This is a genomic window from Methylorubrum aminovorans (genome assembly GCF_022179725.1).
Lineage (GTDB): Bacteria > Pseudomonadota > Alphaproteobacteria > Rhizobiales > Beijerinckiaceae > Methylobacterium > Methylobacterium aminovorans.
Genome location: NZ_BPRC01000009.1, coordinates 1 through 57,291 on the forward strand (window position 1 = coordinate 1; position 57,291 = coordinate 57,291).

Genomic DNA, 57,291 nt, shown 5'->3' on the forward strand with positions numbered 1-57,291 from the left:
CCGATCCAGTCACCCGGATCAGCTCCGCTCCACCAACAATCCCGAAGACCGCCAGAACCCCCGCCCCACCAACCGGTGGACCGCGGCGCCCCGTCGGTGAAAATGGGTATAGGGAGCCCGGCGACCGACGTCAATCGGAAAATCGCGAAAAGCGCGGGGGACGCCGTCAGGAGGCGTTCTCTCGCTTCGGAGCGGCATCCTGTACGCAAGGTATTCTTACACCTCGGGCGCTCGCTCGCGAGAGCGCGGTCGATTGCCATCCCTCCAGCGATCGCTCCTATTCTTGGCGCGGCTCGATTCCGGAGTCTCGGTTTCGCTGCCTCGCGGACAGGTAGCCGGTGCCATCTTCGACGTAGGGCGCCACGCTCTCGACCTGCAGGCGCCTCCACCGGTCCGGCGGACCGCAACCGAGTGCGCCGTGTCTTCCTCCGTGCCTTCGGTCATCGGCCGCAGAATCTGCTCACGATCGAGGGGCCGGAAACCACGGTTGCCTGAGCGGAAACGCGGTCTCGACGAATCTTTTTTCGGCCGCATGTCGCGAAAAGCGGACTGTCGCTCCCATGCCCCTTGCGAGGGCGGAAAGAAGCCGCCCGATCAAGGAGATGCGACATGAACAAAGTGATGATCCTCGCGCTCGTCGGCGCCGGCCTCTCGGGGGCCGGACTCTTGGGCGCCGCGCCCTCCGCCTTCGCCCAGGAAGGCACCGCGCCGACCGGCAGTCAGGAGTTCATCGGCGTCGATCTCGACAATGGCGGCGTCTATTACAACGGGCGCAATTCCGGCCGGTACTGTCTCTACCGCACGGTCGAGGTGTTCAACCGCTACACCGGCTATGTCGAGCCGCGCCGCGTGCGCCGCTGCGGCCGCGGCCTCTACCTGCCGTAGGGAGGCGCCGCGATGCTGACTGCTGTCTCACCGCTCCATCTCGCCGCCCTCGGCCTCATCCTCACGCTGTTTGCCGGGGGCTGAGCCTCGCCCGGCTCGCGCCGGGCGGGCACGGATGCACACAACGCGACATTGTTTCCCAGCCACCGAGCGGCTACCCCTGCGCAGCGTCCGAGCGCGGACGCGCCCCGCTCCAAGGATGACAGCCTCGGTCCGCGAACCGAGAGGAGGACGATCCGCATGCCGAGACAGGCCACGGTCATCGCCGCGCGCGGAGCCATCCGCAGATCCGTCCGCAGATCCGTCCACCTGGCCGCGCTCCTCCTGGCCGCCGGCCTCGGCATCGCCGCGACGGTCCGGATCGCGCCGGCTCAAGGCGCGCCCGAGGCGGCGCCCTTCGCCGACAACGCCGATTCGGTCGCGGTGGTGATCGGCAACCGCAGCTACAAGCAGACGGTCCCGGTCGATTTCGCCCACAACGACGCCGAGGCGATCCGCGCCTACCTGATCGAGCGCCTCGGCTATCGCGACACCAACGTCTTCATCCTGAAGGACGCGACCCTCAACGAGTTCAACCAAGTCTTCGGCACCGAGCGCAACCCGCAATCGGGCCGGCTCTGGCGCAGCGTGCGCGAGGGCCGCTCCAACGTGTTCGTCTACTATTCCGGCCACGGCGTGCCGGATCTCGCGACCAAGCAGCCCTTCCTGCTGCCGGAGGACGGCAACCCGAACCAGGGCGAGAGCGGCTATTCCCTCGAGACCCTCTACCGAAACCTCGACCTCGTGAAGCGCAAGATCGGCTCCGAGCGCCAGCTCGTGGTCATGGTCGATGCCTGCTTCACCGGAGAGACCGGTCGCAAGGGCGAGAGTCTGCTCGCCGTCTCGGCACCCGGTTTTGCCCCGGCCCGGCCGAAGGCGGAAAGCGGAATCACGCGCCTCATTGCCACCTCGGGCGCGACGCCGGCAAACTGGGACGAGTCGAACCGGCTCGGGCTTCTCACCAGCCGCTTCCTGATGGGCGTCTCGGGCCTCGCCGATGCCAAGGACGGGCAAGGCAACGGCGACGGGCTGATCCAGTGGCCGGAGCTGAAGGGCTACCTGCGCCGCGAGGTCGAGGAGGCGGCGCGCCGCGCCTCGGGCCGGGAGCAGGTGCCGGAGATCGACGATGCGTCGATCGTGGTGAAGGCCTCGCTTCCCGTCGCGGCGGTGGCCGGCGGCGTCGCGGCGATCCGCGACGAGGCGGCGTGGCGGCGCGCCGAGACGCTCGGCACCCGCGAGGCGTTCGAAGCCTATGTCGGCACCTGCGGCGAGGCCTGCGCCTACCGCGCCCAGGCGATGGACCGGCTGCTCGCCGGCCGCAAGCGTGACGCGGCGGCGATCGACCAGGAGAACTGGGCGAAGTTCGGGGCGCAGCGGCAATACCAGGCCTATCTCGATTCCTGCGGCGAGACCTGCGCCTATCGCAGCCTCGCGGAGGGCTATCTCGGCGGCACGAACCCGAGCAGCGATCCGCGGGTGAAGCGCTGCGACGAGTTGGCCGCCGGCACCGATGATCCCGACCGGCCGAAAGGCGTGCCGGGGGTGAAGCTCGGACGGATCGAGGCGTCGGCCGCCATCGAGGCCTGCCGCGGGGCGTCCGCCGCCTACCCGCAATTGCGCCGCCTCGCCTATCAGCTGGGCCGCGCCTACGACCGGGCCGACCGCTCCAAGGAGGCGTTCGCGGCCTACGACCGGGCGGCCAAGGCCGGCAGCGTCTCGGCGATGAACAATCTCGCCACGCTCTACGAGAACGGCCAGGGCGTGAAGCGCGCTCAGGCTGAGGCCTACCGCCTCTACCGGCAGGCGGGCGAGGCCGGGAACGTGGTGGCGCTCGCCAACGCCGCGCGGATGCTCGAATACGGCAACGGCATCCCTAAGAACGAGGCGGAGGCGGTTGCGCTTTACAAGCGCGCGGTGGCGGGCGGCGACGTGCCCTCGATCTCGAAGCTGGTGCCACACTACGCCACCGGTACCTACGGATTCCCGAAGGACCTGCGCCAGGGCTTCGACCTGTTCCGACAGGCAGCGGACAAGGGCGATCCCGTCGCCATGGCGACGATGGCGACGCTGATCGACAACGGCTTCGGCCGCTACTTTCCCGGCACGCGCTCCGCCGACATTGTGCTGCGGGCGCTCAAGCGCGGCGAACTCGGCGCGGCCTCGGTCTCGGCGACCGACACGGCGGCGCAGAAGCTGAAGCCGGAGACGATCCGCACCGTGCAGCGGGCGGTGAAGGACGCCGACTACTATTCGGGCGCCCTCGACGGTCGCTTCAACCCGGTCTTCGTCCGCGCCCTCGACCAATACGCCCGAGCGAACGAGGCGGAATGAGGCCCCTCCTCCTTGCCGTCCTCTTCGCCCTGCCCGCGGCTGCCCACGCCGATCCGACCACCGCCACGCTCAGCCCCTTCCTCGACGCGGTGGCGGCCTGCGCCGGTCGGCCCGACCTGACGCTCGCCGTGATCGGCGTCGAACCGGGCCAGACGGCGCTCTCGCGCGAGCAGGCCGAGGAGGTGCGCCTCGCGGTCGAGAGCCGGCTTCAGGCCACCGGCCGCGTGCGGCTCGCCCCCGCTGCCGACGTGGTGCGGATCAAGGGCTTGCGCGAAGGCACGACCGGATTGTTGGGTGCGGAGGCCGAGGCGCAGATCCGTGCGGCCTTCTCAGGTGATGCCAGCGTGTTCCTGGTGGAACCGCGCCGGGCCGGCGAGACCGCGGCGCTGCGACTCCAGGCGATCACCCGCAACGCCGCCTGCAAGGCGACGAGCGAGCCCCTCATCCTGCCGATCCGCGTCGGGGCCGGTGTCGCCGACATCGACGCGGTGATGGAGAGTGCGGTGAAGGCCTTCGCGGGGATGGCGCCGAACGCCGGCACGGTCGAGGTCTGCCCCTTCGTCGCGGAAGGAGGCCACTCGACCTGCGCCGGGGTCCTCACCGATCGCCTCGTCATCGCGCTGGACGCCGAGGCGCGCGCGCCCAACCGCATCCTGAAGGGCGCCCGCCTCGACGTGCGCCGGACTCCGCCCGGCACCGCCTGCGCCGGGGCGCTCACCGCGCGCGGCCGCTTCCTTACCGATCAGAACCGGCAATCCTTTATGGAGCTGGAATTCCAGCGCGACGGTGCGGTGCTGGCCCCGACCGGGCGCCGGCGGATCGGGATCGAGGGTCTCGGCTGTGACCCGACCCCGCGGCCCTTCCTCGACCATCTGGCAGCGACCGCCCGCACCGATGCCGGGCGCCTGACGGTCGCGGCCACCGCCACGCCGTTCTCGGCCGGGCAGCGCCTGGAGATGCGCATCGAGGCGCGCGCCCGGCAGAACCTCTATTGCTGGGTTGTCGCTCCCGACGAGACCGCCTTCGTCGCACTGCCGGTGCGCGACAACGCCGCCTCGGCGGCCCCGCTCAAACCTGGCGAGGCGAAGCGCTACCCGCGCGGCTACGGCCTCGACGAGATCGTGGCGGGCGAGCCGTTCGAGAACCTGTTCGCCTGCTTTGGCGTCGAGGGCGGCCTGCCGCCGGAACTCGCCGCGCGTTGGCTCGCCGCGGCGCCGGGCGCGGACGGCGAGGCGAAGCTGCTTCAGCCCCCCGACGTGCTCGATCTCCTGGACAAGATCCGCGCAACGCCCGGCGTGACCGAGGCCACCGCGCGGATCGTGGTGCGGTGATGCGGCGTCACAGAAATGGGGCCGGCATGGCGGATCGGGCGAAGGGTCTGGGTCACACGGGAGCAGGAAGGCCGCCTCGCCGTTCCGGACGCTCCGGGGTCTCCTTTTCGCGGCGGCGCGCCGGGCTCGTAGGTCTGGTGATGGTCGGCCTCCTGAGCGTCGCGGCCGGTCCGCCGGCCTTGAGCTGCGACCTCGACGCCCTCCGGCACTACCCGATGACCAAGGCACTCGAGAACCGGGCGGTGCCGCTTCGGATGCCCGACCTGTTCTTCACGTCCGACAGGCGCCCGGATTTCGATCGCTTCTCCCTGGACGCGGCCGGGGCGGCCGAAATGCGGGCCGCCCTCGCGCGGGGGCTGGCGACCTTCGCGCCCGCAGAGCGGCCCGTGCTGATGCTGGCCGCGCTCGATCACTGGACGAGCGGTGCAACCGGCCTGAAGGGCTTCTTCGTCCTCTCCGACAGCGTCTTCCTCGAAGACGCTCTCCAGGCCCTCGACGCGGAGGGACTTCCCGCGCACGCCGCGCTGCTGCGCGAGGGCGCGGCCCTGTTCGGCCCGGATTATGGCGGCAGCCAGGCCCGGCGCTACGCCCGCTGGAGCGACGGCCACGGCGAGATCCGCGACGCAGCGCTCGATGCCGCTCTCGACCGCCTGTCCGAGCGCTTCCGCGCCCTGCCGCCCCTCCTCGACGAAGCGGTGGCGCGGATCGCCCGCGCACCGGACCTCACGGCGCTTTACGAGCCGCTGCGATCGGGCGCGGACGACGACGACCGCCTCGCCTACCTCACCGGTGGGCTCTGGACGTGCCTGAACCACTACGACGCGCCCGCTGCGGTCGCGGCCCGCCTGGCCGCCCTGCCGGTGGCGCATGCGCGGATCATCGCGGTGCGCATCTTCGAGGCGGAGATGCTGAACGGCTCGGTGCACCAGGCCTTCTTCAACTCGTCGGGCGTGCTTGCCCCCGACGTGGTCGAGGCGCTGAAGGCGATGAACCTGCCCAAGCACGCCGCCGCGATCGAGCGCGGCATCGCGATGTTCCCGAAGCCCTATCCGCGCGACACCGAGGCACGCCGGGCCTTCATGGGGCGGCAGAACGAGGCCTTCGATACGGCGCTCGGCGACCTGACCGGCGACGTGGATGACGGAGCGATGCACGCGGCGATGATCGCCACCGCCCGCGCGGCCGACATCCTGCCGAGGTGACAGCCGTAGGCGGCCGCCAACACCCCGTTCGAGAGACGCCGCACTCCGCGTCGTCGTGGCGATGCGATCCGTGATTCTGCCCCCGCGAGCCCGGATCGCGCTCTGGCCGGCCCATGCCGCGGGTGGGCCGCGCGCGGCACCGGAGGGTGACGGATGGCCGGGCTCGGGATAACCATACGACGAATCGAGGGATCGCAAGGGGTTGCGCGGCGCCCCGGCATCGGGAGGCGCATGACCGGCGGATATGACGAGCGCTGCGCGGCCGATCTGGCCGCCGTCTGCGACGGCCGCGACCTCTCCCGCGAGGATCGCGCCTGGCTCGCCCGCGTCGTCACCGGGGCCGTGCGCCCGAACCGCGACAAGCCGCTCTGGGACCTCGCCCACGCGCTCGCCGCCCTGGCCCGTGCGACGGGCGCGGTCAGCGGGCGCGACCTCGTCACCCTGGCGCTCGATCCCGGCCTCGCCACCGCCTCGGCCGTGACCGCGCGCTTCTCCGGAAGCGTCGCCGCCGACACCCGCGGCCCCGTGCTCGGCGAGACGTGGGGCACGAGTTGGGCTGGGCTCGCGCGACTGCTGGCGCTCGCCGAGTTCGTGCTGACGGCCGAGGATCTCGCGCAGTTTTCCGCCGTTACGGGCTGGCTCGACGAACTGGCGGCCGCGCCCGATGCAGAGGGTGCGGTCTTCCTGGCCAAGCGCCTCGCTCGACATCTGACCGCCTACCGCAACGCCCACCTGCCGCTGGCACCGCTGGAGCGCCGCTTCCGCGCGATCCTCGGCTTCCTGGCCGGGCGCAAAACCTTCAGCGACGACGATATCCTCGGCTTCTGGCGCAGCGAGATGGAGGCGGGTGAGCGGCCGGGCTTCCGCACGGTCGCCGAATATTTCGTGACCTTCGAGGCAGGGGCCCATCTCGTCGGCGGCTTGGAGGGGCTCTCCGCTCCCATCTCCCTCGACGCCCATGCGGGCTGGGAGGAGCGGCTCGACGCCGCGTTCGGCGACCTCGCCGCCTCCGAGCCGGCCGAAACGCTCGTGGCCCTGCTCGCCGACTGGCCGGAGGGCCCGAAAATCCTCACAGGCGCCGAGCGAGAGGATCTGACCGACCTCCTGCGCCTCGAACCCTTCCACCGCACCCGCCCGCTGACGACGCTCAGGGCCGCGAGCTTCGGGCGGGTTCAATCGGGCATCGCCAACCGCCTGCGCCGGGGCGGCGGCGGCGCCGAGGTCGCCGAGCGGGCGACCTGCACGGATGCCGAGAGCTACGCGGCGCTGCAGGAGCGGGCCGGCACGCTCGCGGCCCATCTCGGCCGGATGCTGCGCATCGCGGCGACCCTGCGCATCGCCGAGCGCGACGGTCTCGGCCCTGAGACACGCGCCGCTTTGGAGGCGGCAGAGGCGGATCTGCGCCGGGTGCGCCGGGCCGGCTTCGAGGACCGCGCCGCGCTCGCCGCGGGTTTCGCCGCCGCCGAGACCGCGCTCCTACGCCTTTCCGAGGAGGCCGACCGACTGGAACGGGCGCTCGCGGGCCTCGCCCGGCAGCGCCCGCTCGACGCGGCCTTCGTTGCGGATCAGTCGGTCTTCGCGGCCGCCTTCGCGACGGCCTATGCCGGGGAGGCCGCCGCGTGAGCGACGAGGCCCGCTTGCTCGCCGAACTCCATGCCGCCCGCGCGCTGATGCGGGTGCCGGCGCCCGTTTCCCAACCCGGTCAGATCGACCGGCCGCGCCACGCCGCCCTCTGGGCGCATGCCAACCGGGAGCCCGGAAGCCCGGTCGATCTCACGGTCGTCCGGGCGATCCGCTCCGATCCCGAAACCGCGCGGCGCTACCGCACGCTGCTCGGCGCGCAATCGCTCGCCCATGCGCCGCTGGCTGCGGCGGCTTCGGATGGGGCGTTGTCGCGGCGCCGCATCGGTCCATTCGAGCTTGAGATTCTGGAGGGCACGCCCCCGCTCCTGATCCTGCGCGGACCGGACGCGGCGATGCCACGGCGGATCGAGGCTTGGCTCGGCGACGAGGCGGTGCGGCTCGATCTCGGCGCGCCGGTTGACGGCGCGATCCTGCTCGCGCTCGATCCGGCCGTTGCCGAGGCCGACCGGCTCGGGCAGATGCTGCGCGACCCCGCCTGCGCGGTGTTCCTGCTGTGAGACACCGAACCGTTCCCCGGCGGATCACGCGCGCATGACGGCTCCGTCGGTCCTCGTCGTCATCCCGACCACAGGCGGGCCGCTCCGTCTGCGGTCGCTGACCCCGCGCCCCGGCCTGCCGGCACCGGCCGCCTTCGCCGATGGCGACTACCGCCCCCTGCCCTGGTCCGGCGATTATGGCCGCCTCTGCGCACCCGGCGGGCCCGTCGCCCGGCTCGGCGGCAAGGCCGGTGCGCCGCACGAATTGCGGTTGTCCGGCTCGTTCGATGCCGGCCGCTCCTGGGAGGTGCCGGTCTGCCTTGCCCACGGCCTCTCCGCACGCGGCGCCCGCTTCGTCGGCGAGCCGGCGCAGGCCGACCTGATCCTCTGGGCGACCGGCGCGGTCGATCGCGATCTCACCCTGGTCCCCGGCGACTACGCGCTCCTCGACAAGATCGAGCGCTCTCGCGCTCTGCTCGCCGAGGCGCCGGACGTCTCGCTCGCAATCCTACTGCCGGAGGGGCCGGAGCGGACGGAGGCCGAGGCCGCCTTCCGCGCCCTCGGCCGATCCGGAGCCTTGCGGATCCTGCCGGCCGGAGATGTGCCGGCCGCCGTGGAAGCGTTGACCCGGCCCAACGGCGCGGACCTGCCGAAGCCGCAGAGACGCGGGCGGCGTCTCGTCCTGACGGCGGGCGCTGCCGCCGCGGCTTGCCTCGCCGGTTTCATCGGATTCATCGCACTGGGTGCTCGGCAGGCCCCCGTCATCGGCGCCGCGAGCGATCCCGCCACCGGCGTCGCCTCGGCCGATCCAGCGCGCAGAGCGGAGACCGCCCCCCCTACCCCGACTGTTGTGGAAGAGCCAACTGCGAAGAAATCGTCCGCGATCCGCATCGAGGAATTGCGGGCGCCGCCCGGCTCGTCCTGCCGCCGCGTGGCCTTCGGCGCCGACCCGCCCGAGCGCCGTCCCGTCGCGTCGGAGAACGGAGGCCGCCTGACCCCGACCCGGCTCTTACCCGACCTGTGCGGGCTCGCCATCGCGGCAGCGCCGGGACTGCGGCTCGAGATCGGGCCCGAGCTGCGCGCCGCCGCCCTGCCCCCGGTGCAGCTCGCCGACGGGGCGCAGGGCTTCTTCCTGCGCGAGGGCGGCCGGCAGAACCTCGTCTACGCAGTCCAAGCCTTGCCGGAGACCGGCACCACGCGGCCGGGCGAGCGACTCGTCCACGCCCTGACCCGCTGATGGGCGTGTCTTCCGCAAGTTGTGATTTTTGACCTAATCATCCGGGCCGGGCATACGACCCGGACGGGAAGGAGGGAGACGATGGTCCCGATTCGCCGCAGATGCCGGCCCGCAACGGCTGCTGCCTGCCTGCTGCTCGCTCCTTTCGCGGCCGATTCCGTGCTTGCGCAGACCGTCGGCTTCGACCCCGCCGATTACGGCCGGGCGCAGTTGCCTCTGCGCCAGACGACCGGCGACGCGGCGGCCTATGTCGATCAGAACAAGGGCGCCTTCGAGCCGATCAGCGAACTCGACCCGAAGGACGGCCTCGCCGCCCTGGCCCGGCCGATCGGCCGCGTCGACATCGTGCTGCGCAACGCCCGCACCGGCCAGCAGGTCGGCGCCTCCTGCACCGGCGCGCTGCTGCCCGGCGACTACGTGCTGACCAACCACCACTGTCTGCCGCAATCGGGCGACCTGACCCCGGTCAAGGCGTCGATCCTGATGGATTACTTGACGCTCGACGGCAAAGGCGCGCGCCGCTTCGAGATCGACCCGAAGCCGGTCGAGTTCGACGCCCGCCTCGACTACGCGCTCGCCCGCGTCGCCGGGAACCCGAGTGCCGCCTACGGCGCCGTCCGGCTCTCGGGCGAGGCCGTGCCCGGCAACCGCTCGATGCTGGTGATCCACCACCCCCTCGGGCGGCCGAAGGTGATGAGCCGCTTCCGCTGCTTCGCGATGAAGGATCAGGCCGAGGGGCCGGATCTGCGCCACCGCTGCGACACGCTGGGCGGCTCCTCCGGCTCGCTGATGTTCGACGCGTCCGTGGCCGGCATCGCCCTGCACAAGGAGGGCGGGCTCGATCCCAAGGACCCGTCGAGCTTCAACAAGGCCACGCGGCTCTCGGCGATCCTCGGGCGCAGCCGCATCCTGTCCGAGATCGCCGCCGCCCAGGGCCGCCCGGTCGCCGCTTCGTCTGCCGGTGACGCGCCGTCCAAAGCGGGTGCGGCACCCACCGCCAAATCCGCTGCCAGCCCGCCCGCGGACGGACCGCTCGACCCTGCGAGCATGAACGCGATCCTGCGCGGGCGCTGAGATTTTGTTCGAGAGCAGGCGGCGAAAGCCCGTCTGCCGGGACCAGAGATGCGTGAGACGGGGCCGCGGCAAGGCCCATGAGATGGAGACGGACGCCATGGGGGCAATCGAACGGAACGCACGCGGCGGTACGGCACGCACCGGCGTGACGACGGCACGGCCGTCGCGCCTGGGCCTCCTGCTGGCGGCGGGCCTCGTCCTCGCCCTCACGCCCGCCCGCGCCAACCCGCTCACCGAAGTGCCGGGCGCCCGCCCGCCTGACGCGAAGGCGGAGGCGCCCCCGGCCCGCGACGAGGCGACGGAGCGGGCCGAGGCCGGGGCCGTGAACCCCTCGGCGAACGCGATCATCCGCTCGCTCGCCCCCTTCGCCGACGGCAATCCGGGCCGTCCCGCCGCGCCGGTCGCGGTGTCCCCCGGCGATGGCGGTCCGAGCCTGCGGGTCGACCCCGCCCGCTCGGTCGATCTCACCGTGTTCTTCGCCTACGACAGCGCCCGCCTGACGCCCGAGGCGCAGGTTCAGCTCGAACCGCTGGGCCAGGCGCTGCAGGCCCGCGAACTCGCCGGCCACGGCTTCCTCATCGCCGGGCACACCGATGCCGCGGGCGGACTCGGCTACAACCGGCGCCTGTCGCTCGCCCGCGCCCGCAGCGTGAAGGCCCATCTCGTCGAGACCTACGGCATCGATCCGCGCCGTCTGCGCATCCACGGCTGGGGGCCTGTCCGCCCCAAGGATCCGTCCCAGCCCTTCGCGCGGATCAACCGGCGGGTCGAGGTGAGCCTGATCGCGCCTGCGCCGAGCGGCGCCCTGCGCTTCATCCTGCCGGCCTCCGAGCGGACCTGCACGGCCGAGCCTCTCGGCGATCCCCGCCGGCAGGTGCCGCTGGACCTCGACGATTTCGGCGCGGCGCCGACGCCGCTGCCCTGCACCGACTGAACCTCCCGACGCCCAATCCGACACACGAACCGACAGACAGGATGTTTATGATGCTGCGCGCCCGCGCCCGAACATGGGTCTCGACTTTCGCCGCCCTCACCCTGATCGGTGGTGCGCTCCTCGGCCTCGCCGCGCCGGCGCAGGCCCAGACCCGGCCCAACATCGTCGTGATGGGCGAGGATGCCGACGAGGATTCCGTGCCCCGCGGCAACCGCATCTTCCAGCGCGTCATCGCCGAACTCTCGGAGACGATGAACCTGCGCGGCTACAACGTCTACGACGAGACGGCGGTGGCGATGGGGATCACCCAGGCCAACCGGGTCCGCCGCCGCGACGCGGAGCTGATCGAGGTCGCCCGCGCGGTTCAGAACCCGCCGCTTGACGTGGTGGCGGTGTTCCAAGTCTACGCCTCGGCCTCGAAATCCGCCTATTCCGACATCGTGCGGCCGGAGGTGCGCATCCCCGGCCGGCTCCTCAACGTGCGTACCGGGCAGTCGCTCGGCGCCTTCGAGGTGGCGGGGCTGCAGCTTCCGCCCCTGCCCCAGGGCTGCGACCGGGAATGCCTGCTCGAACGGGTCGGCGCTGAGGCCAAGAGCATCGCCGCCGACGTGGCGGGCGCGCTCACATCCAAGCTCGACGGCGTGATCGCGCCCCGCCGCGCCGCCGATGCCGGCGCGCCACCGGCCACGCTGCCGAATGCCCTGCCCGGCGCCGAGCCTCCGCCCGCCACCGCGGCCGGTGGCGAATCGTGCGGCGGCCTGCCGACGGCCTATGTCGTGCGCCTCACCGGCTTCTCGCCGCAGGAGGTGCAGGCGGCCGAGGAGTACATGGCCGCCTTCCGCTGCTACGAGCACCACCGCCCGGTGCGCTCGGGCGGGGCCACCGCCGAGTACTGGTACGAGACCCGCTCCGACTCGGCCCGGCTCGGCCGCAACCTGCGGCTGATGCTGGAGCACATGAGCGCGCCGGGGCAGGTCCAGTTCTCCGGCAACACCTTCGTCGTCAGCCGCGTCGCCACCCGCTGATCCCCTGTGTCGGACCCAGCCGAAGCAGCCGCGCAGATGGGCTGGGAGCGGGCCGGAGCCACGGTCGAGCGCGTCGCCGCCGAGGCGGCGATCCCGGCGCGGACCGTCGCCCACGCTCGCAGCCTCGTCGCCCACGCCACCGGGCGCTGGCCGGCGCCCGACGCCGTCCAGCCCGGCTACTGGCCGACACTCTGCCTGACCTGGCCGGCCCTCGAGATCGAGATCCACGACGACCGGTTCGAACTCTACCGGTTCGGGCCGAACGCCACGCAGATCCGCGAGTGGCACTGCGGCCCGGATGCCCCCGCAGCCGATACCCTCGACGCTCTTCTGGACGCCGCCTTCGGAGAAACCGCATGACGGATCGCAACCCGCTGCACCGTTTCTTCGCCCGCCTCCGTCCCGACCGATGGGCGCGGCGGGGCCTGCTCGCCGGGCTGATATCGGCCCTGACGGCCAGTTCCGCGCCGGTCCTCGCGGCCGAGCCGGTCTTCCCGCCCGCCGGCTCGCTCGGCCTCGCGCCGCCGCCCGGCATGACGCCGGCGGCGAGCTTTTCCGGCTTCGAGCACCGCTCCGGCGCGTCGATCGTCCTCGTCGAGATGCCGCCGGAAGCCTGGGACCAGATCAACGGGAAGTTCACCCCCGAGGCCCTGGCGCCGTCCGGCTTCCGGGTGAAGGGCGGACCCGAGCCGCTGAGCACGGCAGGCGGCGAGGGCTTCGTCTTGCGGGGGAAGCAGGGCGCCAACGGGCTCACCTACACCAAATGGGTCGCCGTGGTGCGCGGCGCCGCCGGCACCGGCCTCGTCACCGTCCAAGTGCCCGAGACGGCAGCCAAGCAGGTCCCCGCTGCCACGGTCGAGGCGGCCCTGCGCACCATCGCATTCCGGCCCAAGGCGAGCCTTGCCGATCAGGTCGCAGCCCTGCCCTTCACCGTCGGTGACACCGCCGGGTTCCGACCGATGGGGGTGTTCGCCGGCAACGGCCTGCTCTTGACCGAGGGTCCGAAGGATGTCGATCCCGAACGCGAGCAGCCGGTGGTGATCGTCACGCCCTCGCTTGGGCAGGCACCGGTGCCGGAGGGCGCGGAAGCCGCTTATGCCCGCCGGCTCTTCACGGCGCAGAAGGATCTGACGAACGTCGTGGTCACCGACGAGGCGCGCAGCAACCGGGGCGATGCCGTCGTGGTCCGCCTGCGTGGGACCGGCACCGACACCAAGACCGGACGCAGGCTCGGCATCACCCAGACGACGGTGTTCGACGGCGGACGCACCCTGCGGGTGATCGGCTTCGCCGATGCCGGACGCGCCGACGCCCTCGACCGCGCCGAGCGCGTCGCCGCCTCGGTCGCGATGCGCTGAGCCTGCGAGCGGAGCCCGTCGCCGTCAGTGCCGGCAGGCGCCGTCGCGCCATGCCCCGCCCGCATCGAGGCAGGCATCCTGCGCCCATGCATCCCGCAGGTGCCAGACAGCCGCTGCGGCAACGGTCAGGGCCAAAGCCGAAACGATCCACCGCCTGATCGCCGTTCGCATCATCGCACCGAGAGCGCTCCCGTGACCCATCCTCACTCTATGCCCCGACCGGGCCGCTGGTCACCCGGCCTGATCCTGATGGCGCTTCTGGTCGCCACCGGATCCGCGGCGGCGCAGGATCGCGGATCGCCCGCCAAGAACGAGTGCCGGCACACGCCCTCGCTTTCGGAGGGACCGGCTCTCGGCTTCGGGCGGGTCGTTGCGGCGGGCCGCACCGCCTTCGTCAAGGATGGGCTGGCGCAGGACGGCTGCCCCGACGGAACCGCGGAATGCCGCGAGCGGGCCTATCTGGTGGCCGGAGATCCCGTGATTCTGGGAGAGCGGCGCGGCGGCTATGTCTGCGCCAGCTATCGCGGCACGAAGGGCGATCTGGCCCGAACCGGCTGGCTACCGGCCGAGGCGGTGGCGAACGAAGCGACGGCCCCTGTCGCCCTCGACGACTGGCTCGGCACCTGGACCCAGGCGGAGGGGCGCATCGCGGTGAAGCGGGGGGACAAGCCCGGCACGCTCTCCGTCACCGGCGACGCGACCTGGGGCATGGGCGATCCCGAGCGGGTGAAGCGCGGCGGCGTCCATCTCGGCGAAATTACCGGTACGGTCACGCCCGCGGGCGACGGCGCCAGCTTCGCCATGGGCGAGAGCGGCACCCTGCCGGTCGCCAAGGGTGGCGCGGACGACTGCAAGGTCTGGCTGCGGCGCCTCGGCCCCTGGCTCGTCGTGGAGGACAACCTCGCCTGCGGCGGCATGAACGTGACTTTTCGCGGCGTCTACCGGCGCGAGCCGTGACGGGGACGCCGAGTGTGACGGAGCGGGGCCTGCGCGTGCTCGGCCTCGGCGTCTGGCGGGACCGGAGCCCGTCATGATCGGACGCACGCTCCTCGCCCCGCTTGCCGTTCTGTCGGCCCTCGCCGCCTGCACACCGGCGCCGACGACGATGACGCCAGAGGCGGTCGAGGCCTTTCTCGAAACGCCGCTGCCGCCCGGCCGCCGCGACCTGCGGACCTACACCGAGGCGGGGATCGACCGCTTGGTGCTACTGCGCCTCGATGCGCCGGAGGCGGAGGCCGATGCCTTCGCCGCGCGCCTCCTGCCGGGCGGCCTCGAAGCGGGCGCCGATCCGGGACTCGGCTTGCTGAGCACGACATTCGAGGGCTGGATCGCGGTGCCGCCGGAGGGAAGCCTCGGCGGCGAGAGGCCGTATGACGGGCGGCGGTCGGTGAAGGTCGTCGTCGCCCCGGCTGGACCCGGCTGGCGGCGGGTCTGGGTCGCGAGCTTCACCCTGTGAACTGCTACCGCCGGCCCCACGTCACGCGCGACGGAAGGCCAGCGTCCGAGGACGGCCGGACGGGCAACGCGATCGATGGCGAGAGCACATCATGGATGGACAAATGCCAGACCGACCGCGACGGGGCCGGCGCATGATGCTCGCCGCGACCATCCTCGTCTGGACCCCGGCCCTGCTGTTCGCACTCGGCTTCGCGCTGGCCCACCTCACCGGCTGCCGAGTGGACGAGGGAAGCGCCCATCCCTGTCTCGTCGCCGGTATCGATATCGGCCGCCTGCTCTACACCCTGATGATGATGGGCTGGCTCGTCATCCTGATGCTGCCCGTCATGCTGCTGACACTGGTGATCTGGCTCGGCATCGGCCTGCGGGCGCTTTTCGGCGTATGGTTCTCATAATGCCGATGCCGCTCCCTCGCTGCGAGAGGCGATCGATCGTAACGCGTCGGAGGCTGTCAATGCCGAACCCTGGCCGCCTGCTCCTCGCGCTTCTCGCCTTCCTTCCCCTCTGCCTTGGCTGCACTCGGGCGCAGGAGATCGGCTTTGCCGCCGAGCGCGCCTTCCCCGTGGCGGGCGCCTGCTACGGACGGCGCTACGACGCGGACCATCTTGCCCGTCATCCAGGGCAGGTGGTGAGCGCGATCCATCTTTCGGGCTCGTCCCGCGGCCTGATCGGGTTGCGTCCGGAGGCCGGCTGGATCGATCCGGAACTCGGTCTGACGCTGCGCATCGCCTTTACCGACGGGGGATGGGCCGAGGGCGAGATCGGCTGCGCCGAGGCTGGCGGGCGCATCCGCCGCTGCGGACGCGGCGCGAGCTGCGCCGGCAGCTTCGCCGTCGATCTTCTGCCCGACGGGCGGCTGCGGATCGTCAACGACGACGCGGATTCGCGCATCGCCGAGCCGGTGGTGGGCGAGCCCGGCTTCAGCCCGGATGCGGTATGCCGGGGAAAGGGCCGCTTCGTGCCGCCGGATGCGCAGAACCGCGTCTTCCTCCTCACCCGCCTGCCCCTCTCCGCCTGCGGTCCGAAGCGGACCGGAGATTGACGATGCGCCTCACCCCTCCAACCCTTTTTCCCACGACCCCCGTGTTGCCGCGGCTGCTGGCGTCCCGGTCCGGAGAAGCAGAACCATATATTCGGGAGCTGTGCCGCGGCGCCCGTGGCGCAATGGCGACGGCACGTGCCGCTGGTTTCCCGGCGCGATGGTGGCACCCATTTTCGGGCGCCTGGAAGAGCCTGCGCGCCACCAGGGCAACGATCGTCCGTTCCGGCGCAAGAACCGCGCCAAGCAGCGCCGCCTGGGCCGCCATCTCTGTGAGGTCCGGGACGAGGAAGTGTCTCATCGCCAGCCTTGTCCTGCTGGGTACGCCTGCCCTCGCTCAGGAGATCGGCACGAGGGTCGGCGGGGAACTCGGCCAGCAACTCAGGCAACCGCAGGTGCGGACACGCAGCGCCGAGATCGACGCCCGCTCGTTGCGCGAGACGGCACCGGCACCGGGGGAACCCGATACCGGAGAGGCGGACCGGCGCCTGCCGTTCACCGCCTCGCCCAATCTGCGTCGGGCGACCGTGGAGCGGCATCTGCGCACCTTGCGCGCGACTAATCCGATCGCGGCGGCCGAGGCCGGCCGGGAACTGGCGAAGTACGATTACGACGCGATCTTCCGCAGCTTCCTTGACGGCACCGGCCTCGACCCGGCGGATGCCGGCGACGTGCTCACCGCCTTCGTCGTCCTGCAATGGATGGTCGCCAACGACGCGACCGTGGAGCCGAGCCCGGCGGCGCTTCAGGCGATCCGCCGCCGCTTCGTGATGCCGATGGCGGCCAAGCCGCCGCTGTCGCAGCCGGCGAGCCGGGCCGCTTTCGCAGAGCAGGTCAAGCTACGCTCGGTGCTGCACCATGCGGGCTGGAAGGCGGCGCGGCAGCTCGGCGTCATGCCCCGCTTCCTCGCCACCCTCTCGAACGAGTTCATCCCAGCCACGAAGCTGCAGGCGCTGGCGCTGACCGAGGACGGGCTGGTGCCCAAGCCGCGGCCGGCGGGGCCGGCGGGCGCCCGGCTTTCGCGCGAGCCGTCGGACCCACCTCCGCCGATGGCGTCGACGGACGTCGCCCCACCCGCTGATCCCCGGACGGCAACGCCGCCCTCTGCCGGAGCAATGGCCGACGCCGCGGCCCCGCCCCGCCACACCGCCAACTGGGACGCGGTCGAGGGCGTGTACTTCCTCTCCACCACGGGCGTCGGCGTCGGCGGCATGGTGACGATCGATTTCGAGCCGCTGATCTTCCTGCAGGACGGCACCTTTTTCGAGATCGGCGACACCGCACTCGAAGACATCGATCTCGCCGCCGAGCGGAACGCCAAGCCGCGGCGCTTCGGCCGCTGGACCCGCAAGGATCAGGGATTCTTGCTGACGGATTGGCGGGGTAACGCGAACGACTACAAGCTCGGCGACGGCAGCTTCTTCCGCGCCTTCCCGGCTGTGGCCGATGAGCGCGTGGCGCGCTCCTACCGGCGCCTGTCGGGCGGCGGCAACAGCGCGATGGGCGGCGACGTCACGGTCGCGGTCGAGAGCCGCTACGACTTCAAGGCCGACGGCCGCTACGGGCGAGGCGGTTCGGTCGGAGCGATCAATTCCGGGGCAAGCACCGGCGTCGGATCGTCGATCGGCCGGCGCCGCGCGCCCGAGGGCGGACAGTACCGCCTCGACCGCCACACGCTGACCCTGACGGGCGCCGATGGGCGCAGCCGGCGCCTGTTCTTCGCCTACAGCGCGCAGAAGGACCCGGCCGAGATCGACCGCGACATGATCTTCGTCGGCGACAGCGTGTTCTCCTCGGACGACTGAGCAACTCTCCAAAGCGCGGGCACCGCTTGCGCCACCTCGCCCGATCGGAGAAGGACGGCCGCTCCGACCTTCCCGCCACCGCGACCGAGGCCCGATCCCGTGAAGAGCGTGAACCTGCTGATCGCCGAGGAACTCGGCGCGCGCGAGGGACAGGTGGCCGCGGCCGTGGACCTGCTCGACGGCGGCTACACCGTCCCGTTCATCGCCCGCTACCGCAAGGAGGCGACCGGCTCGCTCGACGACGCGCAGCTTCGCACCCTTGAGGAGCGGCTGGGCTACCTGCGCGAATTGCGCGACCGGCGCGCCAGCATCACCGAGAGCATCCGCGCCCAGGGCAAGCTGACGGCAGACCTCGCCGCCGCCCTTGCGAGCGCCGACACCAAGGCGCGGCTGGAGGACATCTACCTGCCGTTCCGCCCCAAACGCCGCAGCAAGGCGCAGACCGCGCGCGAAGCGGGCCTCACGCCATTGGCCGAGACGCTGCTCGCCCGGCCGGAGACGGTGCCGGAACGGGCAGCGGCCGGCTTCGTGGATGCGGGCAGGGGCATCGAGACGGCCGAGGCGGCCCTGGAGGGCGCCCGGGCTATCCTGATCGAGCGGTTCGCCGAGGATGCCGACCTGATCGGCCGCCTGCGCGAGGACTTTTGGCGCGGCGGCGAAGCGGTGTCGAAGGTGCGCAAGGGCAAGGAGGCCTCGGGGCAAAAATTCTCCGATTATTTCGACTGGCGCGAGCGTCTGGAGCGCATGCCCTCGCACCGGGTGCTGGCACTGTTCCGAGGCGAGAAGGAGGAGGTGCTCGACCTCGCGCTGGCCGTCGAGGGCGAGGAATCCGCCCCCGGCCAACCGGGGCCGTTCGAACTCGCGGTTTGCCGCCGGTTCGGCGTCGCCGCGCGCGGCCGGCCGGCGGATGCGTGGCTGCTCGACACCGTGCGCATCGCGTGGCGCACCAAGATCCGCACCGGCATCAAGGCGGACCTGCGGGCGCGCCTGTTCGAGCGGGCGGAGGAGGCCGCGGTGAAGGTGTTCGCCGGCAACCTCAAGGATCTGCTGCTCGCCGCGCCCGCCGGCGGGCGCGCGACGCTCGGGCTCGATCCCGGCTACCGCAACGGCGTGAAGGCGGCGGTGGTGGATCGCACCGGCAAGGTGGTGGCGGTCGAGACCACCTATCCGCACGAGCCGCAACGGCGCTGGAAGGAGGCAGTGGCCTCGCTCTCCCGGCTCTGCCGCGGGCACGGCGTCGAGTTGATCGCCATCGGCAACGGCACCGCCTCGCGCGAGACCGACCGGCTCGCCGCCGAGATCCTCGCCGCCAGCCCCGATCTGAAGATGGCCAAAGTCACGGTGTCGGAGGCCGGCGCCTCGGTCTACTCCGCCTCGGCCATCGCCACCCGCGAATTGCCGGATCTCGACGTGTCGCATCGCGGCGCCGTCTCCATCGCCCGGCGCCTGCAGGACCCGCTGGCGGAACTGGTGAAGATCGACCCGAAATCCATCGGCGTCGGCCAGTACCAGCACGACATCACCGAGCAGAAGCTGTCGCACTCCCTCGAAGCGGTGGTCGAGGATGCGGTGAACGCCGTCGGCGTCGATGTGAACACGGCCTCGGGTCCGCTGCTCGCACAGGTCTCGGGTCTCGGCGCATCGGTGGCCGACAAGATCGTCGCCCACCGCGACGCCAACGGTCCGTTCCGCACCCGAGCCGGCCTGAAGAAGGTGCCGGGTCTGGGCGCGAAGACCTTCGAGCTAGCGGCGGGCTTCCTGCGCATCCCCGACGGCGAGGATCCGCTCGACCGCTCCGGCGTGCACCCGGAGGCCTATCCGGTGGTGCGCCGCATTCTGGAGGCGACGAAGAGCGACATCCGGGTCCTGATCGGCAATACGGCGGCCCTGCGCCAGCTCTCGCCCGCCGCCTTCGCCGACGCGCGCTTCGGCGTGCCGACCGTGCAGGACATCATCGCCGAGCTGGAGAAGCCGGGCCGCGATCCCCGCCCGGCCTTCAGGACGGCGAGCTTCCAGGAGGGCGTCGAGACCATCGGCGACCTCAGGCCCGGCATGCAATTGGAGGGCGTCGTCACCAACGTCGCGGCCTTCGGCGCCTTCATCGACATCGGCGTGCATCAGGACGGACTCGTCCACATCTCGGCGATGGCCCCCAAGCGGATCGCCTCGCCTTCCGAGGTGGTGAAGACCGGTGACGTGGTGCGCGTGCTGGTGCTCGCCGTCGATGTCCCGCGCAAGCGCATCTCGCTCTCGATGCGGCTGGACGATCCCATCGAGCCGGCGTCGGCTCCGCGCGGCGCCCCCCGATCCAAGGCGCAGCCACAGCGCCCCGCCCCCGCTGCTCCGCCGCAGGACGGCGCCCTCGCCGAGGCCCTGCGGCGGGCCGGCATGTCGCCGCCCAAGCGCTCCTGATCGACGAGCGGAGGACAGGCCTGCCTGCGAGAAAAGACGTCGCATCGCGGGAGCGCTCCGGGACCATCGTCGGCTCACGAGGGAAGCGCCGCGATGCATGGTCCGACTTCGCACCGATCCGGAGGGGCCGCCGTCCCCAGATTCGCCGCTTTTCCAGGCTTCCTGCCGGGCCATGGCGTGGAAGCCGCCTTCCCGCAACGGCGTACCGCATCTTGCCGGTCGTGCGGACGGCGATCGGCGCGTATATCCCCAGCAGCGGGCCGGCCCGCATCGTCGGCCGGCGGAGCTTATCGAACCGTGATCCGCTTCGAGAACGTCACCAAGGTCTATTCCACCTACGGGCGACGGCGCACCATCCTCGACCGGGTAAACTTCACCCTGAAGCCCGGCATCAGCTACGGCATCATGGGGATCAACGGGGCCGGCAAATCGACCACGATGAAGCTCATCTCCGGCGTCGAGGAGCCGACCCGAGGCCGCATTTCCCGGGGCCTGCGCGTCTCGTGGCCGCTCGGCTTCGCCGGCGGCTTCAACCCGAGGATGACCGGCCGGGACAACGTCATCTTCGTCGCCCGCATCTACGGGGAAGATCCGCGCCGCGTGCTCGAATTCGTCGAGGATTTCTCCGAACTCGGCAGCTATCTGAACATGCCGGTCAACACCTATTCCTCCGGCATGGGCTCCCGCCTCGCCTTCGGGATGAGCATGGCGATTCCCTTCGACACCTACCTCATCGACGAGATACTGTCGGTGGGCGATGCGCGTTTCCAGAAGCGCTGCGCCGACGTGTTCAACAAGCGGCGCGAGACCGCCGACGTGATCCTGATCTCCCACAGCATGGAGCAGATCCGCGAGTATTGCAGCCAAGCCCTGATCCTGATCAACGGGCAGGCCGTGGTCTACGACGACGTCGACGAGGCGATCACGGCCTATCGCCGCCTGAACAGTTGAGGAACCGCTTGGGCGGGCGCCAGCCGACCTCGACGGCTCGGACACGCTTTCGCCGCGAGGGCAGGCCAGAGACCGATGCGTGCGAACTGCCGCGGCGCCCTGCCGCCGCGCGACGGATCGCTTGGGGCGTGCGAGCACCGACACCATGAGCACCGAGATCACCAATCCGGGCGGCGCCCCGCTCACCACCGCCGATCGCTCGACCGCCGTTGCGGAATCGCTCAAGCGATTCGCCCGCATCGCGCGGCAATCGGACCACAAGAAGGGCATCCGCGCCTACCAGACGCATATCCGGCGCGATCCCTGGATCCCCACCCTCTTCCTGGCCCTGTTCCTGCTGCCGACGCTCATCACCGCCGGCTACTTCTACCTCATCGCCTCGGACCGCTTCATTACCGAGGCGCGCTTCGCCCTGCGGCCGGCGCTCGGCAACGTCGACAAGGTGCAGAACGACGAGACCGGCAACAACAGCTCGATGTCCAAGCAGATGGTCGCTCAGGACACGCTGATCACGACGAGCTACATCGCCAGTCGGCAGATGGTCGAGGCCATGGAGCGGCAGATGCCGCTGCGGGAAATGTTCTCGCGCGACGGCATCGACTACTTCTCGCGCTTCGATGCCGACGAGCCGATCGAGAAGTTCATGCGCTACTGGCATAAGCGCGTGTCCACCAAGGTCGAATCCAATGGTGGCATCATCACCCTGTATGTCGCCGCCTTCGATCCGGAGGAATCCTACCGGCTCGCCCGCGCCCTGATGGACGAGAGCGAGCGCACGGTGAACGAACTCAGCGTCAGGGCCCGCAATGCCGCCCTGACCGAGAGCATCCGCGAACTCAAGAATGCCGAGGCGCGCTTGCACGCCGTGCAGCGCGCCATGCGCGATCTGCGCAACCGCGCCGGCGTGCTCGATGCGCAGGCGGTCAGCAAAAACAATCTCACGGTCATCGCGGAGCTGCGCAAGAAGCGCATCGAACTCTCGATCCAGCTCAACCAGAGCCTGCGCGACCTCGCGCCCGAACGGCGCCAGATCCAGGACCTGAAGGCGCAGATTCAGGACCTCGACGACAACATCGAGAAGATCGAACGGCAGATGACCAGCACCGATCCGGAGCAGCGGCGCCTGCTGTCGGAGGCGATGACGGAGTTCGAGGGGCTGGAGAACGAGCGCAAGAACGCGCTACTCTATTACAACAAGGTGCTCGCCGCGAGCGAGCAGGCGCGCATTATTGCCAACCGCCAGATCGAGTTCTTCACGCCCGTGGTGAACCCGGTGGTCCCCGTCTCGGCGATCGAGCCGCGCCGGCACCTCATCACCAGCATCGTCGCGCTGGTGGCGATGGCGGTGTTCGGCCTCAGCGTTTTGATCCGGAAATATCTCTACAGCTGATCGCCCCGCTTCAGAGTGCTTCACAAAACGCCCGCTCACTGACCGTTCTCGCTCTGGCGAGGGCAGCGTAGCGGGAGTTTTGAGAGAGACACTCAGGCGATCTCGCTCGGCGGACGCCGGGTCGGGTGCGGCGCCGTGGGATCGGCCGGCGTGGCCCGCTCCGGCATCAGGGCCGGCTCTGGCTCCGGTGCGGGCGTTCCGGTTGCGGGAGGCGCCCCCGCGGTGCCGCCGGTCCATCCTTGCGCCCGCCAGCCCTCGGCGCGCTCATCGAGATCGATGGCCCCGCCGCGCTGCATCAGCGCGATGACACGGTCGGCAACATCGCCGTCCGCCCGCACGGTGACCAGAGTCCCGCCGCGTCGGATCCCTTCGGCGTAGGTCTCGGCATCGGCCCCGCTTAGGCCCGCGCCCGTGAGGGCACCGATCAGGCCGCCTGCGGCCGCTCCGACACCGGCTCCCGACAGAGCCGCGACGAGCCATCCCGCCGCGATCACCGGACCCGCGCCGGGAATTGCGAGGAGGCCGAGACTTGCGAGCAGCCCCGCGCCGCCCCCGAGCACGGTGCCGACGGTCGCCCCCGCGCCCGCGCCTTCCGCCGCCGAACTCTCGTGCCCGCCGGGTACGGCCGTCGGCTCACCGGTCGACGGGGTCGGCACCGCGCCCGCCGTCCGATCGGCAGCGTTCAGGGACACGATGCCGATATCCGTCTGCGGCACGCCCGCCGCCTCGATGCGGTCGATGACGCGGGCGGCGTCTTCCTGGCTATCGAACAGGGCGGTGACGGCGCGTGCGGCCATGATCGTTCCTCTCGTTTGTCTCTAGCGTCGGCTGTCGCAACCGGCGCTTCACTCGGCGGCGACTTCGCCGCGGTAATCCATGCCGACGCTCAGCGTGCGGCCAGCATGCTGGGCCCGCCCGCGCCAGATGCCCTGCCCGTCGAGATGCAGGTCGGCGACTTCGGGAAATCCCATCTCGGCGAGTCGAGCCCGCACCTGCGCGGCGGTGAAGCTGTTGGCACCGGGCTCGAGCCGCTTACCCACTGCTCCGTGCGCCCGTTCCGCCGGAGCGACCGCCGGTGAAACGGGCTCCGATGCGGCCAGGGCCGAGCCCGGCACTGCGAGGGCGAGGAAGAGAAGCGGAAGGACGCGCATCATCAGGGCTCGTCGGCGAGGTCCGGAGCCGAGCGCCGGACCGGTTGCCTGACCAAACCCCGTCCCCCGTCGAGGTTCCGCGCGCTCCGGCGTTAACGCCTCGCTAACCCTGAACCCGGCAAATCCTGCCGGGTGCGGTGGCGCGGGTGGGCCGCGCGATTCGTCTTCGGGGATTCGGCGCGATGAGCGAAGCGGCCAAGGCCGTTCCAGCGGGAGCAGGCGGGCTCGGCGGCTTCGCGGCCCTGCGCATGCCGGACCGGTCGAGCCTGCAGGCTCTCTCGAAGCGCTCGGACCTGTTCTTCGCCACCGCGGTGATGGGCATCCTCGTGGTGCTGATCTTCCCGCTGCCGGCGTTCCTGCTCGACCTTCTGCTCGCCGTCTCGATCATCCTCTCCGTGCTGATCATGATGACGGGGCTGTTCATCGACAACCCGCTCGAATTCACGGTCTTCCCGACGCTGCTCCTGGTCGCGACGTTGCTGCGGCTGGCACTCAACCTCGCCTCGACCCGGCTGATCCTCGGCCACGGCCACGAAGGCACGGCGGCGGCCGGCCACGTCATCGAGGCCTTCGGGCACTTCGTGATGGGCGGCAATTTCGTGATCGGGATCATCGTCTTCGCGATCCTGATCATCGTGAACTTCGTCGTCATCACCAAGGGCTCGGGCCGCATCGCCGAAGTGGCGGCCCGCTTCACCCTCGACGCCATGCCCGGCAAGCAGATGGCCATCGACGCCGACCTCTCGGCCGGGCTGATCGACGAGAAGGCCGCCAAGGCGCGGCGCTCGGCGCTGGAGGAGGAATCCTCATTCTTCGGCGCCATGGACGGTGCCTCGAAATTCGTACGCGGCGACGCGGTGGCCGCGCTCCTCATCACCTTCATCAACGTGGTCGGCGGCATCATCATCGGTGTCGCCCAGCAGGGGCTGGGTTTTGCCGAGGCCGCCAAGACCTACACCCTGCTCACCATCGGCGACGGGCTGGCTTCCCAGGTCCCGGCCCTGATCGTCTCGACGGCCGCCGGCATCCTCGTCTCGAAGGCCGGCGTGAAGGGCTCGGCCGACAAGGCGCTCGGCAAGCAGATGGCGAACTACCCGAAGGCGCTCGGCATGTCGGCGGGCGTCATGTTCCTGATCGCGCTCCTGCCCGGCATGCCGATGCTGCCCTTCCTCGCGCTCGGCGGTGCCTCCGGCTACGCCGCGTGGCGCATCGCCAAGACGCAACGCGAGAACCCGCCCGCGCCGGCCGAGGGCACGCCCGGCGCCGCTGCCGCCGCCGGCGCGGCGCCTGCGGAGGAGACCGTCACCGACCTGCTCAAGCTCGACGACCTCAAGCTGGAGATGGGCTACGCGTTGCTGGCCCTCGTCAACGGCGAGGGCCAGGACCGGCTCACCGACCAGATCAAGGCCCTGCGCCGGCAGCTCGCCTCGGAGCTCGGCATCGTGATGCCCTCTGTGCGCATCCTCGACAACGTGAGCCTCGAAGCCAACACCTACGTGGTGCGGGTGAAGGAAATCGAGGCCGGCACCGGCCAGGTCTTCCCCGGCCAGTTCATGGCGATGGACCCGATGGGCGGGCAGGTGCAGCTTCCCGGCCAGCACCTCTTGGAGCCGACCTTCGGCCTGCCGGCGACCTGGGTCGATGCCGGCCTGCGGGATCAAGCGCAGCTCAAGGGCTACACCGTGGTCGACGCGGCCACCGTGATCTCGACCCACCTGACCGAACTGATCAAGGCCCACGTCTCGGAACTGCTCAACCACGTCGAGGTGCAGAAGCTCCTGCGCGAGCTGTCCAAGGAGCACACGGAACTCCTCAAGGAAGTGGTGCCCGCGCAGATCGCCACCACCGGCATCCAGCGGGTGCTGCAATTGCTGCTGGCCGAGCGGGTCTCGGTGCGCGACCTCGGCTCCATCGTCGAGGGCATCGCCGAGGTCGCCGGCCACCTGAAGAATCCGCGCGACATCGTCGAGCATGTCCGCGCCCGCCTCGGCCGGCAGATCTGCGCACAGTACCAGGGTCCGGACGGGACACTGCCGATCATCACACTGTCGCCGGCCTGGGAGCAGGCCTTCCTCGAATCGATCGTCGGCGAGCGCGAGGAGCGCTACCTCGCGATGCAGCCCTCGAAGCTCACCGAGTTCGTCAACACGGTGCGCGACCGCTTCGAGCAGGCGGCGCGGATGGGCGAGATGCCGGTGCTCGTCACCTCTGTCCAGGCCCGGCCGTTCGTCCGCTCGATCATCGAGCGCTTCCGCCGAGAGACCCCGGTGATGAGTCAGGCGGAGATCCATTCCCGCGCCCGCCTGCGCACGGTCGGCTCGGTCTGAGGATGCGAGGGCCGGTCAAAGTGGCCCTTCACGTCTCAACGAGGAATGCCGATTGCAAGAATTGTTAAGACCGCCACGCTAGCAACCCAACATTGTCCCACCTCAGACATGACAAACCTGAGGCGTTCGGGTGGAGTCGTGATGGTCCGGTTCGATATTTCGAGGAAAACGTTACGCGCTGGTGGCGCTTGCGGCTCTCAGCCTGGCCGCGATCAGTGCCGTCGCCCTGACCTACCAGTACGACGCGATGTACGCCCAGCGCGTGAACCGCCTCAACCTGATGACGGAGTCGGTCGTCAATCTGATCGAGCACCATCGCCAACGCGTCGAGAAGGGCGAGACGACGGAGGCCGAGGCGCGGAAGGCGGCCTATGCCGCGATCACGGCGATGCGCCACGGCACGGACGGCTACTTCTTCGTCTACGACCGCAACGTCATCGTGACCGCCCACGTCACGCCGAAATTCATCGGTCAGAGCTTCGCCGATCTCAAGGACACGACCGGGTTCGCCTTCATCGCCGATGTTCTGCCACGCGCGGTGCGCGATGGGGTCGCCTCGGTCGTCTACACATGGAAGCGGACGCCGGAGGCGGAGGCGACATCGAAGCTCGGCCTGTTCCGGTTCTACGCGCCGTGGGGCCTCTATATCGGGACCGGCGTCCACATCGACGACCTGACGGCGACATTGTGGGAGCAGATCGGGCGCCTCGGCGTCATCGCGCTCGGCATCCTGCTCGTTCTCGGCGCGGCGTCCTGGGCGATCATCCGCTCGATCGTACGCCCGATGAACGCCCTGCGCACGACGATGGGCCGGCTCGCCGAGGGACGCACCGACATCGCCTTGCCCGAGGCGAAGCGGACCGACGAGGTGGGCGCCATGGCTCGCGCCGTGGCGGTCTTCCGCGACAACGCCGTCGAGCGTGAGCGGCTGCAGGGGGCGCAGGATGCCGATCAGGCGCTCAAGATGCAGCGTGCCGAACGGCTCAACGGTCTGATCCAAGACTTCGAGGGCATGATCACCGGTATCGTCGCCCGCATCGGCGGAGCCGCCTCGCAACTGCAATCGACCGCACAGGGCCTGGCTGGGACAGCCAGTCAGACGGCCGGCCAATCGACCGCCGTGGCAGCGGCCGCCGAGGAGGCGACGGTGAACGTTAACACCGTGGCCGCCGCCGCCGAGGAACTCGGCACCTCCGTTCAGGAGATCGGCCGCCAGATGGACGGCTCAGCCGCCTTGTCCCGCACCGCCGTGGAGGAGGCCGGACAGACCGGGCAGCTCGTCCAGGACCTGAGCGAGGCCGCCGCCCGCATCGGCGACGTCGTGGCGATGATCTCGGACATCGCCGGCCAGACCAACCTGCTGGCGCTCAATGCGACGATCGAGGCCGCACGCGCGGGCGAGGCGGGGCGCGGCTTCGCCGTGGTGGCGGCCGAGGTGAAGGAACTCGCCTCCCAGACCGCGCGGGCGACCACCGACATCTCGGACCAGATCGCCCGCATCCAGCGCTCGACCGACACGGCCGTCGGCGCGATCGGCGACATCGCGACCCGCATCCGCGAGATCAACAACGTTTCGACCTCGATCGCGGCGGCGGTCGAAGAGCAGAGCGCGGCGACGCAGGAGATCGTGCGCAACGTGGCTCAAGCCGCGACGGGGACCAGCGAGGTCACCCACAACATCTCCGGCGTGGCCCAAGCGTCGGAAGAGACCGGGAGGGCCGCGGCGCAGGTTCTCGGGGCGGCCTCCGACCTGTCGGCGCAATCCGACCACCTGCGGGCCGAGGTCCGACGCTTCCTGACGACGGTGCGGGCCGCCTGACGCGCCACCCGGACCACCACGGGCGATCCTGCAGGTACGTAAAAGCCGAGCCCGACCGGGATAAGGTCGGGCTCGGCTTTCTATGCTTCGTGAACTCCGCCCGCCGGATTGAGTCTCACCCGTCGAACCGAGATGGCTTTCCCACGGAGGGGCAAGGGGCCGCTCGCCCCGAAGGCGGCCGGTCAGGCGTGACCCTCGATGGCGCGCAGGACGGCAACCATCTGGTCGGCTTGCGAACGCGTGAGCCCGCTGCTGACGATCGTGCCGTCGCGGCAGATCGAGCAGGTACCGTCCTCGGCAACCCGTATCTTGATCGAGGCCATGATATCCATCCGGGGGCCAGAACGCCCCCAACCCGGCGAAGCTTAACCGTTCCTGAAAGAGCGGCAAGCCCGCCTGTCCCACTCATCCACTGAGGCGGCGTGACGTAAGGATTCGCCCTTCGCGCGTCACTGCGACAAAGTGCGCATGGAACTCAGACCCCCGAAACACGAACGGCGGCCGCTCCAAGAGCGACCGCCGTCCGGATGCTGCGAGAAGGGTGGATCAGACCGCCTTCTTCTCCAGCCGCTCCTCGATCACGTGGTTGTCGAGGCCCGGCGCGACCAGCGGCGGCTCCGGCGGCGTCTTGGCCTCTTTGCCGAGCGCGTTCGACAGGCGTGAGCGCTCGAACAGAAGCACCACGACGATCGCCACGGCGAACGGAATGAGCAGGTAGAACAGGCGGAAGATCAGCACCGCGGCCAGCACCGGGGCCTTCTCGGCATCGGTCTGGAGCTGCATGGCGGTGAAGAACACGAGTTCGAACACGCCGAGACCGCCCGGCGCGTGCGAGGCCAGCGCGACCGAGAACGACGCGAGGAAGATGCCGAGCACCGCGATGAAGCCGGGGTTCAGGGCGTCCGGCAGGGCGAAGTAGATGATGCCGGCCGCACCGATCAGCTCAAGCGGCGCCGCGATGAGCTGGCGCGCCATGATGCCGGGCCGGGGATACTCGACCTTGAAGTTGCGGATCGTCAGCGGGCGGAAGCGCAGCACCGAGCCGATGACGTAGAGTGCGACGAAGGCGAGCAGACCGAAGCCGACGAGCCGGGAGGTCGCGGGGTTGGTGAGCGCGGCGGGCAGGAGGTTGTCGAGCCGGGACAGTAGGCCCGGATCATAGACCAGCACGAAGCCGCCGAGCAGGATTGTGCCGAGACCGAAGGTAAAGGAGCAGAGCGCCACCAGCACGGCGACCTGCGCCGCCGAAAGCCCCTTGGAGGTGTAGGCCCGGTAGCGGACCAGGGCGCCGGAGAAGACCGAGGCACCGATATTGTGGGACAGCGCGTAGGTCGTGAACGAGCACACCGAAACGAACATCCACGAGATGTGGCGCACGCCCAGATGCAGCAGCGCGATCCGGTCGTACCAAGCGAGCGCGGCGTAGGCGACGAGCGTGGAGAGGGCCGCAAGCAGGAAGTGATGGAGCGGGATGGCAGCGAAGGCCGCCTCAATGCTCGCCCAGGAGAGGGTCTTCAACTCACCCCAGAGCAGGTAGCAGGACACAGCCACCGCGGCGAGGCCGACCAGGCCCCAGACGATTTCACTGACTTTTTTCATGGATGCCGGCCGCCTCTCTCGGGAGCGGTCTCTCCTGCGCTACGACCGCGCGCACCGCAAGCGGAACCAGAGCCACCGTCTCGATGGGGCCCGGTCTTGCCGGCCGATCGTGACGGTTTCATGCCGAAGAATGCGAGCGGAGGCGGATTCCGTGAGGCCAGCAGGGGCGAGGCTCACGCCTCTCGTTCTCGCATCGCCTTCTTCCGATAGCCGACGACCAGCTTTCGGGACGATACGCTAGCGCGGCCGTGTGACCTGATCGATGTAGGCAGCGTTGGATCGGCTCGGCTCCGGAACACTCGTCCGGTCCCGACCGCTGCCGGACCGGCCTTTGATCGAGCCGGGAATGGGGCCTGCCGCATCGAGAAGGTTCTCGTCGGTAATCAGGCCCGGCCGTAGAGCGCCGTTACGCGGCCCCGGCGCCAGGCGCTGGCCCTCGTAGAGATTGATGCAGTCGCGCAGGGCGATCGGATCGCGAATGAAGGTACAATCATTCACATTCGGAACGGGTGCCGCGCCGTTCGGAGTGATGAGGTTCTGCGCAACCACGACACGCGAACCGGGCGATGCACCGAAGACATCGACCCGATAACCCATCCCATCTGGCGTGATTACGTTCCGGGTGGCTGCCGTCGATGTCACGTCACCCGCAGCGGTCACGATCGCCTGAGAGCCGCTGCCATCCAAAGCGATGACGTTCTGCGCCAACGCGGCCGCAGGCGCGAGGCCAGCGACAAGTGCCGCAAGCAGGATCTTGGTTCCGGACTGCAGCATCTCGCACCTATGGAGAAGCGGAGCACACGAGATCGCGGCCCAAAGCTAGCTACATAGGTTAGAACTTTACTTCCGCTTCCCGGTTCCCCGTGCGCCGACACCGAGAGCAGCCGGCCGGCATGCCGACTCGCTCCGGGGGTTCGTGGGGGTGCGACCGGGTCCCGCGGCGGCGACCTTATGAGCCGCCGACGCCGTCACCGTACCGGCCGGCGACGATCAGGCCCGCGCCCGAAGCCCGATCGCGTCCATCTCCGCCTGCTCGCGGGCGGCCTCGGCCGCGCGCTCGGCGGAGCGCTCGCGATCCTCCAGGATCTCGACCTTCTTCAGTTCTTCGAACACCTCGCCCAGCTCGGCCTTGGCCTCGGCGAGCTGACCCTCCAGGGCGGCGGCCGACTGGCGCATGTTGTCCCGGCGGCCGGTCGCGGCGCGGGCATAGGTCGGGTAGGCGAAATGGGCCGGGTCGGAGATGCCGGCGCGGGCCTCCTCCTGGGCGACCTCACGGTCGAGCTCGGCCGCCATACGGTTGAAGTCGGCCATCATCATCTCGATCTGGGCGACCCGGCGGCGCTTCTCGTCCACCTGGAACCGACGCAGCCGGATCAGCGTGTCACGCGATTTCATGTCGGGCCATCCACTCCACGCTACGCTGGAAAGCGGCCCGATCGGCGACATGGTCCTTCCGGACCGTGACCCGACGCGCTTTCGAAGCCGCCTCACCCGCCGCCGACGATGGCGGCCAACCGAGCGTAACCCTCGCCGATGGAGGTTGCTTCTTCCTTACCCTGCCCCAGAAAAGCCGTCAGATCCGGCATGAGGGCCACCGCCTCGTCCACCTCCGGCGACGAGCCGGCGCGATAAGCGCCAAGCCGGATCAGTTCCTCCATGTCGGCATAGGTCGCGAGCACCTTTCGCGCCCGGCGGACGGTGGGAAGATGCGCGGGGTCGCAGGCCCGCGGCATGGTGCGCGAGACCGAGCGCAGCACGTTGATCGCCGGATAGCGCCCCTGCTCGGCAATGCGCCGCTCCATGACGATGTGGCCGTCGAGGATGCCGCGCACCGCATCCGCCACCGGCTCGTTGTGGTCGTCGCCCTCGACGAGCACGGTGAACAGGCCAGAGATCGCCCCCTCCCCCACCCCCGGTCCCGCCCGTTCGAGCAGGCGCGGCAGTTCGGAAAAGACAGTGGGCGTGTAGCCCTTGGCGGTGGGCGGCTCGCCGCCGGCCAAGCCGATGTCGCGTTGGGCCATGGCGAACCGCGTGATCGAGTCGATCATGCACAGGACCTGCGCGCCCTGGTCGCGGAAATATTCGGCGATGGCGAGCGTCACGTAGGCGGCGTTGCGGCGCATCAGCACCGGCTCGTCGGAGGTCGCCACCACCACGACGGAACGCGCGAGACCCGCCGCACCGAGATCGTCCTGCAGGAATTCCTGCACCTCGCGTCCGCGCTCGCCCACGAGGCCGATCACCGCCACGTCGGCGGCGGTGTAGCGCGCGAGCATCGACAACAGCACCGACTTACCGACACCGGAGCCGGCGAAGATGCCCATGCGCTGCCCGCGGCACATGGTGAGAAAGGTGTTGATGCAGCGCACCCCGAGATCGAGCGGCGGGCCGACCCGTCTGCGTCCATGCGCGGGCGGCGGATCGGCCCGAAGGGAATAAATCGCGGGCCCCTGCGCCAGCGGTCCCAGTCCGTCGATGGGCCGCCCGAGGGCATCGACCGTGCGGCCGAGCCACGCGTTCGAGGGGCGGATCGCGCCCGCTGCCTCATCGCGCACCAGGGCCGGACAGCCGCGGCGCACGCCTTCCAGGGAGCCGAAGGGCATGGCGAGCGCGCGGTCGCCGGCAAAGCCGATCACTTCGCACGGCACGGTTGCCGCCGAGGCCCCGCCGCTCTCCACCACCACGTCGATGCGGCCGCCGAGCCGCATGGCGGAGACCGGCCCGGCCACCTCGACCAGAAGGCCGCGGATCGCCGTCACCCGGCCGAAGGTTTCCAGGGTCTCGACGGTCGAGAGCGCGGCGAGCGCCGCCGCCAGCCCCCCGGAGCCGCGCTCCTGCGTCATTTGCTCCGACCCCGTTAACCGCTGACCGCCATCGATCCGGCCGATGTCTTAACACCGCCGGGTCGCTCGCCAAGGATCGCCGCCATCGTTCCAGTGGCCGGATCGCCGATCGCGGAAAATGGAAAGGCGACGAAACGCCTCCGTCTCCTTTCGGCAACAGGATTGCCAACCCTAGAGAAAAGAAGGGGTTAGCCGGCAGGGCTCATCCGCTCCGTCGGGAAAGCCGGTGGGGATGGAGAACAGATCGCAAACCCTGACGAGAATCGGTCTCGGACTCGAAAGAGACAGTGCTTGCAAGCGGGATTCGGCTTTTGTTAACGGTTAAGGAATAGCGTTTCGAAAGTGGGAATGAGGGAGCGTCCGCCGGGGCCGTCGGCGGACGACCGGCGGCGGCTTGTCTCAAGCGCCCCGAAACGGCCTGTCCGGTGGGGATCACGATGCGCGTACTTCTGATCGAGGACGACAGCGCCACGGCGCAGAGCATCGAGTTGATGCTCAAGTCCGAGAACTTTAACACCTACACGACCGACCTCGGTGAAGAGGGCGTCGATCTCGGCAAGCTCTACGATTACGACATCATCCTTCTGGATCTGAACCTGCCCGACATGTCGGGCTACGAGGTGCTGCGCTCGCTACGCGTCGCCAAGGTGAAGACCCCGATCCTGATCCTGTCGGGCATGGCCGGCATCGAGGACAAGGTGAAGGGTCTCGGCTTCGGCGCCGACGACTACCTCACCAAGCCGTTCCACAAGGACGAGCTGGTGGCCCGCATCCATGCGATCGTGCGCCGCTCGAAGGGTCATGCCCAGTCGGTCATCACCACCGGCGACCTGATCGTGAACCTCGACCAGAAGACCGTCGAGGTCTCCGGCTCGCGGGTCCACCTCACCGGCAAGGAGTACCAGATGCTGGAACTCCTCTCGCTCCGGAAGGGCACGACGCTCACCAAGGAGATGTTCCTGAACCATCTCTACGGCGGCATGGACGAGCCGGAACTGAAGATCATCGACGTGTTCATCTGCAAGCTGCGCAAGAAGCTCGCCAACGCGTCGGAGGGCAAGAACTACATTGAGACCGTGTGGGGCCGCGGCTACGTGCTGCGCGAGCCGATGGAAGGCGAGGACCGCATGGCGGTCTGATCCGCCCGACCTCGAACGCGCGCGAACCCCGCTCCGGCGGGGTTCTTTCGTTTCAAGGTCCGACGATCCGCGGAGCGAGCGCTTCGACGAGGATCCGGGCGTTGCGGGAGGCCGTGGCGGCGTCGCCGGCCAGGGAGCGGATCGTCAGGAGGTCGCCGTCGCGCAGGATGATCGCGGTCGCGCCCGACATCGCTCCCGTCGCGTAGAGGCTGATCCACCCGACCGCCGGAGCCACGGACAGGCCCGTGAGCCGGCATTCAGGATTGCGCTGCCGGCAGAGCGCCTCCAGGCGGGCGACCGGCGTCTGCCCCGAGCGTACGCGCTCCTCCGTGCCGTCGGCTTGGCGGCCGAGCAGCACATCGATCATCGGAGCCCCCTCGCACTCGGTGCAGAGGAGCGTCAGCCGGGCCGGCTCGGCGCGCGCCGCGTAACGGCCTCCCAGTGCCGCCTTCGCCTCGGCGGCGACCGACGTGAGATCGCGGACGGCAAAACCCTCGGCTATGACCGGGAACGGAAGCAGGCCGATCAGGACGGCCAAGCCGAATCGCTGCTTCCTGCAGCGTCCGTCACGTCCCGCCGGCATCGACACCGTCGAATCAGGCCTCGCCCGGCTCCTCGCGGAAGTACGGCTCGACCGGCCCCTTGAGCTTCACCGTCATCGGGTTTCCGGCCCGGTCGAGGGTCTTGCCGGCCGACAGCCGCACCCAGCCCTCGCTGACGCAGTATTCCTCGACATTGGTCTTCTCGATGCCCTTGAAGCGAATGCCGACGCCGCGGGCGAGGACCGCCTCGTCGTAATAGGGGCTGTTCGGGTTCACCGAGAGGCGGTCGGGGAGCGTATCGGACATGAGTCGTGACTTCCTGGCAATCGAGCCGGCCGGTTACGGCAATCAGGGCGGTCCCGCAACGGCGCGCTCGGCCCTGACCGCCGCGATCAGTTCTTCCACCTGGCCACTCTGCAGGAGCGGTATCCAGCGCATCACCGTCGCGTGCGAAAAATCCCACCACGCGATCTCGACCAGCGCGGCGCTCGTCGCCTCGTCGAAGCGGCGGCGTACGATCCGGGCCGGGTTGCCGGCGACGACGGCGTAAGGTGGAACGTCGCGCGTGACGACGGCGTGGGCAGCGACCACCGCTCCGTGCCCCACGGTAATCCCCGACAGGATCATGCAGCCCGAGCCGAGCCAGACGTCGTGGCCGATGGTCACGTCGCCGCGCGAGGCGTGGTAATCCTCCGGCGCCTGCGCCCCCGGCCACAGCCCGGACATCGCCGCGAACGGATAGGTCGAGACCCAATCCAGACGGTGATCGCCGCCGAGCAGGATCTCGACCCGATCCGCGATGGAACAATACCGGCCGATCGTCAGCCGCCGCCCGGATTCGGGGAAGCGCACCTTGGGCCTGCCGTAAGAGTATGCGCCGATTGTGAAATTCCAGCGCCGGGCCAGCTTTTCGAGGTGGAGCCGGGTCTCGTTGTGCGGGTTGCGCCCCCGCTTCAGCCGTTGCAACAGATGCCTCAACAGCGCCCCCTGGAAAACGAGGGTGCGGGCGCGCAAAAACGAGCGGAAGAGGACGGCATCGCCATGGCCGACAATATGTCCGAGGATCTGAAGTCCGGGGCGCTCGTCTACCATCGACTGCCGAAACCCGGAAAGCTCGAGATCCAGGCGACCAAGCCGCTCGGCAACCAGCGCGACCTCGCGCTGGCCTACTCCCCCGGCGTCGCCGCCGCCTGCATGGCGATCCACGACGACCCGCAGGAAGCCGCCACCCTCACCATTCGCCAGAACCTCGTCGCGGTACTCTCGAACGGGACCGCGGTGCTCGGCCTCGGCGATATCGGCCCGCTCGCCTCGAAGCCGGTGATGGAAGGCAAGGCAGTCCTGTTCAAGAAGTTCGCCGGGATCGACGTCTTCGACATTGAGGTCGATCAGAAGGACGTCGACAAGCTGGTCGACGTCGTCTGCTCCCTGGAGCCGACCTTCGGCGGCATCAACCTCGAAGACATCAAGGCGCCCGAGTGCTTCGAGGTCGAGGAGCGCTGCCGGGAGCGGATGAACATCCCCGTCTTCCACGACGACCAGCACGGCACGGCGATCATCGTTGCGGCGGCCGTCCTCAACGCACTCGAACTCGCCGGCAAGCAGCTTTCCAACGCCAAGATCGTGACTTCCGGCGCGGGCGCGGCGGCGCTCGCCTGCCTCAACCTGCTGGTCTCCCTCGGCGCGACCCGCGAGAACATCACCGTCACCGACATCAAGGGCGTGGTCTACAAGGGCCGCGCCGAGCTGATGGACCGCTGGAAGGACGTCTACGCCCAGGAGACGGAGGCGCGGACGCTGGCCGAGGTGATTCCCGGCGCCGACGTGTTCATCGGCCTCTCGGCGGGCGGCGTGCTGAAGCCCGAATATCTCGAGAAGATGGCCGAGAAGCCGCTCATCATGGCGCTCGCCAACCCCTACCCGGAGATCATGCCGGATCTCGCCGAGCAGGCGCGACCGGACGCGATGATCTGCACCGGGCGCTCGGACTTCCCCAATCAGGTCAATAACGTCCTCTGCTTCCCCTACATCTTCCGCGGTGCGCTGGATGTCGGCGCCCACAAGATCAACGAGGAGATGAAGAAGGCCGCGGTGAAGGCGATCGCGGCGCTCGCCCGCGAGACGCCCTCCGACGTGGTGGCGCGCGCCTATGGCGGCGAGGCCCGCCCGTTCGGGCCGCGCTCGCTGATCCCGAGCCCGTTCGATCCGCGCCTGATCCTGCGCATCGCGCCCGCCGTGGCCAAGGCGGCTATGGATTCGGGCGTCGCCGGGCGGCCGGTCGAGAACATCCAGGCCTACACCGAATCGCTCGACCGCTTCGTGCACCGCTCCGGCTTCATCATGAAGCCGCTCTTCTCCAAAGCGAAGGCCAACCCGAAGCGCGTCATCTACGCCGAGGGCGAGGACGAGCGGGTGCTGCGGGCCGCCCAGGCCGTCGTCGAAGACCAGGTGGCCCGGCCGATCCTGGTCGGGCGTCCGCGGGTGATCGAGACCCGCATCAAGCGCTTCGGCCTCGACCTCAGGCACGGCGAACATTTCGACCTGATCGATCCCGAGGACGATCCGCGCTACCGCGATTACGTCGCCACCTATCTCGAAGTGGCCGGGCGGCGCGGTATCACGCCGGATCTCGCCCGGACGCTGGTGCGCACCAACAACACGGTGATCGCCGCCCTCGCGGTCCGCCGCGGCGAGGCGGATGCGCTGATCTGCGGCCTGGAAGGCCGGTTCGAGACGCGCCTGCGGGTGATCCGCGACGTGATCGGCCTCTCGCCCGATTCGATCGATTTCGCCGGGATGAGCCTCATCGTCACGAAGAAGGGCGCCTACTTCCTGGCCGACACCCATGTCCGGCAGAATCCGAGCGCGGAGGAGATCGCCGACGTGGCCATCGCCTGCGCGAACCATGTCGGTCGCTTCGGCCTAACCCCGAAGATCGCGCTGCTGAGCCACTCCGATTTCGGTCAATCGGACTCGGAATCGGCGATGAAGATGCGTCGCGCGCTCGGACTGATCCGCAGCCGCGCGCCCGAGCTTCAGGCCGATGGCGAGATGCAGGCGGATTCGGCCCTGTCCGAACTCATCCGCGATCGGGTGCTGCCGAGCTCGAATTGGAAGGGTGCGGCCAACATCCTCGTCTTCCCGAACCTGGATGCCGCCAACATCGCCTTCCAGTTCGCCAAGGTGCTCGCCGACGCTCTTCCGGTCGGCCCCCTGCTGATCGGCCCGGCCAAGCCCGCGCACATCCTCACGCCCTCGGTCACGGCCCGCGGCATCGTCAACGTCACCGCGGCGGCGGTCGTGGAGGCGCAGGCCGGGGAATCGGAGGCGGCTGCCGCCGAGGCCGAGCCCGGCACCGGACCGCTCTCGGAATAGTTTGATACGGTCTTCGCTTGATTGGAGCGGGGAACGTATCAGCCAGCCCGCGCGCCGCTCGGGCGACGGCCAAATCCGCCGTCCCGAAGAGCCCAATCGGATTTGGCATGAGACGTCTTGAGGCCGAAGCTTGCCCTGATCAGGGGCAGGCGGCCTCAAGCTTGGCTGTGATTTTGCATTCAGTTCTCGGCGACGAACGCGCTTGGAGCTTGCAATGTGCCTTGGTGACGATCCGACCTGTGCCGCCTTCGCCGAGCATCGGCTGCGCTACCGGCGGGACATGGAGCCGGAGCGGCGGGCCTTCCTGAAGAGCAGCTTCGTCGCGACCGGAGGCGCAGCCGCCCTCGCCGCGGGCGGTCTTTCCCTGGTGAGCCCGGCCCTGGCGCAGAGCAGCGCCGGCCGGCTGAAGCAGACGGCGCATTACCACCTGCCGGCGCACGCCGAGACCGTGCACTGAGGCTATTTCTCGAAGAACCTCAAGCCGCAGGTCGAGATCGCATCGGGCGATTTCGTCACCATCGAGACGCTGACCCACCACGCCAACGACGACGCCGAGCGCATGGTGACGGGCGATCCCGGCGCCGAGAGCGTGTTCCTCTGGACGAAGGAGCGGAAGGGCGTCGCCCGCCGCGGCGCCGGTCCGGAGGATTCCAAGCTCGGCCCCGGCGGCGGGCTCGGCGTCCATATCTGCACCGGCCCTGTTGCGATTCGCGGGGCGGAGCCCGGCGACGTGCTCGAGGTGCGCATCCTCGACGTGGCGCCACGCCCCTCCGCCAACCCGAAATTCCGAGGCCGCACCTTCGGCAGCAACGCCGCGGCGTGGTGGGGCTACCACTACAACGACATGCTGGACGGCAAAAAGCGCGAGGTCGTCACGATCTACGAGGTCGATGCCTCGGGCGAGCGCGACTGGGCCAAGGCGGTCTACAGCTTCCCCTGGCCGGGCGTGACCGACCCGGACGGCCGCGAGCATCCGACCATCGACTATCCCGGCCTGCCGGTCGATCACACCAAGACCAAGCGCCGCTTCGACGTGCTCAAGGGCATCCGTGTGCCGATCCGCCCGCATTTCGGCACGATGGGCGTGGCACCGGCGGAAGCCGACATGGTGAACTCGATTCCGCCGAGCTACACCGGCGGCAACATCGACAACTGGCGCATCGGCAAGGGCGCGACGCTGTACTACCCCGTCGCCGTGCCCGGCGCGCTGTTCTCGGTGGGCGATCCCCATGCGAGCCAGGGCGATTCGGAGCTGTGCGGCACGGCCATCGAGTGCTCGCTCACCGGCACCTTCCAGTTCGTCCTGCACAAGAAGCGCGATCTCGCCGGCACCTCGCTGGAGGCGCTGGATTTCCCGATGATCGAGACGAGCGAGGATTGGGTACTCTCGGGCTTCAGCTACCCGAACTACCTGAAGGATCTCGGACCGGACGCGCAGAATGCGATCTTCCAGAAATCCTCCATCGACCTCGCCATGCGCGATGCCTTCCGCAAGATGCGCCAGTTCCTGATGCAGGCGAAGGGGCTGACCGAGGACGAGGCGATCTCGCTGATGTCGGTTGCGGTCGATTTCGGCATCACCCAGGTGGTCGATGGCAATTGGGGCGTCCACGCCATCGTCAAGAAGTCGATTTTTTCCGAGCGGGCGGTCTGAGGCTGAGACCGCCACACGAATCCCTTTGACCGTCGCATCGCTGGATTGCTTCGCTGACGCTCGCAATGACGGCTTGGGTCTTCCTCGCCGTTATGGCGAGGCAGAGTCGAAGCAATCCAGATCGCGACGGTCACAGGATCGCTTCGCACGGCTTTTACAGCGCCCGGATCTTCTCCTCGATCCGCTTGGCCTCAGCCTCGTCGACCTGCACCGGCTGCCCGCTGTCATCGGGGATGCCCTCGCCGGTCTGGCCGATGGTGGTGTCACGCGGCCGGGCGTTGGGGCCGGTCGAGTCGGGGCGCTCCTCGCGCGGCGTACGGTCGTCGATGCTCATGGGGGACCTTCCTGCTCGGGTTCTTCGCTGGAGGAACGTCGGTGGCTGGTCCGGTTTCCCGGTTGCCGGGCGCGAATCAGGCCGCCGGCCACCCCTCCCCTTCCGCGAGCGACCGCGCGGAAAAATGGCCGCCCCGGAACACGGCCGCCACGCCGGGGCGTTTGAGGCGCAGGTCCCAGGCCCGCAGCTCGGCGTAGCGCAGGCCCAGCACCCGGCCGTCGCCCGAGCGCGAGAGGAAGCAGCGCTCGAAGGCGAGGAGCTGGGTCGGCATCGGCGGGTGCGGACCGGCGCCGGTATCGATCTCCAGGGTGAGCGCGGCCTGCGAACCGGCCTCGAAGGCGCGGAAGGCGTCGAGCAGGGCGTCGTACTCGACGCCGTCGACGCAGAGCTGGAGGCAGAAGCGCGGCGCGAACTCTGCCGCACGGTCGAGGGGGCTGTCCCGCAGCAGCGTCAGGACGAAGCGCCCGCCCCCGGCCTCGGGCAGGGTGCGGTTGTGATCCTCCGCCACGCCGTCGAGCGCCCGCAGGCGGTCGGGCTCGATCGGCGAAGGCGACGCCTCGCGGCCCTCCCGCCGGCCATCGGTGCGGAAATGGAGGAGCGGGTTGATCCCCGCCGCGACCACGTCGGGGTAGCGGGCGAGATAGAGGCTGGTGCTGAAACCGGGGCTCGGATCGAGGCCCTGCGCCGCGCCGATCCGCTGGTAGTGCCGCACGGGGTCGAGCCGAGTCCAGCCGCTCTGGCGACGGTAGAAGGCCGTGTCGAAATCGGCGCTCGGGTTGCGGTCCCGGCGAGCGCCGAGCCACGCGTAATGCAGGAACGGATCGAGGCCGCTGTGCGCCACGCCCGGATTGCGCTCACGGTAATAGGCGGCATCGAACAGCTTCGGCACGCGGCCGATCACGGCGCGGCGTAAGGCACCGGTGGCGAGGCTGACGAGGCGGGCGAGGGGCGAAGCGCTCATGCCACCACCTGCGCCTCACAGAGCGAGCGGATCGCCGCAGTGAAGGCGCCGGCGTCGCAATCGGCGGCGATGGTCTTGAACCCCGCCGCTTGGACCGAGTGCCACAACGCGGCGTCCTCGTGCAGCGCCACCAGCGCCGCTGCGAATGGTTTCGGGTCGCGCCAGTCGCGCACGAGGAAGCCGGTCCCGTCCGCCCAGCCGACCTGATCGGCGAGGATCGGCGTAACGACGCAGGGGAGTCCCCGTGCCACCGCCTCGTGAACCTTGTGCGGAATGCCGGCGGCAAAGCGGGTCGGAGCCAGGAAGACGCGGGCGGCGTCGAGGAAGGGCTCGGTCTGCGGTACCCGGCCCGTCACCTGCACGCCCGGCTCTCGCGCGTAGCGCTCCCGGATCTCCGGCGCGATCCCGCCGACGATCGTCAGTGCGGCCTGCGGCAGCGCCGCGCGGACGAGTGGCCAGGTATGCGCGAAAAACCAGTCCAGGGAGTCGACGTTGGGCTGGCCCTCACGCGCGAGCGCGCCGACGAAGACGAAGCCCGCACGCTCCGAAAAACCCGGCGTCGGCGCCTCGGGCAAGGTTAAGGCGTGGCCGAGCACGGTGGCGTTGCAGGCGCTGTAGCGGGCGAGCACCCGCGCCTCCGCGGGCGAGACGCAGACCACTGCGTCGGCGAGCCCGAACAGGCGCGTCTCGCGCTCCGCCTGCCATGCCAGATCGGCCGCGGTCGCGCTGCCTGCGCTCGCGGCCTCGGTGACGAAGTCGCGCAGCGCGAACAGGGCCTCGGAGTCGAAGATCACCTTCGAGCGCACGAAGCTGCGCGGATCGAGACCGGCGGCGTGCAGCGCCTGGGTGACGAACAGGATGTTGTGCGGGCGGCTCACCCAGAGCACGTCGTAATGGTCGCGCCGCTCGGCGATCAGGCGGGCAAAGCCGTCGTCGCCGCTGGCGTAGGAAATCTCGATGCGCTCATCGAGGTCGCGGTAACGCTGCGCCTCCTCGGCATCCGCCTCGTAATTCGGGAAGAAGGTCACGGCGTAGCCGAGAGCCGCCATGGCGTTGAGGATGGCGTTGGCCCGCGGCAGGCCGGCGCCGAGATCGAGATGCGGCACCCGGTCATCGACGTAAAGCACCCGCAGGCGCCACGGGTCGTGATCGAGGAGGCCCGTGCCGCGCGGCTGCGGCCCCTGCGCGAACAGACTCTGCCGGTGGCGGTCGAGGAAGCGGGCGCGGTTGCGGTCGAGCAGCGCTTCCACGTCCTCGCGGCGGGCGCTGGTGGCGTTCTCGTAGTGGATCGCGACCGCTCGCGGCTGCACGATGACGCGACGCTCGGCCTGATGGCAGCGCAGGCAGAGGTCGGTGTCCTCGAAATAGGCCGGCGCAAAGAGCGGATCGAAGCCGCCGAGCGCTTCGAACAGCGTCCGCTCGATCATCAGAACGGCGCCCGAGACGTAGCCGACATCACGGGTCGCGGCGTGCTCCGGGGCAAAGGGGTCGGCGTTGCCACGACCGTGGGGGTGGGTAAGCCCCGCGTCATCGCGAAAGCCCGCGCCGGATTCCTGCAGCACGCCGCCGGGGAAGACGAGGCGGGCGCCGACGATGCCGGCACCCTCGTGATCGCGGAAGGCGGCGACCATCGCCGCCAGCGCGCCGGGCAGGAGGTCGACATCGGGGTTGAGGAACAGGATGAAGCGCCCCCGCGCCCGCGCCGCGCCCGCATTGCAGGCGGGGCCGAAGCCGGTGTTGGTGGCGTTCTCGATCAGCGTCACCCCGTCGAGGTGCGGGTAGAGGGCGCGGGTCTCCGGTGTCGAGGCGTTGTCGACCAGCACCACCTCGAAGGTGACGCCTGCCAGCCTTTGGCCCGCGCAGAGGCGGTAGAGGGTGAGCGCTAGGAGGTGGCGGGCATCGCGGGCGACGATGACGATGGAGACGTCGGGATCGGGCTCAGGCGCGAAGGCGACACGCACGTCGTTGCGGTGGATTGCGTCGAAAATGAGCGCGGCCTCGGCCAGCGCCGCACGGCGGCCGGTGCCGGGATCGACGGTATCGAGCAGGGGGACGGCGGGAGTCTCGCTCATGAGAGGGACGCTTCCTCCGGCAACGTGATCCGGCCGATGCCGTCATCGGTGAGGAACAGAAGGCACCCGCCGCCCGCAGGCGCCGTCCCGCGCAGCGACAGGCTCACCGGCAGCGGCGCGGGCAGGCGCCCCGTGCGATCGGCATAGGCGTGGATCTCGCGACGATGGAGCGGCGTGACCCGCTCCAGGCGCAGTTCGGAAGCCCCCTCCCCCGCAATCAGGAAGATGGCGGCCGGATGGGTGCCGCTGACGAGCACGCCCGGCAGCAGGGTCGCGATCTCGATGCGGTCCCCCGCGCAGCCGACGATGCGACCCTCCGTTTCCCAATCGGCCTGCATCCGGGCAAAGGCGCGGGCGAGCGCCGTGCGGGCAGCCGGCGGCAGGTTTCGGTCACGCACCCATTCGGGCGACAGGGCGACGTCGAGGGCGCCGAGATCCGGCGCGGCACCGTCGGCCGTTGCCTCGGCGAGAGCGAACCATCGCTGCCGCAGCGGCGTGTAGACCGCCGCCATACCATGTCCGGGTCGCCGTTCGGTGGCGACGAGCACGCCGAGGTCGGCGTCGGCGGCGGGTAGGGAGCGGGCCGAGGTTTCGCAGGTCAGGACGAGGCCGCCTCCAACGGCCGAGGCCGAATCCGGTCGAGCATCCGTCTCTCCCTGCAGGTCGGGAGAGAGGGATGTGCGTTCACGTTCGTGCGCGAGCAGAAGCTCAATCAACTGCGCCTCTGCCGCCAAGGCCGTCTCGGCGTAGCGCGTAAACAGCCGCTCGCTCGCTCGCGTCAGCCGCGCCAGGGCCTCGGCATCGCCAGCAACCGCCAGCACCGCCTGCTTCACCGCCTCCGCGTCCCGGCAGCGATGGGCCGGCTCGACCGGCTCGAAGCCCTCGAGGCCGATCTCGGTGCCGATCACCGGGCGGCCGAAGGAGAGTGCCTCGCCGACCTTCATCTTGAGCCCGGAGCCCATCAGCATCGGCGCCACGACGAGGTCGGCCTGGGCGTAAAAATCCTCCAGTCGATCGAGATAGCCGAGAAGGCGCACACCCGGCCCCTCGACGCCGGGCAGGCTGCGGCAGATCTCGCCGCCGATGACGAGTTCGGGCCGGTCCGGCGTCCAGCCATCGCGCCAGGCGCGGATGAAGCGGCCGATGGAAAAGAGGTTCGGATCATTGCCGTGGCCGAGGAAGCCGATGCGCGCCACCCGCTCCGGCACGGTGAACGGCTTCTGCGCCGGGAAATGCGGTGGCAGCAGCAGGACGCGGCGGTCGGTCAGGCCCGCGAAATATTCCGCTTCCGCCGCCTGGATCGCCAGCACGACGTCGGCGCGGGTGAGCCCCGCCGCCTCGCCGGTCGTGTCGGTGTAGAAGAAGTTCGGCTCGGCGCGGAACGGCCGGTACTGGTTTTGGCGGCCGGCGAAGCGGTCGTGCGTGTCGATGAGCTTGAGCACGCCGGGCGGCACCCGCTCCAGGGCGCGCGAGAGGAAGACGTAGTTCACCAGCACCGCGCCGGTGGCGGGATAGGCTGAGAAGTACCACGCGACGAAATCGCCGACCTCGTCGGGGCACCACTCGTCGATCCCGAAGGCGTTCGAACGCGTCTTGAGCGGGATGACCGTGCGGGCTTCGATCAGGAAGACGTTCCGGAACCTCCGCTCCATTTCCAGAAGATCGGTCGGCGGGTGCTGGCCGAACCGGCGGTAGATCTGATCCTCGTGGGCGTAATAGGCGAGGTCGATGGCGAAGCCGCCGCGGGTCAGCGCCTCGCAGGTGGCCGCGAGCCGGCGCCGGTTGCCGGCGCTCACGGGCGCCGCCGGCATCGGTGCGAGCACGAGGATGGCGGGCTTGTCCGCGCTGTCGGGCGGCATCAGGAGGCCCATGTGGTCAGTGCCGTGAAGCCGTGGGCATGGAGCGCGAAGGAGCGCTCGGGCAGGCCCTCGGGCGCCGCGCCCCAGACGGGTTCGAGCGCCAGGTGCTGACGCGGATGACGGCCGAAGCGCAGGCGCGACTGCGAGACCCGGGCACCGCCCCAGCCCGCGCGGGCGCGAAACAGCAGGCCATGCGGGACCGCGGTGCCACCGAGCGACCAGCCGCCCTCCGCATCGGCGAGGTCCGGCGCATTCTCGGCGACCGGCAGCGCGGCGACCGCCGCCTCGACGAGGCCGAATAGGCGCCCGAGCGGCGCGAGCCCCTTAGTGCCCGCAGAGAGCAGCGCCCGGGTGAGCAGGGTCCGCTCGGCCGGAGACAGGGCATCACTCGCGGCCGGCTCGGGCCGTACCACGAGGTCGCGGAAGTGGGTGGCCAGGGTCACACCCCCGCGCAGGGCGGCGCTCTCCGCTTCGAGCACGAGCAGGCAGACGGGCCCGTCCGGCGCCCCGGCTTCCAGGCCGGAAAAGACCCAGGTCACCAGCCGCACATTCTCCGGCGCCGCGATATTCAGCGGAATCGGCAGCGAAGGCGGCAGGGGGAAACGCAGCACACAGGCGCCGGGCGCGGCCTCGACAAGTCGACCGGGGACGGGCTCCTGCTTCGGCCGCGACAGCGCAGCGGCGTTCATGCCGTCACGTCGTCAGTTGGGGAGACCTTCGGACCTCCCAAGCCCATCCTCATCCTGGGGTGCCGCGCAGCGGCCTCGAAGGGTCGTTCAAGGATCGTGCGCCCTCTGGAGGATCCTTCGAGGCCCGCTGGCGCGGGCACCTCAGGATGAGGGCAGCGGGTGGAATCTTCCGCTTTCATCGCAGCCGCTTATGCCGCCAGCGCCGAAAGAATTCGCGCCCAGGAACGCGTGCCCTTGTGGAAGCTCGTCAGCTCGTACTTTTCGTTGGGTGCGTGAATGCGGTCGTCGTCGAGGCCGAAGCCGATCAGCAGGGTGTCGAGGCCGAGGATGCGCTTGAAGTCGCCGACGATCGGGATCGAGCCGCCGGCACCCACCGCCACCGCCGCGCGGCCCCACTCGGCCGCGAGCGCCGCTTGCGCCGCCGCGAGTTGCGGCATGTCGTAGGGCAGCGCGACCGCCCGCGAGCCCTTGTAGCAGATCACCTCGACCGAGCAGTCGTCGGGAATGCGCTCGCGAACGAAGGCTTCAAAAGTCTTCGAGAGCTGCTCCGGGTCCTGCTCGTCCACGAGGCGGAACGAGACTTTCGCCGAGGCTTGAGAAGCGATGACGGTCTTGGTGCCCTCGCCGGTGTAGCCGCCGATGATGCCGTTCACGTCGCAGGCCGGGCGCGATTGGATCAGCTCGATCGGCAGGCGCCCGCGCTCGCCCGCCGGCTCCTTGAGGCCGATCGGCCCCAGGAACTTCTCGGGCGTCAGGCCGAGCCCACGCCACTGCTCCAGCAACTCGGGCGGCGGCTCGCGCACGCCGTCGTAGAAGCCTGGCAGGGTGACGCGCCCTTCTGTATCGTGCAGGTCGGCAATGATCCGCGACAGCACGTGGATCGGGTTCGCCGCGGCGCCGCCGAAGAAGCCGGAATGCAGGTCGCGGTCGGCGCAGGTCACCTTGACTTCGTAATAGGCCAGTCCGCGCAGCGAGGTGGTGATCTGCGGCGTCTGCCGATCCCACATGCCGGTGTCGCAAACGAGCGCGACGTCGGCCTTGAGCCGGTCGCGGTTGGACTCGACCCATTCGGGCAGGCCCTGCGAGCCGTTCTCCTCGGCCCCCTCGATCAGGATGGTGACGCCGACCGGCAGATCGCCGTTCATGGCGAGATGCGCTCGGCAGGCCTCGACGAAGGTCATCACCTGACCCTTGTCATCGGACGCGCCGCGGGCGACGATCCGCTTCGTGCCGTCCGCCTCCTCGATGCGCGGCTCGAACGGAGAGGTCCGCCACAGATTCAGTGGATCGACCGGCTGCACGTCGTAGTGGCCGTAGAACAGCACGTGCGGCGCCCCCGGCTTCGGGCGATGCGCGAGCACGACGGGATGGAGCGAGGTCTCCTCGACGCTAGTCTCGAAGCCGAGCGCCGTCAGGTTTCCTTCGAGCCACTGCGCCGCCTCGCGGCAATGGCCGGCATAGGCGGAATCCGTCGAGATCGAGGGGATGCGCAGCCACGCGAACAGCCGTTCCAGGCTGTTGTCCAGATCGCGGTCGATGTCGTTGAGGACGGGGTCGAGTGCGTCGGCCATGGCGGCTCCTCGAAGTCGGCGTGCGCGAAGCGTTAGCCGAGCTTCGCGTTCCACGTAACCCCGCTGCCTCACCCGCCCGGCCGGCAAGCGTCCGCGCGCGCCTCGCCGGTCCGTGATCGGAGCGGACCGCCCCTCCCAAGAGGGAAGCGGAACAGGGCCACCTTGGAATGGTTATCGACACGACCCGGTGCGGGCCCCGAGCCCGCGCCCTTCCAAGACGCGCTTTCCGCACAGCCACCGCGAAGCCTCGCGTGTCGTCCGTGCGGGCACCGCGCCTCATCACGGATGTCACCATGCTCATCGACAGCGGTTCGCCCGGGGCCGTCGGGACAATCGGCATCACGCTCACCATCAACGGGGAGCGACGCGCGCTTCAGGTGGCACCCTGGACCACGCTGCTCGACCTCCTGCGCGAGCGCCTCGACCTCACCGGCACCAAGAAGGGCTGCGACCACGGCCAGTGCGGCGCCTGCACCGTCCTGGTGAACGGCACCCGCATCAATTCCTGCCTCACGCTCGCGGTGATGAAGGACGGCGCCGAGATCACGACCGTCGAGGGTCTGGCCGGGCTCGCCCAGCGCGAGGGCAAGAACAGCCTGCACCCGATCCAAGAGGCCTTCGTCGAGCACGACGCCTTCCAGTGCGGCTACTGCACACCGGGCCAGCTCTGCTCCTCGGTCGGCCTGATGAACGAGGGCCACGCCAAGACCCGCGACGAGATCCGCGAGGCGATGAGCGGCAACATCTGCCGCTGCGGCGCCTACACCAACATCGTCGATGCGATCGAAGAGGTCATGCACCAGGGAGACGCCCGATGAACCGCTTCGATTACGTTCGCCCGAGCACGGTGGCGGAGGCGGTGCAGGCTTTGGGCAGCGACCCGGCGGCCCGCTTCATCGCGGGGGGCACCAACCTCATCGACCTGATGAAGTACGACGTCGAGCGGCCGGGCAAGCTCATCGACATCACCCGCTTGCCCCTCGACAAGATCGAGGAGCGCGACGGCGGCCTTCGCATCGGTGCGCTGGTGACCAACGCGACGCTGGCCTACGATGCCCGGATCCGCGAGCGCTACCCGCTCTTGTCGGACGCGATCCTGGCCGGCGCCTCAGCGCAGCTGCGCAACGCGGCCTCAACCGGCGGCAACCTGCTGCAGCGCACCCGCTGCTACTACTTCTACGATACGGCCACGCCCTGCAACAAGCGCGAGCCCGGCACCGGCTGCTCGGCCATCGGCGGCGTCGACCGCATTCACGCGATCCTCGGCACCAGCGAGCACTGCATCGCCACCCACCCCTCCGACATGTGCGTCGCGCTCGCCGCCCTGGAGGCGACGGTGCAGGTCAGCGGGCCGCAGGGCGATCGTTCAATCCCCTTTGCGGACTTCCATCGCCTGCCGGGCGACGCGCCGCAAAAGGACACCAACCTCGCACCCGGCGAGATCATCGTCGCCGTCGATCTGCCGGCCAATGGCTTTGCCGGCCCTCACCACACCTACCTGAAGCTGCGCGACCGGCTCTCCTACGCCTTCGCGCTCGTTTCGGTCGCCGCCGCGCTCGAACTCGACGGGCAGACGATCCGCACCGCGCGCCTCGCGCTCGGCGGTGTCGCCCACAAGCCCTGGCGCAACACCGAGGCCGAGGCGCTGCTTCAGGGTCGGTCCGCCACCCGCGAGACGTTCAAGTCGGCGGCGGACCTGATCCTGCGGGAGGCCAAGCCGCAGGCGACCAACGGCTTCAAGATCGAGCTGGCGCGCCGCGCCATCGTCCGCGGCCTGGAGCAGGCCGCCGCCGGTACGCCCCAGTCCCAGTCCGACAAGCGCATCCAGTAAGGAGCAGCCATGACCGTTCAGATCAGCACGGCGGCTGGCCGCGACCGTTTCGTCGGCAGCGCCGTCAGCCGCGTCGACGGCCCGGCCAAGGTCACGGGCCTCGCCAAATATGCCGGCGAGTTCGCCGCCCCCGACCTTGCTTACGGCGTGGTGGTGTCGAGCGCCGTCGCCAAGGGCAGCATCCGCAGCATCGACGCCTCGGCCGCGGAGGCCGTGCCCGGCGTCATCAAGGTGATCACCCACGAGAACCGCCCGGCCACCTCCGACAACCCGGAGGATTACCAGGACGCGGTGGCGCCCCCCGGCGCGCCGTTCCAAGCGCTGGCGACCAACCGCATCGTCTTCTCCGGCCAGCCGGTGGCCCTCGTCGTCGCCGAGGATTTCGAAACGGCGCGCTACGCCGCCTCCCTGGTGCGGGTCGATTACGGGGTCGTGGCGCCCCGCACCGACCTCGCGGCGCAGGCGCCCGAATCATACGATCCGCCGATGAAGCGGGCCGGCATCAAGCCACCACCGGAGCCGTGGGGCGATGCCGAGACGGCGTTCGACGCTGCCGAGATCCGCGTGAACGGCCAGTACCGGATGGCCGACGAGCATCACAACCCGATGGAGCCGCACGCCTCGACCGTCGTCGTGGAGAAGGACGGCACCTACACCGTCTACGACAAGATCCAGGGCGTCTCGAACACCCACGACTACATCGCCAGCGCCTTCGGCCTGAAGCCGGAGCAGGTGCGGGTGCTGAACCCCTATCTCGGCGGCGGCTTCGGCTCGGGGCTCCGTCCGCAATACCAGCTCTTCCTGGCGATGCTGGCAGCGAAAGACCTCGGCCGCTCGGTGCGGGTGACGCTGACCCGCGACCAGATGTGGTCCTTCACCTACCGCTCGGAGGCACTCCAAACCGTCTCCCTCGGTGCCGACCGCTCGGGCAAGCTCACCGCGCTCAAGCACGACGCGGTGCAGGGCACGTCGTCCTACGAAGATTACCAGGAGGTCGTCGTCAACTGGTCCGGCGTGCTCTACGACTGCGACAACGTCAAACTGACCTACAGCCTCGCCAAGCTCGACACCCCGACGCCGGGCGACATGCGGGCGCCCGGTGCCGTCACCGGCGTCTACGCCATCGAGACGGCGATGGACGAACTGGCCTACGCCACCGGCCAGGACCCGATCGCGCTGCGGCTGAAGAACTACACCGAGAGCGACCCGACCGAGGAGAAGCCGTTCGGCTCCAAGGCGCTCAAGGACTGCTTCCGCCAGGGCGCGGAGCGCTTCGGCTGGAGCCGGCGCAATCCGCAGCCGCGCTCCATGCGCGAGGGCCGGGAACTGGTCGGCTGGGGCATGGCGACTGGCATCTGGGAGTCGATGATGATGCAGTCGAGCGCGCAGGCCGTGCTCACCGCGGACGGTCGGCTCGAGGTCGGCAACCAGACGGGTGACATCGGCACCGGCACCTACACGATCCTGACCCAGATCGCCGCCGACACGCTGGGGCTGCCCCTCGACCACGTCACGACCAAGCTCGGCGACACGAAGCTCGCCAAGGCGCCCGTGGCGGGCGGTTCGTGGACGGCGGCCTCCTCCGGCACCGCCGTCATGAAGGCCTGCCGATCAATCGCCGAGCAGGCGTTCAAGCTCGCCCGCGGCATGGAGAACTCACCGCTCGCCAATGCCGATTTCGAGCGCGTGGTGTTCACGAACGGCCGCATCGAGGTGGCGGGCGACTCCTCGAAGAGCGTCGCGCTCACCGACGTCTTGAAGGCGACGGGCACCCAGAAGCTGGAGGCGACCGGCGAGGCCGCCCCGGACAAGGACTTCGCGAAAGAATACGAGGCCTACACCCACTCGGCGATCTTCGCGGAGGTGAAGATCGACGAGGAGTTGGGCCAAGTGCGCTGCACCCGCGTGGTCTCGGCCATCGCGGCGGGCAAGATCCTCAACCCGAAGACGGCCCGCAGCCAGATCCTCGGCGGCATCGTCATGGGCGTCGGCTCGGCTCTGCACGAGGAATCGATGCTCGACCATCGCATCGGCCGGTTCATGAACCACAATCTCGGCGAGTACCACGTGCCGGTGCATGCCGACATCCACGACATCGACGTGATCTTCGTGGACGAGGAGGACAAGGCGAACCCACTCGGCGTGAAGGGTCTGGGCGAGATCGGCATCGTAGGCGTGGCCGCCGCGATCTCGAACGCGGTCTTCCACGCCACCGGCAAGCGCATCCGCCACCTGCCGATCACGCCGGACAAGATCATCGGCGAGGCCTGAGGCCTATCGTTGCCGAGAACCCTACGAAGCCTGCCGGCTGCAAAGCCGGCGGGCTTCTTTTTGTATCTGCCCCGTGTCGACACCGATGCGCTAGACCTGCACGCGCCTTGCACGCCGGCGTCCCGACTGCGCCTCCATCCCGAGCCTTCGCCTTGAACACCCTCCTCGTTTTCCTCGGTGCCGGCCTCGGCGGTGTGATGCGCCACGGGATCAACCTCTGGGCTGTGCGGCTCGGATCGAGCTTCCCGTGGGGCACGCTCGGCATCAACGTCGTCGGCTCGGTACTGATGGGGGTCGTCACCGGCTGGATGGCACTACGCGGTGGGCCGCCCCAGGCGCGGCTGTTCGTGGCTACCGGGATCCTGGGTGGCTTCACCACCTTCTCGACCTTTTCCCTCGAAGCCGTCACCTTGATGGAGCGGGGCGACTGGATGGCGGCGCTCGCCTACGTGCTCGCCTCGGTTCTGGCGGGCATCGGCGGGCTCGCCCTGGCGCTGATCGTGATGCGCCACGCCCTTTAGGGAGGCTTTCGTTGAGCGACCTGCTCTCGTCGTGGCGCTTCTGGGCCCTGCTGTCGGCCGGGTTCGCCGCCGCCACCGCGATCCTTGCCAAGGTCGGGATCGACGGCGTCGCGCCGGATGTGGCGACCTTCATCCGAACCGTCGTGATCCTGATGCTGACGGGCGCCATCGTCGCCGCCGCCGGGCAGATACCGGATCTCGCCCGCGTCTCCACCAGAAATCTTGTCTTCCTGATCCTGTCGGGGCTCGCCACCGGTGCGTCCTGGCTCTGCTACTTCCGGGCGCTGGCGCTGGGGGATGCCGGCCGCGTCGCGCCGCTGGACAAGCTGAGCGTCGTGCTGGTGGCTTTGTTCGGCGTGCTCTTCCTCGGCGAGCGCCTCGCGCCGCATCACTGGGCCGGCGTCGGGCTGATCGCCGCCGGGGCGGGGCTGCTGGCATGGCGCGCCTGATGCGCACCCTTGTGACGGGCCTCGCCCTCGCTGCCGCCCAGCCCACCGCGGCGGAGGCCGGCCCCTTCGTCGATGCGAGCGGCGTCGTACCGGGTCTCGTCCTCGACATGCGCTATGCCGGGTCCAACAATTTCATCGGCCGGCCCGTGGCCGGCTACGAGGCGTCGCGCTGCCTGCTGACGCCGCAGGCGGCCCGTGCGCTGGCGGCGGTCCAGGCCTCGCTGGCGCCGGAAGGGCTCGGCCTGAAGGTGTTCGACTGCTACCGCCCGCGCCGGGCGGTCGCCGACTTCACCGCCTGGGCGCGCGACCCCGCCGACACGCGCATGAAGACCGCCTTCTACCCCCGCACCGACAAGGCGGACCTATTTCGCCTCGGCTACATCGCCGAGCGCTCCTCGCATTCCCGCGGCTCGACGGTGGATCTGACGCTGGTGCGCCTCGCCGACGGCACAGAACTCGACATGGGCACGCCCTTCGACCTCTTCGACGAGGCCTCCGCGACCGAGTTTCCGGGCATCGCCCCGGAGCAGGCTCGGAACCGCCGCCGTCTGCGCGACGCGATGATTCGCGCCGGCTTCGCCCCCTACGCGCAGGAATGGTGGCACTTCACCCTCAAGGGCGAGCCCTTTCCCGCAACGTCCTTCGACCAGCCGGTCCGCTGATCGGGCGGGCCAAGCCGAGACGCGACAGGCTCTTTTTTCGACCGATTGAATTGTTCTAAATCGATATTTCAGCGGATCAAAACAGAACTCATTTAAAGCATTTCCAATGTTTTGAAGATCACTTGCATCGGATCTACAGTTGGAGCCATGGTGAACCCATGGCACACATCCTCCCGTTCCCGAATGCTTCCCACGGCACACCGTGGCTCTCGCGTGGCGATACGCTCCCCGCGTCCCGGAGCCCGTCCGCCTGGCTCGGCGCCCTCGACGCCCTGCTCGAATCGGTGCGTCTCGCGTGGTGGGACGGCTCCGCCCTCGGTCTGAGCCGGGGCGGCCTCGAAGCCCTGGTGGGGCTAGAGCCTGGCGACGCGACAAAACCGCGGATGGTGCCGGTCGAAGCCCGCCCACGGATGCGAGCCGAGGCGCGGGCGAGAGGGCAGGCATGAGCACCGGCCTCGTCACGTCCCCGCCCGACGCGGCGGAACGGCATGCGCAGGGAACGCTGGAGCGGGCGCTCACGGTCGCCTTCTGGCAGGCGCTCCAGCGGGAGCCGATGCATGTCATGGCCGCGCTGGAAGCGGCGGCGCGCACCGTCGGCACGCTCTACCGGCAGGTGGCCGCCGCACACGGCCCCGACGGACATTGCACCTGCGGGTGGGAGCCCGACCCGGAAACCGACCTCATCGTTCTGGAAGCGATGCTGGCCGCCGCCCTCACCCGCCCCGCCCGGCGCGAACTCGCCGATATGGTGCCGGTCGGCCGGGCCTGAATCCTCAGGCCAAGCGCGGGCCGGGATCAGATGATCCTGTGACGGCCGGAGCGAGCACTCCGAATGGGCGCCGCTCCGGCCCGGTGGATCCTACGACTGCGCCACGGCGTCGGAGGCCGCCGGCCCCAGCAGGCCCTCCTCCTCGTCATCGCCGTCGATCTCGTGATCGGCTTCCTCGTGGCCGCTCACGCCGGCGGCTTCCGCGAGGTTGCGGGCGACGCGGCGCAGGAGCTTGCGCAGGCGGCGGCGCTCCTTGTTGTCGAAATCTTCGAGCAGTTCGGCCTCGACCTCATCCCAGATCCGCTCGATCGCGGCGGCCTTGGCCATCCCGGTCTCGGTCAGGCGCACGCGCACGATGCGTCCGTCGCCCGCCTCGGCCCGGCGCTCGACGAAGCCGAGGGCGGCGAGCCGGGAGATCGTCTTGGAGGCGGTGGGCGGGCGCACCCGCAGGGTGGCGGCGAGATCGCCCATGGTCATGCTGCCGGCGGCCGCCAGGGCCTGTACCACCTGCTCCTGACCGGCGAACAGGTCGAGTTCGGCGAGCCGATCACCGACGCGGGCGCGATGCAGCCGCGCCGCCTGGACCAGCGCCCAGCCGACGCTCTTGGCGGCCGGCGGGCGCAGCCGCTTGACGGTCTTGCCCGTCTTGTCCTTCGCGCCGCGACCGCTCGGCTGACCGGGGGCCTCGCCCTGCGCCGCCACGGCGAGCGCTTCGTTTGCCGCCGACATGATCCGGTTTCCCTTCGCGGACGCGCGGACTCGAACGCTGCCCGAAAGGATGCCCTCGGGCGGCCCGCGCGCCAAGCATCTGCCGACGGGCGATGAAGCTTCGATGACAAAAACGTTCCGCTTTGCCGCGTCCGGGGGGACAAGACACAACTCATTCGAGAAATCACTTCACGGCGCGGCCGATTTCATGGATTCCGGCGCCGCATGAGCGTCCACCGCAACCAAGACAACGGGCCGATCCGATGAGGCGTCGCGAGGCGCTTGGCCTCTATCCGCTGCGCGACCTCCACCGCGCCACCGATGACGGGACCTGGACCGCAACCGGTCCCGATCCGGCCTTCGCCCTCGGCCCGGCGGCGGCGGTCGCGGCGCTGTCCAGCGCGCGCATCCGCGTCCGCTGCCGCCCGGAGGTGGTGCGGCCGGTGCTTGCCGTCGAGGCCGCGGGCGAAGCGGAACCGCGCCGCTACCGACTCACCCTGCGAGAAGGCGGGACCGACGACCTGATCCGCCTGCCGCCCGGCACCCGCGCCCTGCGCCTGGAAGCCGCCGAGGCCGGCCCGCGCTTCCGCCTCGACGCCGTGCAGGTCGAGCGGGCGGGCCGGATCGCGGCGGCTGTCCTGTCGGCGCAAAAGGTCATCGAACGGCTGCCGCCGCAGGAGCGCCGGCCGCTGCGACTCCTGCGGCGTGCCTTCGGGCTGGCGCGCAGTGTGCCCCCGCGAGAGATCTGGCGCCGCCTCACCCGTGCAGCGCAGACACGGCGCCCGCCCGCCACCTACGCCGCCTGGCTTCAGGCGGTCGAAGCCACAGCCCTGCCCTCGGCCGAGGCCCTGCGCAGGCAGGTCGCGGCCCTGCCGGAGCGCCCGCTGATCTCGCTTCTCATGGCTGCGGGCGACGTCGATCCGTCTCATCTCGCGGAGGCGGTCGGGAGCCTACAGGCGCAGATCTACCCGGATTGGGAACTGTGCCTCGCCGCGGAGGCATCGGCAGCGCTCCGGGCGCTGGCGGCGGAGGACAGCCGCATCCGTCTGCTGCCACCCGCCGACGGCACCGCCACTGCCCTCGATGCGGCGCTGGCGCAGGCGCGCGGCCCGTTTCTCGCCACGATGGAGCCCGGCGATCAATTGGCGCCGCACGCGCTCCTCGCCTTCGTCCGACGGCTCGCCCGCGAGCCCGATCTCGACCTGCTCTACTCGGACGAGGACCGGATCGGACCGGACGGCGCGCGCTGCGAGCCCTTCTTCAAACCGGATTGGTCGCCCGAGACGCTGGAGAGCAGCTTCTATATCGGCGGCCTCGCCCTCTGCTGGACCGCCCTGGTGCGGGCAGTCGGCGGTTTCCCGGCTGCGAGCGAGGGCGCGGCCGCGTACGACCTCGCGCTCCGCCTGACCGAGCGAAGCGACCGCGTCGGGCACGTCGCGCAGGTGCTCTGCCATCGCCGCGCCGCCGCGCCGGCCCCGGAGGCCGCGGCCCGCGCGCTTGCCGGGCGCGCTCGGCGCACCGGCGGTTTCGATACGGTCCGTACGCTGGCGCCCGAGCATTTCGCCCTGCGGCGCGTATTGTCGGAACGCCCGCTCGTGTCGATCGTGATCCCGACCGCCGGGCGCGACAGCACCATCGGCGGGCGCAGCGTCGATCTGCTCGCCGCCTGCCTCGCCAGCATTTGCGGGACCAGCACTTACGACACCATCGAGATCGTCGCGGTCGACAACGGCGACTTGCGTCCCCCGACACGCGCGGCGATCGACCGGTTCGGCGCCCGCTCCGTCACCTGGGACAGGCCGGTCTTCAACGTGGCCGCCAAGATGAACCTCGGCGCTCACGCCGCGCGCGGCACGGTGCTGATCTTCCTCAACGACGACATCAGCGTCATCACACCGGACTGGATCGAGGCGATGCTGGCGCTGCTCGCCATCCCCGGCGTCGGCGCGGTCGGCCCCAAGCTCCTGTTCGAGGACGGAAGCCTGCAGCATGCCGGCGTGGTCTTCGGCGAGGGCCTGCCGGACCACGTCCGCCGCGGATACCCCGGCGACGATGCGGGCGATCACGGCTCCAGCCTCGCCAACCGCAACGTTCTCGCCGTGACCGGCGCCTGCGTGATGGTGCGCCGAGCCGATTTCGAGGCCATCGGCGGCTTCGACGAGGGTTTCGCCATCAATTACAACGACATCGACCTGTGCCTGCGGCTGCGCGAGCGCGGCCTGCGCACGGTCTACTGCGCCGAGGCCCGGCTGCATCACTACGAGAGCCGCAACCGCATCCCCACCGTGGATCCCGCCGAGCAGGGCCGCTTCCGCAAGTGCTGGGGCGCGGGGCTCGCCCGCGACCCGTACTACCCCGACCCGTTCGGCATCCGCCCGCCCGCCTTCGAACTCGACGCTGAGCGGTTTCCGCAAGCCGCACAGCGCATGGTAGAGGCGTGGCGATGATGGCGACGACACACAACCTCGGAGACCAGCCGTGAAGGCCGTGATCCTCGCGGGCGGGCTCGGCACGCGGCTCTCGGAGGAGACCGTGGTGCGCCCCAAGCCGATGCTGGAAATCGGCGGACGGCCGATCCTCTGGCACATCATGCAGATCTTCGCCGCCCACGGCGTGACCGAGTTCGTGATCTGCCTCGGCTACAAGGGCTACGTCATCAAGGAGTTCTTCCTCAACTACCGCCTGCACCTGAGCGATGTGACGCTCGACCTCGGCCGGGGCGACGTGCAGTTCCACCGCTCGGCCGCAGAGGATTGGAAGGTGTCGCTGATCGAGACGGGCGACGCCACCATGACCGGCGGGCGTCTGAAGCGCGTGCGCGACTATCTCGGCGAGGACGATTTCTTCATGACCTACGGCGACGGCGTCGCCGACATCGATCTCAAGGCGCTTGCCGCCTTCCACCGGGCGCACGGACGGCTGGCGACGCTAACGGCGGTGGTGCCGCCGGGCCGCTTCGGCGCCCTCGACCTCGCCGGCGACGCCGTCCGCAGTTTCCGCGAGAAGCCGGCAGGGGACGGAGCGACCATCAACGGCGGCTTCTTCGTGCTCTCGCCGCGTGTGCTCGACCGGATCGAGGGCGACGCCACCGTGTGGGAGAGCGAGCCGCTGGAGAGCCTCGCCCGCGACGGGCAGCTCCATGCCTACCACCATACCGGCTTCTGGCAGGCGATGGACACGCTGCGCGACAAGAAGCACCTCGAAGAACTCTGGGCCCGCGGCGACGCGCCCTGGAAGGTGTGGTGATGGTCGCGCTGAATCCCGATCCCGCCTTCTGGGCGGGCCGGCGCGTGCTGCTCACCGGCCATACCGGCTTCAAGGGCGCGTGGCTGAGCCTGTGGCTCGCTCGCCTCGGCGCCCGGGTCACCGGCTTCGCCCTGGCGCCCGAGACGCGGCCGAACCTGTTCGAGTCGATCGGATTCCCGCCTCAACACTCGCGCATCGGCGACATCCGCGATTTGGCGGCGCTCACCGAGGCCATGACGGCGGCCGAGCCCGAGATCGTGATCCACATGGCGGCGCAGGCCCTGGTGCGGCCCTCCTACGCCGACCCG

Annotated in this window: 52 protein-coding genes and 1 pseudogene (1 of these 53 only partly in view); 36 read left to right on the plus strand and 17 right to left on the minus strand. The window is 69.9% G+C overall.

What is annotated here, in order from left to right; translation table 11 throughout:
* Positions 1–609: 609 nt before the first annotated feature.
* From MFF24_RS13660 to MFF24_RS13755, 20 genes are all read left to right on the plus strand, one after another.
* Positions 610–885: a hypothetical protein gene (locus MFF24_RS13660; RefSeq protein WP_238224934.1), complete on the plus strand. Its 276-nt coding sequence runs from the start codon at positions 610–612 to the stop codon at positions 883–885.
* A gap of 240 nt (positions 886–1,125) precedes the next feature.
* The gene (locus MFF24_RS13665; RefSeq protein ID WP_238224936.1) at positions 1,126–3,255 is read left to right on the plus strand and encodes a caspase family protein; all 2,130 of its coding nucleotides are present in this window, start codon (positions 1,126–1,128) and stop codon (positions 3,253–3,255) included.
* Positions 3,252–4,586, plus strand: coding sequence for a hypothetical protein (locus tag MFF24_RS13670; protein ID WP_238224939.1), 1,335 nt, complete (start codon positions 3,252–3,254; stop codon positions 4,584–4,586). Before MFF24_RS13665 ends, MFF24_RS13670 begins: the two co-directional genes overlap by 4 nt.
* A 140-nt stretch (positions 4,587–4,726) precedes the next feature.
* Positions 4,727–5,788 (plus strand): DMP19 family protein, encoded by a 1,062-nt coding sequence (locus MFF24_RS13675; RefSeq protein WP_238225175.1) that lies wholly within the window; start codon positions 4,727–4,729, stop codon positions 5,786–5,788.
* A 231-nt stretch (positions 5,789–6,019) separates the two neighbouring features.
* Entirely contained in the window at positions 6,020–7,411 is a 1,392-nt protein-coding gene (locus MFF24_RS13680) for a hypothetical protein (protein ID WP_238224941.1), read from the plus strand.
* The gene (locus MFF24_RS13685; RefSeq protein ID WP_238224942.1) at positions 7,408–7,929 is read left to right on the plus strand and encodes a hypothetical protein; all 522 of its coding nucleotides are present in this window, start codon (positions 7,408–7,410) and stop codon (positions 7,927–7,929) included. Before MFF24_RS13680 ends, MFF24_RS13685 begins: the two co-directional genes overlap by 4 nt.
* A 34-nt stretch (positions 7,930–7,963) precedes the next feature.
* The gene (locus MFF24_RS13690) at positions 7,964–9,145 is read left to right on the plus strand and encodes a hypothetical protein (RefSeq protein ID WP_238224943.1); all 1,182 of its coding nucleotides are present in this window, start codon (positions 7,964–7,966) and stop codon (positions 9,143–9,145) included.
* Between the two features lie 81 nt (positions 9,146–9,226).
* Positions 9,227–10,219: a trypsin-like serine peptidase gene (locus MFF24_RS13695; protein WP_238224944.1), complete on the plus strand. Its 993-nt coding sequence runs from the start codon at positions 9,227–9,229 to the stop codon at positions 10,217–10,219.
* Positions 10,220–10,271: 52 nt separating this feature from the next.
* Entirely contained in the window at positions 10,272–11,153 is an 882-nt protein-coding gene (locus MFF24_RS13700; protein ID WP_238224945.1) for an OmpA family protein, read from the plus strand.
* Positions 11,154–11,203: 50 nt separating this feature from the next.
* Positions 11,204–12,178 carry a hypothetical protein gene (locus tag MFF24_RS13705; protein ID WP_238224946.1) on the plus strand — a complete coding sequence of 325 codons (975 nt, stop codon included), beginning with the start codon at positions 11,204–11,206 and terminating at the stop codon, positions 12,176–12,178.
* Positions 12,179–12,184: 6 nt separating this feature from the next.
* The gene (locus MFF24_RS13710) at positions 12,185–12,538 is read left to right on the plus strand and encodes a hypothetical protein (RefSeq protein WP_238224947.1); all 354 of its coding nucleotides are present in this window, start codon (positions 12,185–12,187) and stop codon (positions 12,536–12,538) included.
* Positions 12,535–13,536, plus strand: coding sequence for a hypothetical protein (locus MFF24_RS13715; RefSeq protein WP_238224949.1), 1,002 nt, complete (start codon positions 12,535–12,537; stop codon positions 13,534–13,536). The genes MFF24_RS13710 and MFF24_RS13715 overlap by 4 nt, the downstream gene beginning before the upstream one ends.
* Positions 13,537–13,728: 192 nt before the next feature.
* Entirely contained in the window at positions 13,729–14,493 is a 765-nt protein-coding gene (locus MFF24_RS13720) for a hypothetical protein (protein ID WP_238224950.1), read from the plus strand.
* Between the two features lie 73 nt (positions 14,494–14,566).
* A complete protein-coding gene (locus tag MFF24_RS13725) occupies positions 14,567–14,992 on the plus strand; it encodes a hypothetical protein (protein ID WP_238224951.1) in 426 nt (141 codons plus the stop codon).
* A 133-nt stretch (positions 14,993–15,125) separates the two neighbouring features.
* A complete protein-coding gene (locus tag MFF24_RS13730; RefSeq protein ID WP_108938792.1) occupies positions 15,126–15,389 on the plus strand; it encodes a hypothetical protein in 264 nt (87 codons plus the stop codon).
* 59 nt (positions 15,390–15,448) lie between these two features.
* A complete protein-coding gene (locus tag MFF24_RS13735) occupies positions 15,449–16,036 on the plus strand; it encodes a hypothetical protein (protein ID WP_238224952.1) in 588 nt (195 codons plus the stop codon).
* Between the two features lie 392 nt (positions 16,037–16,428).
* Complete coding sequence (locus tag MFF24_RS13740) at positions 16,429–17,838, plus strand: hypothetical protein (RefSeq protein ID WP_238224953.1); 1,410 nt, start codon at positions 16,429–16,431, stop codon at positions 17,836–17,838.
* Positions 17,839–17,937: 99 nt separating this feature from the next.
* Entirely contained in the window at positions 17,938–20,250 is a 2,313-nt protein-coding gene (locus tag MFF24_RS13745) for a Tex family protein (RefSeq protein ID WP_238224954.1), read from the plus strand.
* A gap of 297 nt (positions 20,251–20,547) precedes the next feature.
* A complete protein-coding gene (locus MFF24_RS13750; RefSeq protein WP_238224955.1) occupies positions 20,548–21,201 on the plus strand; it encodes an ABC transporter ATP-binding protein in 654 nt (217 codons plus the stop codon).
* 145 nt (positions 21,202–21,346) lie between these two features.
* Positions 21,347–22,591, plus strand: coding sequence for a KpsE/RkpR family capsule polysaccharide export protein (locus tag MFF24_RS13755; protein WP_238224956.1), 1,245 nt, complete (start codon positions 21,347–21,349; stop codon positions 22,589–22,591).
* A 92-nt stretch (positions 22,592–22,683) separates the two neighbouring features.
* Here MFF24_RS13755 and MFF24_RS13760 read toward each other — a convergent pair whose 3' ends face one another.
* Both MFF24_RS13760 and MFF24_RS13765 read right to left on the minus strand, forming a co-directional pair.
* Positions 22,684–23,388 (minus strand): hypothetical protein, encoded by a 705-nt coding sequence (locus MFF24_RS13760; RefSeq protein WP_238224958.1) that lies wholly within the window; start codon positions 23,386–23,388, stop codon positions 22,684–22,686.
* 48 nt (positions 23,389–23,436) lie between these two features.
* Positions 23,437–23,745 carry a hypothetical protein gene (locus tag MFF24_RS13765; RefSeq protein ID WP_238224960.1) on the minus strand — a complete coding sequence of 103 codons (309 nt, stop codon included), beginning with the start codon at positions 23,743–23,745 and terminating at the stop codon, positions 23,437–23,439.
* A 179-nt stretch (positions 23,746–23,924) separates the two neighbouring features.
* Here MFF24_RS13765 and flhA point away from each other — a divergent pair, with 179 nt between their 5' ends.
* Together flhA and MFF24_RS13775 are read left to right on the plus strand one after the other, a co-directional pair.
* A complete protein-coding gene (gene flhA / locus MFF24_RS13770; RefSeq protein ID WP_166058474.1) occupies positions 23,925–26,069 on the plus strand; it encodes a flagellar biosynthesis protein FlhA in 2,145 nt (714 codons plus the stop codon).
* A 181-nt stretch (positions 26,070–26,250) separates the two neighbouring features.
* On the plus strand, positions 26,251–27,888 hold the full coding sequence (locus tag MFF24_RS13775; RefSeq protein WP_238224961.1) for a methyl-accepting chemotaxis protein: 1,638 nt from the start codon (positions 26,251–26,253) through the stop codon (positions 27,886–27,888).
* A gap of 182 nt (positions 27,889–28,070) precedes the next feature.
* Here the strand turns inward: MFF24_RS13775 and MFF24_RS13780 are convergent, their stop codons facing one another.
* The 5 genes from MFF24_RS13780 to fliI form a co-directional block, all read right to left on the minus strand.
* Entirely contained in the window at positions 28,071–28,211 is a 141-nt protein-coding gene (locus tag MFF24_RS13780) for a hypothetical protein (protein WP_162940440.1), read from the minus strand.
* A gap of 223 nt (positions 28,212–28,434) precedes the next feature.
* Complete coding sequence (locus MFF24_RS13785) at positions 28,435–29,487, minus strand: lysylphosphatidylglycerol synthase domain-containing protein (protein WP_238224962.1); 1,053 nt, start codon at positions 29,485–29,487, stop codon at positions 28,435–28,437.
* Positions 29,488–29,724: 237 nt separating this feature from the next.
* Positions 29,725–30,261 (minus strand): hypothetical protein, encoded by a 537-nt coding sequence (locus MFF24_RS13790; RefSeq protein ID WP_238224963.1) that lies wholly within the window; start codon positions 30,259–30,261, stop codon positions 29,725–29,727.
* Positions 30,262–30,477: 216 nt separating this feature from the next.
* On the minus strand, positions 30,478–30,882 hold the full coding sequence (gene fliJ, locus MFF24_RS13795) for a flagellar export protein FliJ (RefSeq protein ID WP_238224965.1): 405 nt from the start codon (positions 30,880–30,882) through the stop codon (positions 30,478–30,480).
* Between the two features lie 92 nt (positions 30,883–30,974).
* Positions 30,975–32,330, minus strand: coding sequence for a flagellar protein export ATPase FliI (gene fliI, locus MFF24_RS13800; RefSeq protein WP_108938801.1), 1,356 nt, complete (start codon positions 32,328–32,330; stop codon positions 30,975–30,977).
* 437 nt (positions 32,331–32,767) lie between these two features.
* Here fliI and ctrA point away from each other — a divergent pair, with 437 nt between their 5' ends.
* Positions 32,768–33,469 (plus strand): response regulator transcription factor CtrA, encoded by a 702-nt coding sequence (gene ctrA / locus MFF24_RS13805; RefSeq protein ID WP_108942776.1) that lies wholly within the window; start codon positions 32,768–32,770, stop codon positions 33,467–33,469.
* Positions 33,470–33,521: 52 nt separating this feature from the next.
* Here the strand turns inward: ctrA and MFF24_RS13810 are convergent, their stop codons facing one another.
* The 3 genes from MFF24_RS13810 to MFF24_RS13820 are packed head-to-tail and all read right to left on the minus strand — an operon-like array spanning position 33,522 to position 34,977.
* Positions 33,522–34,007: a hypothetical protein gene (locus tag MFF24_RS13810; protein ID WP_238224966.1), complete on the minus strand. Its 486-nt coding sequence runs from the start codon at positions 34,005–34,007 to the stop codon at positions 33,522–33,524.
* A gap of 58 nt (positions 34,008–34,065) precedes the next feature.
* Positions 34,066–34,317, minus strand: coding sequence for a DUF3297 family protein (locus MFF24_RS13815; RefSeq protein WP_238224968.1), 252 nt, complete (start codon positions 34,315–34,317; stop codon positions 34,066–34,068).
* A gap of 42 nt (positions 34,318–34,359) precedes the next feature.
* Entirely contained in the window at positions 34,360–34,977 is a 618-nt protein-coding gene (locus tag MFF24_RS13820; protein WP_238225177.1) for a CatB-related O-acetyltransferase, read from the minus strand.
* 75 nt (positions 34,978–35,052) lie between these two features.
* Here MFF24_RS13820 and MFF24_RS13825 point away from each other — a divergent pair, with 75 nt between their 5' ends.
* Both MFF24_RS13825 and MFF24_RS13830 read left to right on the plus strand, forming a co-directional pair.
* Positions 35,053–37,386 (plus strand): NADP-dependent malic enzyme, encoded by a 2,334-nt coding sequence (locus MFF24_RS13825; RefSeq protein WP_238224970.1) that lies wholly within the window; start codon positions 35,053–35,055, stop codon positions 37,384–37,386.
* 214 nt (positions 37,387–37,600) lie between these two features.
* Positions 37,601–39,040: pseudogene (locus MFF24_RS13830) on the plus strand (acetamidase/formamidase family protein).
* A 154-nt stretch (positions 39,041–39,194) separates the two neighbouring features.
* On the opposite strand, the gene MFF24_RS13835 reads toward MFF24_RS13830, so the two are convergent.
* From MFF24_RS13835 to MFF24_RS13860, 6 genes are all read right to left on the minus strand, one after another.
* Positions 39,195–39,374 (minus strand): hypothetical protein, encoded by a 180-nt coding sequence (locus tag MFF24_RS13835; RefSeq protein ID WP_238224972.1) that lies wholly within the window; start codon positions 39,372–39,374, stop codon positions 39,195–39,197.
* 76 nt (positions 39,375–39,450) lie between these two features.
* Positions 39,451–40,335, minus strand: coding sequence for a hypothetical protein (locus tag MFF24_RS13840; RefSeq protein WP_238224973.1), 885 nt, complete (start codon positions 40,333–40,335; stop codon positions 39,451–39,453).
* The gene (locus tag MFF24_RS13845) at positions 40,332–42,407 is read right to left on the minus strand and encodes a glycosyltransferase (RefSeq protein WP_238224975.1); all 2,076 of its coding nucleotides are present in this window, start codon (positions 42,405–42,407) and stop codon (positions 40,332–40,334) included. Before MFF24_RS13845 ends, MFF24_RS13840 begins: the two co-directional genes overlap by 4 nt.
* Positions 42,404–44,266 carry a glycosyltransferase gene (locus MFF24_RS13850; protein WP_238225179.1) on the minus strand — a complete coding sequence of 621 codons (1,863 nt, stop codon included), beginning with the start codon at positions 44,264–44,266 and terminating at the stop codon, positions 42,404–42,406. Before MFF24_RS13850 ends, MFF24_RS13845 begins: the two co-directional genes overlap by 4 nt.
* Positions 44,266–44,955: a hypothetical protein gene (locus MFF24_RS13855; RefSeq protein ID WP_238224977.1), complete on the minus strand. Its 690-nt coding sequence runs from the start codon at positions 44,953–44,955 to the stop codon at positions 44,266–44,268. Before MFF24_RS13855 ends, MFF24_RS13850 begins: the two co-directional genes overlap by 1 nt.
* A gap of 188 nt (positions 44,956–45,143) precedes the next feature.
* Positions 45,144–46,526, minus strand: coding sequence for a M20/M25/M40 family metallo-hydrolase (locus tag MFF24_RS13860; protein ID WP_238224979.1), 1,383 nt, complete (start codon positions 46,524–46,526; stop codon positions 45,144–45,146).
* Positions 46,527–46,819: 293 nt separating this feature from the next.
* Here MFF24_RS13860 and MFF24_RS13865 point away from each other — a divergent pair, with 293 nt between their 5' ends.
* The 8 genes from MFF24_RS13865 to MFF24_RS13900 all read left to right on the plus strand — a co-directional run bounded on the left by MFF24_RS13865 (position 46,820) and on the right by MFF24_RS13900 (position 53,029).
* A complete protein-coding gene (locus tag MFF24_RS13865; protein WP_056501342.1) occupies positions 46,820–47,344 on the plus strand; it encodes a (2Fe-2S)-binding protein in 525 nt (174 codons plus the stop codon).
* Entirely contained in the window at positions 47,341–48,357 is a 1,017-nt protein-coding gene (locus tag MFF24_RS13870; protein ID WP_238224981.1) for an FAD binding domain-containing protein, read from the plus strand. The genes MFF24_RS13865 and MFF24_RS13870 overlap by 4 nt, the downstream gene beginning before the upstream one ends.
* 9 nt (positions 48,358–48,366) lie before the next feature.
* Positions 48,367–50,628 (plus strand): xanthine dehydrogenase family protein molybdopterin-binding subunit, encoded by a 2,262-nt coding sequence (locus tag MFF24_RS13875; protein WP_238224982.1) that lies wholly within the window; start codon positions 48,367–48,369, stop codon positions 50,626–50,628.
* Positions 50,629–50,825: 197 nt separating this feature from the next.
* Positions 50,826–51,149 carry a fluoride efflux transporter CrcB gene (gene crcB, locus MFF24_RS13880; protein ID WP_238225181.1) on the plus strand — a complete coding sequence of 108 codons (324 nt, stop codon included), beginning with the start codon at positions 50,826–50,828 and terminating at the stop codon, positions 51,147–51,149.
* 11 nt (positions 51,150–51,160) lie between these two features.
* Positions 51,161–51,598 carry an EamA family transporter gene (locus MFF24_RS13885; protein ID WP_238224984.1) on the plus strand — a complete coding sequence of 146 codons (438 nt, stop codon included), beginning with the start codon at positions 51,161–51,163 and terminating at the stop codon, positions 51,596–51,598.
* Positions 51,598–52,260 (plus strand): M15 family metallopeptidase, encoded by a 663-nt coding sequence (locus MFF24_RS13890; protein ID WP_238225183.1) that lies wholly within the window; start codon positions 51,598–51,600, stop codon positions 52,258–52,260. The genes MFF24_RS13885 and MFF24_RS13890 overlap by 1 nt, the downstream gene beginning before the upstream one ends.
* Before the next feature lie 158 nt (positions 52,261–52,418).
* A complete protein-coding gene (locus MFF24_RS13895; protein ID WP_238224987.1) occupies positions 52,419–52,706 on the plus strand; it encodes a hypothetical protein in 288 nt (95 codons plus the stop codon).
* Complete coding sequence (locus MFF24_RS13900) at positions 52,703–53,029, plus strand: hypothetical protein (RefSeq protein WP_238224989.1); 327 nt, start codon at positions 52,703–52,705, stop codon at positions 53,027–53,029. Before MFF24_RS13895 ends, MFF24_RS13900 begins: the two co-directional genes overlap by 4 nt.
* 90 nt (positions 53,030–53,119) lie before the next feature.
* Here the strand turns inward: MFF24_RS13900 and MFF24_RS13905 are convergent, their stop codons facing one another.
* Positions 53,120–53,758: a MarR family winged helix-turn-helix transcriptional regulator gene (locus tag MFF24_RS13905; RefSeq protein ID WP_238224991.1), complete on the minus strand. Its 639-nt coding sequence runs from the start codon at positions 53,756–53,758 to the stop codon at positions 53,120–53,122.
* 242 nt (positions 53,759–54,000) lie between these two features.
* Between MFF24_RS13905 and MFF24_RS13910 the strand changes: the two genes are divergently transcribed.
* The 3 genes in view from MFF24_RS13910 to rfbG are tightly spaced (at most 31 nt apart) and all read left to right on the plus strand, a layout consistent with a single transcriptional unit that may run on beyond the window.
* Entirely contained in the window at positions 54,001–56,184 is a 2,184-nt protein-coding gene (locus MFF24_RS13910) for a glycosyltransferase family 2 protein (RefSeq protein WP_238224993.1), read from the plus strand.
* A 31-nt stretch (positions 56,185–56,215) separates the two neighbouring features.
* Entirely contained in the window at positions 56,216–56,983 is a 768-nt protein-coding gene (rfbF, locus tag MFF24_RS13915) for a glucose-1-phosphate cytidylyltransferase (protein WP_133089873.1), read from the plus strand.
* Positions 56,983–57,291, plus strand: partial view of a CDP-glucose 4,6-dehydratase gene (rfbG, locus tag MFF24_RS13920; RefSeq protein WP_238224996.1) — the start only. The gene runs 798 nt beyond the window's last position; the window shows 309 of its 1,107 coding nt (coding positions 1–309); its start codon is at positions 56,983–56,985; its stop codon lies off the right edge, out of view. Before rfbF ends, rfbG begins: the two co-directional genes overlap by 1 nt.

Bases quoted from the DNA above. Each gene is read 5' to 3' on its own strand.
- MFF24_RS13695 (WP_238224944.1), top strand. From the start codon at position 9,227: ATGGTCCCGATTCGCCGCAGATGCCGGCCCGCAACGGCTGCTGCCTGC.
- MFF24_RS13835 (WP_238224972.1), bottom strand. From the start codon at position 39,374: ATGAGCATCGACGACCGTACGCCGCGCGAGGAGCGCCCCGACTCGACC.
- MFF24_RS13715 (WP_238224949.1), top strand. From the start codon at position 12,535: ATGACGGATCGCAACCCGCTGCACCGTTTCTTCGCCCGCCTCCGTCCC.
- MFF24_RS13900 (WP_238224989.1), top strand. From the start codon at position 52,703: ATGAGCACCGGCCTCGTCACGTCCCCGCCCGACGCGGCGGAACGGCAT.
- MFF24_RS13755 (WP_238224956.1), top strand. From the start codon at position 21,347: ATGAGCACCGAGATCACCAATCCGGGCGGCGCCCCGCTCACCACCGCC.
- fliI (WP_108938801.1), bottom strand. From the start codon at position 32,330: ATGACGCAGGAGCGCGGCTCCGGGGGGCTGGCGGCGGCGCTCGCCGCG.
- MFF24_RS13815 (WP_238224968.1), bottom strand. From the start codon at position 34,317: ATGTCCGATACGCTCCCCGACCGCCTCTCGGTGAACCCGAACAGCCCC.
- MFF24_RS13735 (WP_238224952.1), top strand. From the start codon at position 15,449: ATGCCGAACCCTGGCCGCCTGCTCCTCGCGCTTCTCGCCTTCCTTCCC.
- MFF24_RS13730 (WP_108938792.1), top strand. From the start codon at position 15,126: ATGATGCTCGCCGCGACCATCCTCGTCTGGACCCCGGCCCTGCTGTTC.
- MFF24_RS13845 (WP_238224975.1), bottom strand. From the start codon at position 42,407: ATGAGCGAGACTCCCGCCGTCCCCCTGCTCGATACCGTCGATCCCGGC.
- MFF24_RS13890 (WP_238225183.1), top strand. From the start codon at position 51,598: ATGCGCACCCTTGTGACGGGCCTCGCCCTCGCTGCCGCCCAGCCCACC.
- MFF24_RS13670 (WP_238224939.1), top strand. From the start codon at position 3,252: ATGAGGCCCCTCCTCCTTGCCGTCCTCTTCGCCCTGCCCGCGGCTGCC.
- MFF24_RS13660 (WP_238224934.1), top strand. From the start codon at position 610: ATGAACAAAGTGATGATCCTCGCGCTCGTCGGCGCCGGCCTCTCGGGG.
- MFF24_RS13705 (WP_238224946.1), top strand. From the start codon at position 11,204: ATGCTGCGCGCCCGCGCCCGAACATGGGTCTCGACTTTCGCCGCCCTC.
- MFF24_RS13780 (WP_162940440.1), bottom strand. From the start codon at position 28,211: ATGGCCTCGATCAAGATACGGGTTGCCGAGGACGGTACCTGCTCGATC.
- MFF24_RS13675 (WP_238225175.1), top strand. From the start codon at position 4,727: ATGGTCGGCCTCCTGAGCGTCGCGGCCGGTCCGCCGGCCTTGAGCTGC.
- crcB (WP_238225181.1), top strand. From the start codon at position 50,826: ATGCGCCACGGGATCAACCTCTGGGCTGTGCGGCTCGGATCGAGCTTC.
- MFF24_RS13870 (WP_238224981.1), top strand. From the start codon at position 47,341: ATGAACCGCTTCGATTACGTTCGCCCGAGCACGGTGGCGGAGGCGGTG.
- MFF24_RS13910 (WP_238224993.1), top strand. From the start codon at position 54,001: ATGAGGCGTCGCGAGGCGCTTGGCCTCTATCCGCTGCGCGACCTCCAC.
- MFF24_RS13725 (WP_238224951.1), top strand. From the start codon at position 14,567: ATGATCGGACGCACGCTCCTCGCCCCGCTTGCCGTTCTGTCGGCCCTC.
- MFF24_RS13785 (WP_238224962.1), bottom strand. From the start codon at position 29,487: ATGAAAAAAGTCAGTGAAATCGTCTGGGGCCTGGTCGGCCTCGCCGCG.
- MFF24_RS13760 (WP_238224958.1), bottom strand. From the start codon at position 23,388: ATGGCCGCACGCGCCGTCACCGCCCTGTTCGATAGCCAGGAAGACGCC.
- MFF24_RS13690 (WP_238224943.1), top strand. From the start codon at position 7,964: ATGACGGCTCCGTCGGTCCTCGTCGTCATCCCGACCACAGGCGGGCCG.
- MFF24_RS13825 (WP_238224970.1), top strand. From the start codon at position 35,053: ATGGCCGACAATATGTCCGAGGATCTGAAGTCCGGGGCGCTCGTCTAC.
- fliJ (WP_238224965.1), bottom strand. From the start codon at position 30,882: ATGAAATCGCGTGACACGCTGATCCGGCTGCGTCGGTTCCAGGTGGAC.
- MFF24_RS13905 (WP_238224991.1), bottom strand. From the start codon at position 53,758: ATGTCGGCGGCAAACGAAGCGCTCGCCGTGGCGGCGCAGGGCGAGGCC.
- ctrA (WP_108942776.1), top strand. From the start codon at position 32,768: ATGCGCGTACTTCTGATCGAGGACGACAGCGCCACGGCGCAGAGCATC.
- flhA (WP_166058474.1), top strand. From the start codon at position 23,925: ATGAGCGAAGCGGCCAAGGCCGTTCCAGCGGGAGCAGGCGGGCTCGGC.
- MFF24_RS13895 (WP_238224987.1), top strand. From the start codon at position 52,419: ATGGCACACATCCTCCCGTTCCCGAATGCTTCCCACGGCACACCGTGG.
- MFF24_RS13855 (WP_238224977.1), bottom strand. From the start codon at position 44,955: ATGAACGCCGCTGCGCTGTCGCGGCCGAAGCAGGAGCCCGTCCCCGGT.
- MFF24_RS13665 (WP_238224936.1), top strand. From the start codon at position 1,126: ATGCCGAGACAGGCCACGGTCATCGCCGCGCGCGGAGCCATCCGCAGA.
- MFF24_RS13850 (WP_238225179.1), bottom strand. From the start codon at position 44,266: ATGCCGCCCGACAGCGCGGACAAGCCCGCCATCCTCGTGCTCGCACCG.
- MFF24_RS13765 (WP_238224960.1), bottom strand. From the start codon at position 23,745: ATGATGCGCGTCCTTCCGCTTCTCTTCCTCGCCCTCGCAGTGCCGGGC.
- MFF24_RS13840 (WP_238224973.1), bottom strand. From the start codon at position 40,335: ATGAGCGCTTCGCCCCTCGCCCGCCTCGTCAGCCTCGCCACCGGTGCC.
- MFF24_RS13860 (WP_238224979.1), bottom strand. From the start codon at position 46,526: ATGGCCGACGCACTCGACCCCGTCCTCAACGACATCGACCGCGATCTG.
- MFF24_RS13790 (WP_238224963.1), bottom strand. From the start codon at position 30,261: ATGCTGCAGTCCGGAACCAAGATCCTGCTTGCGGCACTTGTCGCTGGC.
- MFF24_RS13680 (WP_238224941.1), top strand. From the start codon at position 6,020: ATGACCGGCGGATATGACGAGCGCTGCGCGGCCGATCTGGCCGCCGTC.
- MFF24_RS13865 (WP_056501342.1), top strand. From the start codon at position 46,820: ATGCTCATCGACAGCGGTTCGCCCGGGGCCGTCGGGACAATCGGCATC.
- MFF24_RS13875 (WP_238224982.1), top strand. From the start codon at position 48,367: ATGACCGTTCAGATCAGCACGGCGGCTGGCCGCGACCGTTTCGTCGGC.